The following is a 43,754-nucleotide window of genomic DNA, read 5'->3' on the forward strand; positions in this document are numbered from 1 at the left end:
ACGCCACCCGGCCGGGGTACGGTCGTGTCACGACGTGATCGAGACACCGTGTCACGTTCATTCGATCAGGAGTGCTGGGGATGAATTCCACAACGCAGACCGCGGCCGCGCAGTCCGACGCGCACTACACCGACACGCTGGCGACCCTGTCCTACGGGTCCGTACACAAACGTTTCGACCCGTACCTCGATATCGACTGGGACCACCCGGATTTCGCGGTCCGAACCGATGACCCACGCTGGGTGATGCCCCCGGAGGACGCGCTCGGCGCGCACCCCTGGTACCGCGCGCTGCCGCTGGATCGGCAGATCGAGATCGGCATGTGGCGGCAGGCCAACATCGCCAAGGTCGGCCTGCAGTTCGAGAACATCCTGATTCGCGGGCTCATGCAGTACGTGTTCTCGGTGCCCAACGGCTCACCCGAATTCCGCTACTGCACACACGAATCCATCGAAGAGTGCAACCACACCATGATGTTCCAGGAGGTGGTGAACCGGATCGGCATGGATACCCCGGGGATGCGGACCTGGGTGCGCTACGTCGGGCCGCTGGTCCCGTTCCTGGCCTCGATCTTCCCCGAGTGGTTCTTCGTCATGGTGCTGGCCGGCGAGGAGCCCATCGACCACGGGCAGAAGCTGCTGCTGCGCGCGGGCCGCGACACGCACCCGATGATCCAGCGGGTGATGGCGATCCACGTGGCCGAGGAGGCCCGGCACATCAGCTTCGCGCACAACTACCTGGAGAACGCGGTGCCGCGGATGGGCCGGATCCGCAAATTCGCGCTGTCCCTGCTGTTCGCGCCGACCATGCGCATCATCTGCGACCTCATCGCGGTGCCGACGCGCAAGTTCCGCGAGGACTGCGACGTGCCGAAACACGTGGTGGACGAGATCTTCTGGAGCAGCCCGGACTCCCGGAAGAACCTGCGCGACTTCTTCGCCGACGTTCGCATGCTCGCCCACGGCCTCGGCCTGATGAATCCGGTCGCGCGGGTGCTGTGGAAGCTCTGCAAGATCGACGGCCCGGTCTCGCGCTACCGCAGCGAGCCCGCCCGTACCGCGCACTGAGGCGCGCCCGCACCACCTTTCGGCAAGCTCCTATCTCGAAGAAGAGAGTTCCGCACGTGACAACCCCCTACCGCTCCCGTTGGATGGACGATGACCTGGACGCGCTGCGCGATCTGGCGCGCTCGTTCTGCGAGAAGGAGATCGCCCCGCACATCGAGCGGTTCATCGACCAGCACCACGTGGATCGCGAACTGTGGCAGGTCGCGGGGTCGCTCGGGCTGCTGTGCATGTCGATTCCCGAGGAATACGGCGGCGGCGGTGGCACTTTCGCGCACGAGGCCGTGCTCATCGAGGAGCAGGCCCGGATCGGCGACTCCTCGTGGGGCGCCGCGCTGCACAGCGGCATCGTCGCGCACTACCTGCTCGCCTACGGCACCGAGGAGCAGAAGCGGCACTGGCTGCCGCTGCTGGCCTCGGGCGAGGTGGTGGGTGCGATCGCCATGACCGAACCCGGTACCGGCTCCGACCTGCAGAACGTGAAGACGCGCGCGGTGCGCGACGGTGACGAGTACGTCGTGGACGGCGCGAAGACCTTCATCACCAACGGCGGCCAGGCCGATTTGATCATCGTCGTGGCCAAGACAGGCGGCGAAGGCGCACAGGGGATTTCGCTGATCCTGGTCGAGGGCGACCGGCCCGGCTTCCGGCGCGGCCGGGTGCTGGACAAGATCGGCCAGCGCGGGCAGGACACCTCCGAGCTGTTCTTCGACGCGGTGCGGGTGCCCGCGACCAACCTGCTGGGCACGGTCGAGGGCCAGGGCTTCATCCAGCTCATGCAGCAGCTGCCCCAGGAGCGCCTGATCATCGCGGTGGGCTCGACCGTCGCGGTGGAAACCGCACTGGCGCAAACCCTCACGTACACCAAGGCGCGAGAAGCGTTCGGCAAACCGGTGTTCGGCTTCCAGAACACCAAGTTCACCCTGGCCGAGGTGGCCACCGAGGCACGGATCATGCGCGTGTTCACCGACGACTGCGTGGAGCGCCACATCCGCGGCGAGCTCGATATCCCCACGGTGGCCATGGCCAAGTGGTGGACCAGCGAGCGGGCGATGGCCAACATCGACCAGTGCCTGCAACTGCACGGCGGATACGGCTACATGACCGAGTACCCGATCTCCCGGCTGTGGGTGGACAACCGGGTACAGAAGATCTACGCGGGCACCAACGAGATCATGAAGGAGATCATCGCCCGCACGCTGTGAGCCCCGCCGCCCGGCTAGCCGGAGGTGATGACGGGCGGCTTCCAGCTGTGGTCCACGGCCTGCGGCTGGGGCGCGTACAGCCGCATGGTCAGGGTGAACGCGCCGTTCTCCGGGATGGGCAGCCAGTTCGCGGTCGCGGCTTCCGGTGCCGGCCCGGCGTTCTGCACGACGACGTCCACCGGCGGCACTCGGGACGCTAGCCGGCGCGAGTCAGCCTGCGGCTCAGCTCTTCCCACGGCCAGGTGTTGATGACGCGGGCAGCGGGGACACCGTTGTCGGTCGCGCGCTGGGCGCCGTAGCCGAGGAAGTCGAGCTGGCCCGGGGCGTGGGCGTCGCTGTCGATCGAGAAGTCGCAGCCGATCTCCAGGGCCCGGCGTAGGAGGCGGGACGGGGGATCGCGGCGTTCGGGGCGGGAGTTGATCTCGACGGCCACGCCGTGGTCGCGGCAGGCGGTGAAGACCTGGTCGGGGTCGAAGGCCGATTCGGGGCGGGTGCCGCGGGCGCCCTCGACCAGGCGGCCGGTGCAGTGGCCCAGGACGTGGGCTCGGCCGCCCGACACCGCGCGCACCATGCGTCTGGTCATGGCGTCGCGTTCCATGCGGAGCTTGGAGTGCACGCTCGCGACCACCACGTCGAGGCGGGCCAGCAGGTCGGCGTCTTGATCGAGTGAGCCGTCGTCGAGGATGTCGACCTCGATGCCGGTGAGGATCCGCATCGGGGCGAAGCGTTCGCGCAGTTCGTCGATGACGTCGAGTTGCGCTCGCAGCCGGTCCGCGGACAGGCCGTTGGCCACCGTGAGGCGCGGCGAGTGATCGGTGAGGGCGCAGTACTCGTGGCCCAGAGCCTGTGCGGCGGCCATCATCTCGTCGATCGGCGCCGAGCCGTCCGACCAATTCGAGTGCAGGTGCAGGTCCCCTTTGAGGGCCGCCCGCAGCTCGCCGCCGCCCAGGTCCCCGGCCGCGGCCCGCAGCTCCACGAGCAGGTCCGGTTCGCCGCCCGCCCACGCCTGGGCGATCACCGCGGCCGTCTTGGGCCCGATGCCGGACAGGGACTGCCAGCCGCCGGATCGGCCCAGCGTCTCGCGCTGGGCGGGGTCGAGCCGTTCGACGATGTCGGCGGCCCGGCGATAGGCCATGACCCGCCGAGACTCCTCGCGGGCGCGATCCTTGAAATAGGCGATCTCACGCAGTGCGGCGACCGGATCCATCACTCCAGTGTGCGCGCGGACCGGGACGGGACGCGGGTGCGGCTACGGTTACCGGGTGACGAGTTCGACTACGCGCACCTACGGCGGGCTGTCCGTCGACGACCGCAGGGCCCAGCGGCGGCGGCAGTTCCTGGCCGCCGCGCTCGTGGTCTTCGGCGACGACGGGTACGCCAACAGCTCCATCGCGAGCATCTGCCGGACCGCCGGCCTGGCCCGCGCGCAGCTGTACGAGCACTTCGACAATCGCGAGGATCTGCTGCTCGCGGTGTACGACATGATCCAGGAGGACGCGCGGACCGCGCTGGTGACCGCGCTGTCCGAGACCGACGCGACCGGTATCGCGGCCCGGGCCCGGATCGCGGTCACCGCCTATGCCGAATCGCTCGGCCAGGATCCGCGCCGGGCGGCGATCTCGTTCGTGGAGATCATCGGGGTCAGTGCGCGCGTGGAACAGCACCGGGTGGATCAGCGCCGGATCTGGCTGCAGTTCGCCGAGGCCGAGTTGCGCTACACCTTCGGCGCGGACTACACGCCGCCGGGCGGATATGCTTCCGCCGCAATGGGATTCGTCGGCGCCCTGATGGCGCTGGTGCACAATTGGAGCGCCGCGCCGTCGCGGGCCGCACTCGACGACATCATCGAGACGCTGACCTGCTTCCTGACCGGACTGGCGCCCGCGCCGAGCTGACGGCCCGGGCCACGGCCGGTGCCGCGGCGACCCGCGCGGCCCTGAAGCCGACCGGCAACGACCGCGGGTACTCGGCCTACTGCGTCTCGGTACGCGCCCGAAGGTGAGACTGTTCAGTATCACAATTGAGACAACCCGGGAGCCTTCGCGCCACCGGCCAGCTACCATCGGCGATTTGTTAGACGTTTTCGTTCAACAATCTGTCCAGGTACGGATCCGGGATACGCTCGACCACGAGTCTGCCCCGCGTCGAACTACTTCGTGAAGGGAGCATTCCTCGCCGATGCCGCAGCACAGCAGGACGGCGCCGCACCTGTACGGACGCGACCGGGAATGCCGGGAACTGGACCGGCTGCTGGACCGGGCACGGGCCGGCGACGGCTCGGCGCTGCTACTCATCGGCGAGCCCGGCATCGGGAAGACCGCGCTGCTGCGCTACGCCGGGTCTCGCGCCACGGACTTCCGGGTACTGCACTGTCGTGGCGTTCCCAGCGAATCCGAATTGGCCTTCGCGGCACTGCACCAGTTGCTGTGGCCGGTGCTCGACCGGGTGGACGCACTGCCCACCGCCCAGGCCGCGGTGCTGCGCGGCGCGCTGGGGCTCGGCGGGCACGCCGGGGACCGCATGCTCATCGGCGTCGCCGTCCTGACCCTGCTCTCGGAGCTGGCCGAGGAGCGCCCGGTGCTGATCGTCATCGACGACCTCTATCTGCTGGACGAACCCAGCCGCAACTGCCTGCGCTTCGTGGCCCGGCGCGTCGCGGAGGAATCCGTGGTCGTCTTGGCGGCGACCCACCCCGGGACCGCCAACGCCGAGGCGACGCCCAGCCTGACCCTCGCGGGGCTGGATGCGCTCAGCGCCAAAGAGCTTGTCGCCGAGAATAATCCGGGACTGAGTCCGCCGCGCACCAAGCGGCTCGTCCAGCTCACCGGCGGAAATCCCCTCGCGCTACTGGAATTGGGCCGCGGCGCGAGCGTCGAACTCGGTCCGGCCGCGAACGCTCCCCTGCCGCTGGGGCCGCGCCTGCGGGCCTCGTTCGATGCCAGGTTGCGGACGCTGCCCACGACCGAACGCACAGTCGCGCTCGTCGCGGCCGCCGACGACGGCGCGGACGCGCGCACGGTGCGCACAGCCGCGGAACTGCTCGGCGTATCCGCCGAGAATTGGTCCGCCGCACTGAACTCCGACCTCCTGCACCTGGCCGATGGCCGAATAACGGTCGAGCACCCGCTGATTCGCGCGGCGGTGTACGAGAGTGCCGAACCACGGGCGCGCCGGGCCGCGCACGCGGCGCTGGCGCGGGCGTACGCGGACATCGATCCGGACCGGCACGACTGGCACCTCGCGGCCACGGCCACCGAACCCGACGAGAACATCGCCGCCACCCTGGACGCCGCCGCCGAACGCGCGCGCATCCGCGGCGGCGCGCTGTCGGCGGCTCGGCTGTATCGACGGGCCGCCGCACTGTCGCCGGACGCGGAGGCCGCCGCGTATCGGCTGGCACGGGCCGGGCGGGCGGCCTGGGACGGCGGCGACGTCGAATCCGCACGGGAGCTGCTGACCGGGGCCGAGGAGCGGATCGGGTCCGCGCGGGTCGGCGCGGCCGCAGGTGGCCTCGCCGGACTGCTGGAACTGGGGCTCGGCGATCCCGAGCGCGCGCGGCACATGCTGCTGCGGGACGCGGAATCCGCCGCACCGGGCTTCGGCGCGGAACTGCGGCATCTGGCGCTGCGCGCATCCTGGGCGTTGCGCGATCCGCTCGGTGCGCCGCAGCTGCGCGACATCGCCGCGATCGACATCGCGAGCGGCGCCGACCTGCTCCCGTACCGCCTGCCGATCGCCGAGGTCGCCATCGACCTCGGCGCGGAAACCCATGCGCTGCGGCTGTATTCGGAGTGCATCGAGCGCATGCGCGCCGAAGGACCCATCACCTGGCTCGGCTACTCACTGAGCCAGCGGGCCATGCTGCGCTGCGCACTGGGCGCCTGGGACGACGCCATCGCCGACGCCCGGGAGGCGATCGCGCTCGCCGAGGACTTCGGCGGTCTGCAGACCCCCGCCTATGGTTACAGCGCACTGGGTTTCATCGCCGCGGTGCGCGGCGACACCGCCGCCGCGGCCGAGCTGACCGAGCACACCCTGGGATTCGCGATTCCGCGCCGCTTCTATCCGCTGACCGCCGGGGTGCATTGGTCACGCGGTGTCGGCGCGCTCGGCGCGGGGCGACCGGACGAGGCGTTCGACGCCCTGGACCCGATCTCGGCCCCGGGGCATATCGCGCACCACCCGACCGTTGCCGTGCTGAGCGCGGCCGATACCGCGGAGGCCGCCATCCGGATCGGCCGATTCGACCACGCCCGTTCCTGCCTCGACCGTTTGATCGCGCACGCGGAACGCGGCGGCGCGGCCTGGGCGGTGGCGGACCGGCATCGGGTCGAGGCACTGCTGACCGGTGACGACGGGGCCGAAGCGCTGTTCGCGGCCGCGCTGGTGGCCGCGCCCGCCGGTCGCCCCTTCACCTACGCCCGCATCCAGCTGCTGTTCGGCGAATGGCTGCGGCGGGTGCGCCGACGTCACGAGGCCCTGGAACTACTTCGTGCGGCACACAACACCTTCCAGCGTTCGGGAGCGCGCCCGTGGGCCGAACGCGCCGGGCGCGAGATCATCATGGCCGGCGACCGCGCCACGACCGCGACGCCCGCGACCTCGCCCGCCGCCGACGTTCTCACCGCCCAGGAATTGCAGGTGGCCCGCCTGGCCGCGACCGGCCTGACCAACCGCGAGATCGCCGCCCGCCTGCTGATCAGTCCCCGCACGGTGGGAAACCACCTGTCCCACATCTTCGCCAAACTCGGCCTGGCCGGTCGCGGCGATCTGGGCAACATCGATTTCGAGAACGGCTTCCGGCTGACGACCTGATTGGACGGCAGCGAAGTTGCTGCGGCGCAGCGCCCCCGGCCCGAACACCGCACGATCGCACACGGCGGAAGCGCTCCGCCCTGAGGCTTTCGCGTGGGCCGCTCCTCAGCGAGACGACAGCCGACTCAACGAGTGCTTCGGCGTTGTACCCGACCAGCTTCCGCACGGCGTGGCACCCGGGGCCGGCTGATTCCGCTGCGGCGGGTGCTCGTGCGGCGGCCCCCTCAGTGCGTCGGAATCGGGCGCGAGTCAGCCCGAGCCGGGAGCTCGGGTTCGGACGTCGCTGAGCGCAGCCGCCACACCGCCGGCGCGACCGCGCCGCAGCCGATCGCGACGACGACCGTGGTCCAGCCCGGAACCCAGGGGTCGGCGGGCGGGCCGTGAAACCACACCTTGGCCTCGCCGACGTGCCCGAAGCGACGGCTGGTGATCACCGCGACCACCGAGGGCGCGACCAGCGTCATCAGGGCCAGCGCGGACGTGGACAGTTCGCGCGGCACGATCGTCCCGAAACAGTAGCCGCCGATCGCAGCCGTCACGGCAGCCCCCGCGACGGTGAGCGACTCGGCGCGCACCGCGTTGTTGAGCACGGCTTCGAAGACGGCGAGCGACACCGTGGCCGCCACGGCGAGCACCGGGCGCGGATATCGAGCCCCCGCGGCCAGGCCGACGGCCACCGCCACCACCAGCACCGGCGCGGCCCAGCCCGGACTCGGCCCGGTCCCGACCACGCCGCCCGCCACCGCGAACGTCACCGCCATGGCGACGAGCACGCCGTCGCGCGCGGGCAGCAGCAGGGCGGCCAGCAATGTCGCGAGCACCACGAGCGCGCTCCCGGCGATCACCCGGAAGAACCAGTTATCTTGTTCGGCAAGTACTTCGGTGCGGATCAGGGACGCCGACACCAGCACCAGCACCGCCGCGACCGGGCGCAGCGGGATCTCCTCGACCGGCACCGCCGAGTCATAGCGGTGCCGCCACAGACCCCAGCCGAGCAGCCCAAGCGCGATCACGAGGAGCACCAGGGAGGGCGGGTCGACCAGGGCCCACCGCACGAGGGGGTGCAGGTGCTCGCGATCGGCCGTCGGCGTGACGCGGTTGCCGATGATGATGCCGGACAGCGCGCCGAGCAGCAGTCCCGCCCGGGCGAGGCTACGCCGGCCCGCGAGCGCGGTCAGCGCGCCCAGTAGAGCGCCGCCGACGATGGCGTCGGCGTAGCCGAAGGTCGCCAGTTCGTGGGTCAGTCCGCGGGCCACCACGTGGCTGAGCGAGAGCAGCGCGCCGAATCCGACGGCGGTCAGCCACACCATACGCATCGTCGCCGCCGCACACAGCACCGCGACGACCACCGCCGCCAGCGCCGCGGTGGCGGTGGCCCGCGGGACGTTGAAAATGAGCATCTGCAATTCCACGACCGAACCCCTTGCTGCCCAGGGGAAGTCGACCGGCACGGTGACCGCGAGACCCGCGACCGCCGCCGCGATGCACAGGGTCGCGACTTCCAGCCGATACCGCGCACCGCCGCCCATCGCACACTTCCTTCCGAACCGCCCCGGCCACTCCGGCCGGGTTCGATCGCACGCTACGAGCCCGCACGACGCCCGGCCTCACGCGATCCGGGTGAACAGCGCACCGTGTGACGGGCCGCACACCCGGAGTACGCTTTCTTCCGGTTGTCCGGTTCACCAGGCGCTTTGTCCGGTTCACCACGTGCCGATCGGGTCGCTTCACCCGCAATGGGTGGGGTCCGGCGGTCGCGGCGCTCCTAGCGTGAAAACGAATCGATCGGAGCACCGCTCGGATACCCGTGTAGCCCCGCAGGACCGGTCCGGAAACGGAACAGGAGCATCCATGCGAATCGATGTACACGCGCACTACTGGACCGACGACTATCTCGATCTCCTGGTCGGCCTCGGCAAGACCGACACCGATACCCAGCGCGGAATGGGCGCGGGCCGGGGCGCGGAACTCGCGGCCAGACTCCGGCTCATGGATCGCGCCGGGGTCGACATGCAGGTGCTGTCCAGCGCACCGCAGAACCCCTACGGCGAGGATCGGGAAAAGGCCGTTGCCGCAGCGCGTTTCGTGAACGACCAGTACGCCGGCGTCGTCTCCGCCTATCCGGACCGGTTCCTGGCCTTCACATCCGCGCCACTACCGCACATCGATGCCGCCATCACCGAAATACGCCGGGCCCTCGATGATCTCGGCATGGTCGGGGTGGCGCTGAACACCACGGTGCTCGATCGCGCGCTGGTGGATCCCGAATTCGCCCCGATCTTCGCCGAACTCGATCGGCGCGGCGCGGTGCTGTACCTGCATCCGGCGGGGAACAGCGCCTGCTCGCCGCTGATCTCCGGCTATCACCTGACCTGGATGGCGGGCGCGCCGATCGAGGACACGATCAGCGTCATGCAGTTGATCACCAACGGTTTTCCGCTGCGCTATCCCAACATCAAGATCATCAACTCGCATCTGGGCGGTGCGCTTCCCATGCTGTTGCAGCGCGCCGACAACCAGTACCTGTGGGAGGCCCCGCAGACCCCCGAAGCGCCCAGCGTTCTCGCGCGCATGATGTGGTACGACACCGTCGGGCACGGGCACCTGCCCGCCCTGCGGGCCGCCATCGACTCCTTCGGCGCGGATCGGCTCGTCCTGGGCACCGACTTCCCCTACGAGGCCGACAAGATCTTCGTTCGCGCGATCGACTACATCTCCGATCCGAGCATCGCACCCGAGGATTCGAGCGCGATCCTGGAAACCAACGCCGAGCGATTGTTCGGACTCGTGCACGCCGCGAGTCGCACCGCGTGATCTCCACGGCCGGCCCGCGTGGCCGGCGCGCCCGGATGCTCCCGGTCGCATTCGTTTCGAAAAGGCACGACATCAGCAGGCACGACATCAATGGAGAGGTAGACCCGTAATGGCCAAGCCCGCAATCGTTCTCGTCCACGGATTCTGGGGCGGCGCCGCCCACTGGGCGAATGTCATCGTCGAACTGAGGCAGCGCGGATACACCGACCTGCACGCCGTGGAGAACCCGCTGACCTCGCTCGCCGACGACGCCGAGCGCACCCGCAAGATGGTTCGACAGATCGACGGGCCGGTGTTGCTGGTCGGTCACTCGTACGGCGGAGCGGTCATCACCGAGGCCGGTGACCTGCCGAACGTGGTGGGCCTGGTCTACATCGCGGCCTTCGCCCCGGACGCGGGCGAGAGCCCCGGGCAGATCACCCAGGAGCAGCCGCCCGCCGCCGCCGCGAACCTGGCCCCCGATTCCGACGGCTACCTCTGGGTCCGGCAGGACAAATTCCAGGAGAGCTTCTGCCAGGATCTGTCCGATGACGACGCCCTGGTCATGGCGGTGACCCAGAAGGCGCCGCTGGCCTCCACCTTCGGCGACACCGTCACCGCGCCGGCCTGGAAGGTCAAGCCCAGCTGGTACCAGGTGTCCACCGAGGATCGAATGATCCACCCGGACAACGAACGTCGCATGGCGGCGCGGATCGAGCCGCGCAAGACCATCGAACTGGCCGCGAGCCACGCGTCGCTGGCCTCGCAGCCCAAGGCCGTGGCCGATCTGATCGACGAGGCCGCCGCCGATCTCGGCTGAGTCCGGGCCCGGCACGCGGGCGCGGCGTCCCACGCATCATCGGCGATGCCGCGCCCGCGACCTGCTTCACTACCCGCGAACGCGTGTGAGGAAGACCATCGTCCGCTGGACCAGTTCCTATTTGCTGTAAAGTCGCCGGTGGCGGTTGTGATGTGTCTGCACTCGAACCGGAGGTTTCGGTGACCACCTCACAACGAACATCTGAATGTCCCCGGTCGGCCCTGGAGCGCGAAGCGCCCTACCGGCCGCCCACCCTGACCTGTGAACCGCTCCCCCGGCCCGCGCTCTACGAACGCCTGGCCGCCGCCGACCCCGCGCGGGGTGGCGCCGTGGTGGTGCTCAGCGCACCCGCCGGCGCGGGAAAGACCGTGCTGCTGCTGGATTGGATCGAGCGTCGGCTGCGCCCGAACGCACCCGAGACCGCCGTCGCCTGGCTGACCATCACCGAATCCTTCGACGCCGATCGCGGCCGCTGGCCCGTCGTCACCGACGCGCTCTGCGCGGCGCTCGGAATCGGCACGCCGCCACCGGGAATCACCTTCGCCGCGCACGTGATCAACACCCTCGCCGACCGCGCGACCCCGACCGTGCTGGTGGTCGACGACGCGCATCTGATCACCGACTCCTTCGTGCTGGCCGCGGTCGAATACCTCATCAGGCACGCGCCGCGCACCCTCACCGTCGTGCTGTCCGGGCGGTACGAACCGCCACTGCGCTGGCACACCCTCGGGGTGGAGGGCCGCGTGGTGCGGATCCGCAAATGGGATCTGGCGCTGTCCGAATCGCAAGTGGCGCAACTGTTCATCCGGAACGGCTGTCCGCTCGACCCCACCGAGCTCGCGACGGTGACGACCCTGACCCAGGGCTGGCCCGCGCTGGTGCGGATCGCCGCGCTGGTGGTGGCGGGCAGTGCCCGCGACCGCGCCGCGGCGTTCGCCGTGCTCGCGCGTCCGGCGCCCGCGGTGGTGGATTTCGTGGTCGCGGAGATCCTACGCCCGCTACCGGATCGGCTGCTGGAGTTCCTGATTCGCACCAGCGTCCCGGAGCGATTCACCGAGGCGCTCGCGGACCGGCTGCTCGGCGAGCGCACGCACGCGATGCTGGACGAGTTGCAGCGCAAGGGTTTCCCCTTCACCCGGGGCACCGGGGACGGGGAGCTGTGGTTCACCTACCACCCCATGATCCGGGCGTATCTGCTCACCGAGGCTCGCGGCCGCGGTGACGCGGCGCTGACCGAACTGCGCCTGACCACGGCGGGCTGGCTGAGCGAGACCGGACGGCCCGCCGCCGCATTCCCGCACCTGGTGGACCTGCTCGATCCCGAACCGCTGCGCGAGTTCGTGCGCGACAGGGGCCTCGGGCTCGTCTTCGACGGCTCAGGCCCGCACCTGCTCGCGGCACTCGATCGCGCGGGCTCGGCGCTGTCCGATGATCCGTTCGTCTGGCGCCTGCGCGCCATCGACGCCGTCATGCGCGGCGCGGACCGCGATGCCCTGGCCTACCTCGACCTGATTCGCAGCCAGCCCGCGCACCTGCCGTCCCTCGCCCCGCCGGAGTGGCTGGACGCCCTCGGTTACGCCCTGACGATCGACGCGGTACTGAGTTCCGGTGCGAGCCCGGACGATCCGGCCACCCACTCGGACTCGCTCGCGACCGGCAATCTCGACATCGACTGCTATCTCGCGATTCAGGTGGCCGGAGCCATGCTGCTGCGCGGGCGCCTCGAGCACGGTGAAGCCCTGCTGCGCACGGGTATCACGCTGGCCGAGCGCACCGGCCGGCATCGCCTCGTGACCCGGGCACTGGCCCGGCTGACCGTGGCCGCCATCTACGCGGGCGCGATCACCGGCGCGCGCGCCCGGGCCGAACACGCCCTCGAGTACGCGGCCCGGTACGAGGTCACCGATGTGGGTGACACCCAGCGCATGCAGCTGGTGGTCGCCCTGACCCGGTACGTGCAGGGTGAGAAGTTCGACGAACAGCAGATCCACGACATCGCGGCGGCCACGTACGAGGTCGATCACGCGGGCCTGCCCGCCGCCGGCCTCACCGCCCTGGTCTCCTGCCAATTCCTGCTGAGCCGGGTCGCCACCGACCGGTACACCGCCGTCCATCGGGTGCGCGCCGGCCTGCTCCGGCTGCTGGAATCCGATCCGCTGCCCACCGGCAACCAGGGCGTACAACTGCCCGGCATCGTGCGGTCGCTGCTGCAGCTGCGGGAGCCGCGACCGGCCCGGGAACTGGTGGACCGGGCGCGTGCGGTGCTCGGCGATACCCCGGAAGTGATTCTGGCGCAGGCCATGCTGGCCGATGCCGCCCACAAGCCCAGGTCGGCGCGCGCGCTGCTCGAACCGCTGCTGTCGGGCGGCCGGCGGCTGTACTCGGTCACCGAGGTCTCGGCGTGGCTGCGCTACGCGAGCGTCCTGCACACCCTCGGCATGCCGTCCAAGGCGGCGTCGGCATTGGAAGCGGCGCTGCGGCTCGCGGCCGCGGACACGCTGGTGTCGCCGTGGCTGGACGTGCCGGAGGCGATCGAACTGCTCGATATCTACGCGGGGCGCTTCGGGCGCCTCGACGACTACGCCGAGCGGCTCCGGCATCACCCGGCGGCGGTGCGCGGCGGCACGCTGCCGCCGCTGACCGAGTCGGAAACGATTGTGCTCAAACAGCTTCCCTCCGGGCGCACGACGGGACAGATCGCCGCGGACCTCGGGGTGTCCATCAATACGATCAAGACTCATCTGCGCGGGATCTACACCAAACTCGAAGCCAATACGCGGGTCAACGCCGTGGAGCGGGCCCGCCTGGTCGGTCTGCTTTAGCCGCTCGCGGAAGAGACGGGCCGCCTCCGGCGGCGGTTGTGCTGGAAGGGGTGGAGGGCGGCCCTTCTCGTCCGGGAGCGTCGGACGATCTGCGGGGGATCGACCGACTCCGCCATGGTCCCCCGCGCTCGGCGGGCGCCGCCAGGGCATTACCCATAGGGATACCCATACCCGCCACCCCGTGGACGCGAGGCGCTCCGGATGCCACGAAGCGCCTCGCGTCGACGGGTCATGAACCGGCCGGATGGCACCGAATCACCGTTGATTCCACCGTCCACCCGGCCGGGAAGCAGGTCGCGCGCCGATTCGGCGCGCCCGCGCGAAAGATGGGAGGTCGCCGGGAATCGGGCGAATTCGGGGGCGACCTCCCGGCTTCCAGCCTGCCGGATGGCATGCCGCCCGCCCAGGGCCGAAGACGCCACGTTCGTACGAACACGCCACGGTGGCCGGAAAAAGCTCAGTTTCGCAGGGCCCAGCGGCGCAGTGCCCGGCGTAGCGAGGCGGGATCGGCGTAGCCGAGCAGGGCGGCCTGCTCATCCCTGGTGAGCCCCGACCCGGCGCTCGCCAGCAGGCGCCGGTGCCGGGCGCGTTCGAGTTCGCGTCGCCACGTGGTGCCCTCGTCCGCCAACCGGCGCTGCAGTGTGCGCGGGCTGACCGCGAGCCGCCGCGCCACCGCCTCCAGGCCCGCGTCGCCCGCGGTCAGCGCGGCGTCCACTTCGTGCTCCAGCCGGTCGGTCCATCGGATGGACCGAACCGGCGGCCCAGACGGTGCGATATCGAGAGCGGTGCTCCCCTCCGACTGTCTCCCGGCCATGAAACGCGCCCTGGGAGCGCGGAAAACGACATTCATGTGTCCTTACCCCGCCGCGGCACAAGTATGACCGGTACACACCGGAATTCCGCGGTCGAGTATCGAATTACGTTTCCGCGCAATAACTCTCGAGTTCGTCCGAGTATCGCGAACGCGCGCGCGAATTACGCGCGCCCGGTGAGGCCGACCACATCGGGGTGATGTCGCCCCCGCGACATCGCTTATTGCGGTCCGGGTCACAGGGATGGCATAGTGGGCGCAATTCTGAGACCGAGAAGTCTCACAGTCCGTGAAGGAATGTACCCATGAAGACCAGGGACAGGTTCGGCCGGTTGGCGCGGTTGGCGGTGATCCCCCTCTCCGCGCTGGTCGCGGTGATGGCGATGACCGTGCCCGCCGCCGCCGAGCCGGACGCACCGGCAACGCCGCCGATCGAACCCGTGAAGGTGATCCCGCTCCCGCCCGAGCTCGACCCGGGGTTCTACCGCCCCGCGCCCGAGATCGTGGCCGCCACCGCGCCCGGTGGGATCATCGCCGCCCGCCAGGTGAATCTCGCGAATTTCGGGCTCATCCCGCTCAACGTGGACGCCTGGCAGGTGTCCTACCGGTCCAATGACAGCCGGGACGACGCCATCGCGGCGGTCGCCACCCTGATCAAGCCGCGGGGCACCTCGCCGACCCCGCGGAAATTGCTCTCGGTGCAGATCGCGGAGGATTCCACCCAGGGCTACTGCAGCCCGTCGTACGCGCTGCAGCACCTGTCGCCCTCGACCTTCCTGGGGCAGATCGTCGCGCCCGCCGAATTCCTCTTCGCACAGGCCGCGCTGCAGCAGGGCATGGCCGTGGTGATCCCCGACCACCAGGGCCCGAACTCCGCGTACGCCGCCGGCCCGCTCGGCGGCCGCATCACCCTCGACGGCGTGCGCGCCGCGACCTCGTTCGCGCCGCTGGAGGCCGGACCGGGCGCGCCGACCGCGCTCTACGGCTACTCCGGCGGGTCCATGCCGACCATGCACGCCGCCGAGATGCGCAAAACCTATGCGCCCGAACTGAATATCGTCGGCGCGGCCTCCGGCGGCACCGGCGCCGATCTGGGCGCGGCGCTGAACATGGCCAACAACCAGGCCACCGCGGGCCTGGTCTTCGGCGCGGTGCTCGGCCTCTCCCGCGAGTACCCGGAGTTCAAGGCGCTGCTCGACACCAAGCTCAACCCGGTCGGGCAGGTGCTCAGCGCGATCAAGGCGCCGCTGTGCGTGCAGTACCAGACCGCGCTGCTGCCCTTCCTGAACATCTACGGCCTGATCAACAGCCCGGATCCGTTCGCCGAGCCCGCGGTGCAGAAGGTGCTCGCCGATACCAAGCTGGGCACCACGCTGCCGGATATGCCGCTGTTCCTGTGGCATTCGCAGTTCGACGAGATCCTGCCGCTGCACTCGGCGAATGAGCTGGTGGACACCTACTGCCGCGATTCCTCCGCGCAGGTGACCTATACCCGAGACTGGGCGAGCGAGCACATCGTGGCCGAGGTCGTCGGCGGCCCGGCCGCGCTCCTGTGGCTGTTCGACCGGCTCGACGGCAAGCCCGCGCCGACCGGCTGCTCCACCACCGACATGCCGTCCATGCTCGGCACCCCGGGTGAGCTGGAGATGCTCGGCCACACCCTGGGCGAGACCCTGGCGTCCTTCTTCGGAAAGCCCATCGGCGCGGCCTGATTCGGCCCCCGGCGATGACAAGAACGCCGGCACGACACCTTCCGCGAGTGTCGTGCCGGCGTTCTGCTGTCCGGCGGGCGAGCGCTAGTGCGCGGTCGGTGCCTCGGCGCGGGCGAGCAGGTCCTCGACGAACCGCAGCGTCTCCCCCGCGCCGTCTTCCGCAGCTATACGGTCCGCGACCCGGGCGGCGTTGGCGCGCAACGCGGTATCGGTCACGGCCCTGGTGATCGCGTCGGTGAGCCGGGGCGCGGTCAGCTCGGACTCGGCGATCAGGTCGGCGGTCACGCCGAGCAGTGCGGTGCGGTGCGCCCAGAACCGCTGTTCGGGGATCTTCGGCACCGCGACGGTCGGGATGCCGGCGCGCAGCGCGGCGGCGCAGGTGCCCGCGCCGCAGTGGTGCACGGCCGCTGCCAGGTGGGGAAAGAGCCAGTCGTAGGGAATCTCACCGATGTTCAGCACGTCGTCGTCGGTGACGCCCAGCCCGGACCAGCCCGCCTGGACCAGGCCGCGCACCCCGGCCGCGCGCAGGGCGATGCGCACCATCGCGCCCAGCTCGGCGGTGCGCTCCGGGGAGTTCATGTTGCTGCCGAAGCTCACCAGCACCGGGGGCGGGCCCGCCGCGAGGAACTCCACCAGCGCCGCGGGCGGTTCGAAATCGGCGGGCCGGGCGGGCCACCAGAAGCCCATGACCTCGAGTCCGGGCCGCCAATCCGCCGGTCGCGGCACCAGGGTGGGTGAGAACCCGTGCAGGATAGGCCATCCCGCCGCGGTGCGGCGGCGGCGCAGCGTGCGCGCCGAGACCCGGGGCAGCCCGAGTTCGCGCCGGAACCCGGCGATGACCGGGCGGTAGTACCGATCCACCACCCACGCTCCGGCGTCGGCGAACAGCCGATTGCCGAGCCGCCCGCGCGACCAGGCGCCGGTGAAGGACGGCGGGAAGTCACCGGTGGCGGACATGTGCTGCAAACGCACACCGGCGGTGGGGATTCCGCGCGCCTCGGCGAACGGATGCCCCGCGAACTCGGCGTACGGCGAGAGCAGCAGCAGGTCGACGGGCTCGTTCCGCAGCGCCGCGATCAGCCCCTCGCCGATCACCCGGAAACCGAGTCGAGTGTTGAACTCCTTGGTGATCCGGTCCTGGATCTCCGCCTCGGTCCCCTCGAACCCGAAGTTCAGACCCAGCTCGATGAACCGCAGTCCGCACCCGGAAATCATTGCCGCATAGGGCTCGTGGGCGGCGATGGCCACCTCGTGCCCCGCCTCCCGCAGCCGCAGGCCGAGCCCGGTCAACGGCGCGACATCCCCCCGCGTACCGATCGCGACGATCACAATCCGGCTCATCGATCTCCCGCTTCCGTGGACGCCGATGTCGCGGTGGTCTGCACCGAAGTCGCCGGAATCGTCGCGGTCGGCGCCGCATCCACCCGAGGCGCGGCGAACTCCGTTGTAGCCGGACCAGTCTCGGCGGACCGCATTGTCGCCACTGGCGTCTCGCCGGTCGGCACCGCGGCAGACGGTGCGTCGAGCGGCTGTGTCGAGGCTGCTGCCCCCGGCGCCGCCTCGGTCCCGGCCGGTGAATTCGCCAGGTGCGCTTCGATGATGCGCACGGCGGCGCCGATCCCGTCCTCGTCCGCGAGGGCGGCGGCCGTGCGGGCCGCGTTCATCCGAACCCCACTGCCGGTGACCGCCAGGCGGATCGCGGCGGCCAGGCGGTCGGCGGTCAGTTTCGGGTACGGGATCGTCGCGGCGCTCACCCCGAGCCGCTGCAGTCGGTCGGCCCAGAAGGGTTGATCCGAATAGACCGGGACGCCGACCACGGGCACGCCCGCGCGCAGCCCCGCCGCGGTGGTCCCGGCGCCGCAGTGGTGCACGACCGCCGCCGTGCGCGGGAAGAGCCAGTCGTGCGGCACCTCCCCGATGGTCAGGATGTCCTCCCCGGTGACGTCGAGCTGGAGCCAGCCCGCCTGCACGACGCCGCGCACACCGGCCTGCGCCAACGCCTCGCCCACGAGCTTCGAGGCCCGCGCGCTGTGTTCGGCGCTGTCGACCATGCTGCCGAAGCTCAGGAAGACCGGGGGCGGTCCGGCTTCCAGGAATTCCACCAGCTCGGCGGGCGGTTCCCAGTTCAGCGGCCGCGGCGGCCACCAGTACCCGGTCACCTCCAGTCCCGGACGCCAGTCCGCCGGACGGGGCACGACATGCTCGGAATACCCGTGCAGCACCGGCCATTCCGCCGCGGTGCGGCGACGGCGCAGTTCGCGGGCGGGCACGACGGGCAGACCCAGTTCCGCGCGCAGATCCGCGATCGCCCCGCCGTAGGCGCGATCCACGATCCACGCGCCCGCCTCGGCGGCCATCCGGTTGCCGAACCCGCCCAGCGAGAACGCGCCCATGGACGAGGGCGGATTGTCGGCGGTCGCGGACATCGGCTGGAATCGCAGCCCGATCGCGGGAATCCCCTTGGCCTCCGCGAGCGCGAGAGCGGCGAATTCCGCGGGCTGTGAGCACAGCAGCAGATCGGCGGGCTCGTCGCGCAGAGCCTCGATGATGCCCCGGCCGGTGGCGCGCACCCCGGCGGGCGAGGCGAAAGCCCAACCGGCCTTGCGCTTGTCGACATCCGGGGAGGTCATGTCGATGTCGAGATTGGTAGCCATGAGCCGGAATTCGAGTCCGCAACCGGTGACCAGTTCCTCGAAGACCGAATGCGCCGCGACCGTCACCCGGTGCCCGGCCTCGCGCAGGCGCACCCCCAGACCGGTCAGCGGCGCGATGTCGCCGCGACTGCCGATGGTGACGATGACTATGCGGCTCACGCTCCCGCCTCCACCGTCGCCAGGATCGAAAGCCACTGCGCCACGATCTCGTTCACCCGCTCGATGCCGATGCCGCCGGTGGGCGAGTGCACCGAGTAGTGCACGCTGCGCACGCCGTCGAGTTCGCTGGTGCCCAGGAACATGCTCATGTCGAAGACCGTCAGGCGCGCCTGTTCGGCCGAATGCGCGCCCGGAATCCACACGCCGACATCGCCGAGGAAGTTGAAGTAGTACTTCGGGAAATTGAAGCGTGCCACGTGCGGCCAATTGCCCGGGTCGTGCCAGAAGAGCAGGGTGAAGTCCTCGGGGTGGGCGGGATAGCGCGCGATGGCATCGCGCAGGCGGGCACCGTGGTCGCCGGGCGCCGGGCGGACCAGCCAGGGATAGTCGTCCGAGAGCCAGGCCACGGTGCGGCTCAGGTCGGTGCCGGGGCGCAGGCGACTGTAGCGGCCGTGCTTCTGGACCTGGATCGAGCGCGGCACCCCGAGCACGTCTTCGATGGCCAATCCCAGAGCCACCAGCAGGATTCGCGTGTAGGAGGCGTCGAACGCGCCGGGCAGCGTGTCGAGCAGGCGGGCGGCGACCGCGCCCTCGATGACGCCGTCCCGGTGCGCGGAGGCCGGTTCGGCGGCGCGCTCGAGCTGATTGGGTTCCGAATCCGAGGCCGCGAGCCAGGATTCCAATTCCCCGGCGCGGGTGGGCGCGAGTTCGTCCAGGAATTTCGCCCATTCCGAACCGGTGATGGGTTCGGGCGTCAGCGAAATGGCCTCGCCCGCTTCCCATTGCCGGACATAGGTGGCGACGTCGTCCCACATGACCCACATGGCCACGCCGTCGATGGCGATGTGGTGAATGGTGAGCAGCAGGATATTGACGTCGAACGAGCGGGTGAGCAGCGCGGCGGTCACGATCTTGCCGCTCGGCGGATCGATGCGCAGATTGCTCTTCGCGGTCTCCTCCGCGATCACCCCCGCGATCTCCTCGGGTCCCACGTCGTCGATGTCGACGAGCCGCAGATCGATTCTGTCGCTGTCGGTTTCGGCGCCGATCTCGGTGTCGATCAGGCAGGCGGCCTCATCGCCGTAGGTGTACCGACTGCGCAGCGATTCGTGATTGTCGATGAGTGCGCCGAGTAGTCTGCGGCCGTCGTCCGCGCCCATCGAGACCGGCACGGGGCAGGGAATGGTTATCCCGAATACGCCCGGATTCGCGTCCCAGGTCAGGAATTTCTTGGCGGCTGCGGTGAGCCGCCCGGGGCGCAGGGCCGACTGGTCCGTCCGGGTGGAATTCATCAGGCAAATATTGAATGCGCAGTGCCGGTTGGCAACCGGCCGGATACCCCAGTCATGACCTCGATCGGCGGCCGGTACCACCGGGCGGAATACCGGCGGCGCCGGGTACCACCGGCAGGGGTACTCGCGCCCGCGCCCGCCGGCACGGTCACGGGCCGGCCGAATCCGGCGATTCGCCGGGGCGAAATACCGTTCCGGCCACCGGATCGCAAGTCCGCCGGGTACATTCGATCGGCCCGTCACGATCTCGACCATCGCTGCCGTGAGGTTCCCGCGCGTCCACCGGAGGAGTCATGACACCGCTGCATGTTCTCGCGCTCGTCGGCAGTCTGCGCGAGGCCCCGGTGAGCAGACGGTTGGCCGAAGCCGCCGAGCGGACGGCGCCGCCGGGTATCGAGGTGGCGATCTTCGAGGGGCTGGACCGCATACCCGACGCCGTCCCGGAGTCCGACGAGCCCGCCGAGGTGCCCGACGCGGTCGCGAACCTGCGCGAGTCGATCCTGGTCGCGGACGCGGTCCTGGTGCTCGCCCCCGCGATCGACGACCTCCTGCCCGAGCAGTTGCGCACCGCGATCGACTGGGCCTCGCGCCCCTACGGCGAGGGCGCGCTGGAGGGGAAGAAGACCGCGCTGTTCGCGCCCGCCGGCGGGGTGAGCGCGCAGGCGCGGGCCCTGGTCGATCTGCGCCGGATCATCACCGTGGCCGGTGGCGTCCTGGTGGAGAACGCGTGCGCGACCATCGGCCGGGGCGCGGACCGGCCCGAGCACGAGCATCCCGCCGACGACGCCGACACCGTCGCGCAACTCGTCGCACAACTGCGCCTGCTCGGCGCGGCGGTGCGGCCCGGAGCGGTCCGGGCCTGATCACGGCACCCGGCACCGGGTGGTAAGCCGAAGTTCCGCGGGGCACCGTTCGGTGTTCATGGAGCGGCCCGGGTACGGGAAGTACCGTGAGATATGGCCATGTCGCGTCGGCAGTTGTTGAGATTCGGCGCCGCCGGATCCGCCGCGGTGCTCGCGGGCACGGGCGTCGCCGCCGGTAGCCGCTTCGCCCGGACCCGCCCGCTGGGCGGTTATCCCTTTCGGCTCGGGGTCGCCTCGGGCGATCCGCTGCCGGACGGAGTGGTGCTGTGGACCCGGCTCGCGCCCGATCCACTCGCCCCGGACGGGCACGCGGGCATGGCCAACGCGCCGGTCACCGTGGAGTACGAGGTGGCGCACGACGAGGCGTTCACCCGGGTCGTGGCGCGCGGGAGCGCGGTGGCCGCCCGCGAGCTCGGGCACAGCGTGCATCCGGAGGTCAACGGCCTCGAGCCGGACCGGTGGTACTTCTACCGCTTCCGTGCGGGCTCGGACATCTCCCCGGTCGGGCGGACGCGCACCGCACCCGCGATCGGACAGGCCATGGCGCGCATGCGTTTCGCCTTCGCCTCGTGCCAGTCCTGGAGCTCGGGGTTCTTCACCGCCTACGACCACATGGCCCGCGAGGACCTGAATCTCGTGGTGCACCTGGGTGATTACATCTACGAGCGCGGCTGGACCAACGGCCGGGGCAAGCCGGACGAGGAGGCGCCCACCGGCGAAGCCGTGGATCTGCGCGGTTACCGGCTGCGCTACGCCCAGGCCAAATCCGATGATTCGCTCATGTCCGCGCACGCGGCGTTCCCGTGGCTGGTGACCATGGACGACCACGAGGTGGACAACAACTGGGCCGGGAACTCCGGCGGCATCGGCGTGGACGTGTATCGCCTGTCGCCCATCTTCCGGCGTCGCCGGGCCGCGGCCTTCCAGGCCCTGTACGAGCATCAGCCGCTGCGGATCGCGCAGCTGCCCTCGGGCCCGAACATGCTGCTGCACCGCCGCTACGGTTTCGGCGACCTGGCGGACTTCACCCTGCTCGACACCCGCCAGTACCGCACGAAGCAGGCGTGCGGCGACGGCAGCCTGGTGGCGGGCTGTTCCGACAGATTCGCCGGCGATCGCACGATTCTGGGCGCCCGGCAACGGGATTGGCTGCTGGACGGGCTCACCTCCTCCCCCGCGCGCTGGCAGATCCTGGGCAACCAGGTGGCCATGGCGCGCTCGGACTACGACACCGGTCCGGGGGTGAAGCTCGGCACCGACGCCTGGGACGGCTATGTCGCGGATCGCAATACGCTGCTCGGGACCGCCGCCGATCGCGACGTGCGCAACCTGGTGGTGATCACCGGCGACCGGCATCACAACTACGCGGCGGATCTGCGGCGCGACTTCGACGATCTCGACTCCGCCGTCGTGGCGGCCGAATTCACCGGCACCTCGATCAGCAGCGGCGGCGACGGCGCGGACATGAACGACACCGGCCGCACCCTGCTGGCCGCCAATCCGGACGTGAAGTTCTTCAACAGCCAGCGCGGGTACGTCCGGGTCACCCTCGATCACGATCGGCTGCACAGCGATTTCCGGGTGGTCCCGTACATCCGCCGGCGGGGCGCGCCCATCGCCACCCGCGCCGGCTACGTGGTGAACGACGGCGTGCCCGGTGTGGTGGAGGCGTGGACGCCCGCCGCACCCGACTCCTCCGCGCCCGGCGCCGCCAATCAGGCGGGCGGGGCGGGCGGCAGCGGCAACTGATCAGTCCAGCGGGCCGGTGATCGACTCGGCGGCCGCGACCAGGGCTCCGGTGGCGGCCAGGCGCACCGCCGCGTCGATCTCGGGCGCGAGGTAGCGGTCGGCCCCGGGACCGGGGACCGATGCGCGCAGCGCGGCGACGACCGCGGCGGTCGCGGGCGCGGGGGTCAGCGGCGCGCGCAGGTCGATTCCGCGTGCGGCGGTGAGGATCTCGATGGCGAGTACCCGGGTGAGGCCGTCGACCGAACGGCGCAGCTTGCGCGCCGCGGCCCAGCCCATGGACACGTGGTCCTCCTGCATCGCCGAGGACGGAATCGAGTCGGTGCTGGCCGGATTCGCCAGCCGCTTGAGTTCGGACACGATGGCGGCCTGGGTGTACTGGGCGATCATGTGCCCGCTGTCGACGCCCGGGTCGTCGGCGAGGAAGGCGGGCAGCCCGTGGTTTCGGGCCACGTCCAGGAAGCGGTCGGTGCGCCGCTCGCTCATGCTCGCCACGTCCGCGGCGACGATGGCCAAAAAGTCCAGCACGTACGCGACGGGCGCACCGTGGAAGTTGCCGTTGGACTCCACGCGCCCGTCGAGGGTGACCACCGGATTGTCCACCGCGGCCGCGAGTTCGCGCTCGGCCACGGTCCGCGCGTGCGCGAGGGTGTCGCGGGCCGCCCCCGCGACCTGCGGGGCGCAGCGCAGGGAGTACGCATCCTGAACGCGGGCGCAGTCCGCGCCGCGATGGCTGGCCACGATCGCCGAATCCGCCAGCACCCGGCGCATGTTCGAGGCGGCGACGGCCTGTCCCGGATGCGGCCGTAGCGCCTGCAGGTCCGCGGCGAACACCCGGTCGGTGCCGAGCTGGCCCTCCACGCTCATGGCCGCGGCCACGTCGGCCAGCGTCAGCAACCGCTCGAGGTCGGCCAGCGCGAGCACCAGCATGCCGAGCATGCCGTCGGTGCCGTTGATCAGGGCCAGGCCCTCCTTCTCCCCGAGCACCACGGGAGTCAGGCCGTGCCGGTCCAGAGCGGCTGCGGCGTCCAGGGTTTCACCGTCGGCGGTGCGCACCCGGCCCTCGCCCATGACGGCCAGGGCCACGTGCGCCAGCGGCGCGAGGTCGCCGGAACAGCCGAGGCTGCCGTACTCGTACACGATCGGGGTGATCCCGGCGCCGAGCAGATCGGCGTAGGCGCGGGCGAGTTCGGGGCGCACGCCGGTCCGGCCGGTGGCCAGGGTCGACAGCCGCAGCAGCATGAGCGCGCGCACCACCTCCGGCTCGACCTCGGCTCCCGAGCCCGCGGCGTGCGAGCGAATGAGACTGCGCTGCAACTGGGTTCGCAGCTCCGGCGGAATGTGCCGGGTGGCCAGGGCGCCGAAACCGGTGGACACCCCGTACACGGGTTCGGGGTGTCCGGCGAGCTCGCGGATCCGGGCGTGGCTCGCGGTCATGGCGGCCACCGACTCCGCGGACAGTTCCACCGCCGCGCCGTGCCGCGCCACGCGGAGCACGTCATCGCGACCGACGGGCCCGACCCCCACCGTCACGGGATCGCTTCCCGCAGGTCGAGCGGCGGTGTGATCGATCGAGGCGCGCAACGGCCTCTCCCTTCTCCTCGGCGAGCCTGACCCCCCGGGCACAATCGTGCCTAGTATCGGAGTATGCGGGCGGGACGAGGAATTTCCGGGCTTCTGGCATTCGCGCTACTGCTGGTGTTGGCGGTGGTGACGGCGTGGGATCAGCAACCACGTGGTTTCCGCGCCGAATCGGCGCCCGCGGAGGTCTTCAGTGCCGAACGGGCGCAGCGCGTCATCGAGGAGATAGCCAAGGCCCCGCACGCGGTCGGCTCGGCCGAACACGCCCGGGTGCGTGATCATCTGGTCGCCGAACTGCGGAAGCTGGGACTGGCGGCCGAGATTCGGCGCGGCGTCGGCACCTACCCGGCCGGCCTGCGCACCCCCGAGGCCGCCTTCGCGGATGTCGCCAACATCGTCGCCACGCTGCCCGGCACCGATTCGACCGGCACGGTCTACCTGACCGCGCACTACGATTCGGTGACCTCGGGACCCGGCGCGAACGACGACAGCGTCGGCGTCGCGGCGATCATGGAGACTGTCCGCGCGCTGCGCGAGGGCGAGGACACGCTGCGCAACGACGTGGTGATCCTGCTGACCGACGCCGAGGAGCCCGGTCTGCTCGGCGCGGAGGCCTTCGTGGCGGCGGGCGGCTACGACAAGCGCGGCGCGGTGGTCAATCACGACGCCCGCGGCGCGAGCGGCCCGCCGCTGCTGTGGCGCATCACCCATCCCGACGGTCCGCTGATCCGCGCGGTGGCCCGGGCGCCGCACCCCAACACCGATTCCACGACCACCGCGGCCGCCGGCGCGGGCATCCCCAGCAGCACCGACTTCGTCTCCTTCGAATCGGGCGAGTTGCGGGTGCTGGATTGGGCTTTCGCGGGCAGCAGCGCCTACTACCACAATCGCGAGGACACCCCCGAGCACGTGAGCCTGCCCACGGTGCAGCAGCTGGGCGACAACACCCTCGCGCTGACAAGGGATTTCGGGCAGCGCGATTTCGGGGCCGACACCGACAGCTCCGACGCCGCCTACTTCCCACTGCCTTTCGGCGGCCTGGTCGTGGTCCCCGCGTGGGTGATCCTGGTGCTCGCGGCGCTGGCGACACTGGGCGCCTGCCTGCTGGTGTGGCACGTCCGGCGCAGCCGCGACGCGAGCCTGAAGGCGGTGCTCGGCGGTGCGGTGACGCTGCTGATCGCGATGCCGCTCGCGGTCGCGGCGACCTACGGGCTGTGGTGGGTGGTGCAGTGGATCCGCCCGGAGTACCGGGCCTCGCCGGTGGACCCGTACCGCCCGGAGTTCTTCCACACGGCGGTCCTGGTGCTGTCCGCGGCGGTCCTCGTCGGCTGGTATGCCCTCGCGCGCAAGCTGTTCGGGCCGAGCGGCACCGCGATCGGCCTGCTGCTGGGGGTGACGCTGCTGGGCGCGGGGCTGGCGCTGGTGTCGCCGCCCGCGGCACAGGTGCTGGTGGTGCCCGCGGCCGCCGCCGTGCTGGGGGTGGGCGCGAGCTTCGTCATCGGTGATCCCTGGCGACTGCCGGTGCTGACCCTGCTGCTGGCTCCGGCGGCCCTGTTCCTGGGTTCCACGGCCTGGGCCGGAGTGCAGACCGGTATGGTCACCGCCCCGTTCCTGACCGCGCCCGCGGTGGTGCTGCTGGGCGCGCTGCTGATGCTGACCCTGAGCCGCAGCCGGCCCGGCCGCCGCGGCTGGCTGATTCCCGGTGCGGCCGTGACGCTCACGGTCGCGCTGGTGGCCGCGGGACTGGCCGTGGACACCTTCGACGAGCGGCATCCCCGACTGTCGCAGATCATCTACGCCCTGGACGCCGACCGGGCGCAGGCGCGCTGGGTGTCGATGCTCGCCCCGGACTCGTGGTCGCGGGACTTCGTGCGCGACGGCGCGCCGGACGGCCCCTTCGGCGAGGTGGTCAAGAAGGCGGTCTCCTCGGGTGACGCTCCGGCACAGGCGCTTTCGGCGCCCGTCGCCCAGGTGGTCGCCGACCGGACCGAGGCGGGCAAGCGCACGGTGACCCTGCGGTTGCGGTCGACGCGCGGCGCCTATCGCCTGGATCTGCGCTGGCCGGACGGGGCGCTGGAGACGCTGAAGGTCCAGGGCCGCACGCCGGACACGATGCCCGAGTACGGATTCCGATTCTGGGCGCCGCCCGCCGACGGCGTCGAGGTGGAGTTGACCGCGCCCGCCGGGCCGCTGTCCCTGCGGCTGGTGGACTACACCTGGCTGCCGGACTCGGGCATCGAAGCCTTCGGCACGCCACCGCTGGACACCTACTTCCGGCAGGACAGCACGGCGGCGGTCTTCGTCACGGTGCCGGGTCTGTAGGTCCCCCGAACAGGTGCCGGCGCAGGTAGCGGCCGGTCGGGCTGCCGGGCGTTTCGGCGATCTGCCGGGGCGTTCCGGTGGCCACGATCCGGCCGCCCTCGGGCCCGCCGCCGGGTCCCATGTCGATGACGTGGTCGGCGTCGCCGATGAGATCCAGGTCGTGGTCGATGGCGACGATGGTGGCCCCGGCCCGCAGCAGCCGCTCGAACACCCCGACCAGGGTGCGCACGTCGCCGGGGTGCAGTCCGGTCGTCGGCTCGTCGAAGACGTAGAGCACACCGGTCTGGTCCGAGCGCAAACCGCCGGCCAGGCGCATCCGCTGGGCCTCGCCGCCGGACAGCGCGGGCGTGGGCTCGCCGAGCGCGAGGTAGCCGAGCCCGACCTCGCGCAGCGCCTGCAGCGGCGGGCCGACCCGCGCGACGCTCGCGTAGCGGTCCGCGGCGTCGGCGACGGTGAGGGCCAGGACGTCGGCGATGGTCAGGCCGTCCACCCGCGCCTCGAGCGTCTCGGCGTTGTACCGGGCGCCGTGGCAGGTCGGGCAGGTGATCGTCATGTCGGGCAGGTACTGCACGTCCAGCGACACCTCGCCGAGTCCGGCGCACACCGGGCACTGCCCGCCCTTGACGTTGTAGGAGAAACGGCCCGCGCCCCAGTGCCGTTCGCGCGCGAGCGGGGTGGCCGCGAACAGCGCGCGCAGCCCGTCGAACGCGCCGGAGTAGGTGGCCGGGGTGGAGCGGCTGTTGTTGCCGATCGGCGTCGAGTCGACCGTGACCACCCGGGTGAGACCCGCGCTGTCCAGTGCCGCAACGTGTTCGGGGAGTTCCCGCCCGCGTAGCACGCGGTCCAGAGCCGGTACCAGGCTCTCCAGGATGAGACTGGTCTTGCCGGATCCGGAGACGCCGGTGACCAGGGTGAGGCGCTCCAGCGGGATCCGCGCGGTCACCCCGTGCAGGGTGTAGAAGTCGCCGACGGTGATCTCCAGCCGGGGATCGGTGTCCCGCACCGGCCGGGCCCTGCGGGCGTGCGTCTCGGCCGCGCCCGACAGATAGGGCCCGGTGATCGAATTCGGGTCGGCGGCGAGTTCGGCGGCGGTGCCCCGGGCGATGACGCGGCCGCCCGCGCGGCCCGCCCCCGGTCCCATCTCGATGAGGTGGTCCGCCGCGCGCAGCAGATCGATCTCGTGATCCACCATGACCACCGAGTTGCCGTTGCCGACCAGGGCGCGGATGACCTCGCGCAGGCCCTCGACATTGGCCGGGTGCAGGCCGATCGAGGGTTCGTCGAGCACGTAGAGCATTCCGGTGGAACGGGTTTGCAGGGTCGAGGTCAGCTGGATGCGCTGGCGCTCCCCCGTCGACAGCGATTCGCCCGCGCGGTCCAGGCTCAGGTAGCCCAGCCCCAGGGTGCACAGCGGCTCGATCGCGCGCACGAACTCGGTGGTCAGCCGGGTGGCCAGACCGTGCATGTCGGCGGGCAGCGTATCGGCCAATGCGCGTGCCCAGGGCACCAATTCGGCCAGCGTCAGCGCGCTGGTCGCGGCGATGTCGTGGTCCCCGATCAGGGTGGTGAGCGCCTCGGGGCGCAACCGCGTGCCGTGGCAGGCCGGGCAGGTGTGCAGGGTGAAGAATTTGCTCAGCCGCTCGCGGGTGGTCTGGCTCGAGCTGTTGGCGAGCGAATGCCGCACCGCCGCACGGGCGTTCTCGTAGGTGCCGTTGAGTTCGGCGGCCCGCCCGGATTTGGTGGTGACCACCACGTGCCGCTTCTCGGCGGGCCCGTTCAGGACGATCTCGCGCTCGTGCGCGGTCAGCTCGCGATAGGGCACGTCGATGCGGACGCCGAGCTGTTCGGCGATCTGCGGCTGGAAGTCGCGCAGCGGGAGCTTCCACGGCGCGACCGCGCCGTCGGCGATCGACAGGTCCGGATTCGGGATCAGGGCGGCGTCGTCGATCTCCTCGACGGTGCCGAGGCCGCCGCAGCGCGGGCAGGCGCCGAAGCTGTCGAAGGCGAAGGACTCCGCGCCCGGCAGCTCGAACTCGCCGCCGCATTCGGGCAGGTCCACCCGGCCGCGCAGCGCGGCGTCCAGCGCCGGTGGCAGCCGGAAACCGGTGGGGCACAGGTGCGAACCGAGCCGCGAGTACATCAGGCGCAGCACGTTGTAGACCTCGGTCATGGTGCCGACGGTGCTGCGCCGTCCCGGGATCGGCGGGCGCTGGCGCAGGGCCAGGGTCGCGGGCAGGTAGTCGATCCGGTCCACGTCGGGGCGTTCGGCCTGGCTGATCCGGCGCCGCGTGTAGGTGGACAGCCCGCCGAGCAGGCGCTGATAGCCCTCGCCGTAGAGCACGTCCAGGGCGAGCGAGGACTTGCCCGAACCCGACAGCCCGGTGATCGCCACCCAGGACCAGAGCGGGATGTCGACGGTCAGGTCGTCGAGGTTGTGCACGCGCGCGCCGACCACGTGGATGGCCGCGGGCAGGTGCGCGGTGCTCATGCGCCGTGCCAGTGCCGGGTCAGGCCCCGGGCGATCTCGGTCAGCGGAATCGGCTGTGCCATACCGATATGCGTGGCCGCGACGGGGATGTCGGCGATGTCGCCGGTGACGTGGTCGCGCCAGCTCGCGGCGGGCCGCCGGTCACCCGCGGCGACGGTCGCGGTGAAGTGCACCAGGTTCCCGCGATAGCGGCCGCCGGGCCGGCCGGTCACGGGCCGGGTGAGAGCGGCGGTGGCGCGCTCGACCATCTCGGGCGGGAAGCTCTCGGCCGCGCGCGTCAGCTCCGCCATGCCGTGCAGTTCGGCCCACGCCGCCGCGGTGTCCCGCGGATCGAGCACCGTGCCGCCGTCGTCCGCGGCACTGTCCATCATGGCCAGCAGCGCGACCTCCGCACCCTGATCCTGGAGCCGGACGGCGATCTCGTGCGCGATGCGCCCGCCGAGCGACCAGCCCAGCAGCCGATACGGTCCGGCCGGGCGCACGCGCAGGATCTCGTCCACGTAGCGGGCCGCGTAGTCGTGCAGGCTGTCGTACGGCTCCCCGGCGCCGAGCACCCAGGGATCCTGCAGGCCATACAGCGCGACCGCGGGGTCGAGCCGGTCGAGCAGTCCGGCGTAGGGCCAGGCCAGGCCGCCGCCGGGATGCACGCAGAACAGGATGTCGCCGTCGGTGCGGCGCAGCGGCAGCAGGACCTCGTAGGACTCGTTGGCGCGGGGGTGAATCGAGCCCGCGGAATCGTCGAGTCGCTCGGCCAGCTCGCGCACCCGGGGGGCTTCGAAGAGATCGCGCAGGGCGACTCCGCCGTCGAGCCGCGCGATGACCCGGGCGGCGCCCAGGGAATTGCCGCCGAGCGCGAAGAACTCGTCGTTCAGTCCCACACGGTCGAGGCCGAGGACCTCGGCGTAGGCGGCGGCGACCCGGCGTTCGGCCGGGCGCACCGGTGCCAGGTAGTCCGAGCGGACCGGCGCCGGGGCGGGCAGGGCGGCTCGATCGATCTTGCCGTTGGCGCGCAGGGGCAGGCGGTCGAGCACGATCACGGTGGGGCGCAGGTAATCCGGCAGCTGCCGCGCCGCGAGGGCGGTCAGCTCGCCGGGGTCGAGGGCGCGGCCGGGCTCGGGCACCGCGTAGGCCGTCAGGGCCGCACCCGCGGGGCCGTCGGTGCGGACGGCGAGGATCTGCGCCACGCCGGGTGCGCGGGACAGGACCGCCTCGATCTCACCGGGTTCGACCCGCATGCCGCGAATCTTGACCTGGAAGTCGCCGCGGCCCCGGTAGCGCAGCTCGCCGGTGTCGGTCCAGGACACGAGATCGCCGGTGCGGTACAGCCTTTCGCCGGGCGGGCCGAAGGGGTCCGGGACGAAGCGGGTTGCCGTGCCCGCGGGCCTGCCGAAGTAGCCGCGCGCCACTCCGGGGCCGCCGATGTACAGCTCGCCGACGGCGCCGACGGGCAGCGGGCGCAGGGCGCGGTCCAGGACGTAGCAGCGGGTGCCCACGGCGGGGCCGCCGATGGTGATCGGGGCGCTGCCGTCGAGCGCCCCGCTGACGGTGCTGACGACGGTGGTCTCGGTGGGGCCGTAGGCGTTGACGAGGCGGCGCCCGGCACCCCAGGTCGCCGCGACGGCCGGCGGGCAGGCTTCGCCGCCGGTGACGACCACCGCTAGGTCGGGCAGGTCCGCGGCGGGGGTGCAGGCCAGCACCCCGGGCGTCACGACGGCGTGTGTCACCCGTTCGCGCCGCAGCAGTTCGGCGAGCTCGGGGCCGGCGTAGACCCCGGGCGGGGCGATGATCAGGGTGGCGGCCGCGTCCGCGGCCAGCACCAGTTCCCACACCGAGACGTCGAAACTCGGTGCGGCGACGCACAGTACCCGCGCGGTGCGCTCGGCGCCGATGCAGCGCGCCTGGGTGGCGGCCATGTTCGCGAGCCCGGCGTGCGACACGACCACGGCCTTGGGGACGCCGGTCGAGCCCGAGGTGTGGATGACGTAGGCGGCGTTGCCGGGGCGCGCGTCCCGGGCCGGGGACGGCGGCTGTTCGGGTTCCGGACCGGATGCCGCGCCGTCCGGATCCAGGATCAGCACCTCGAGGTTCGGCAGCGTGTCGAAGACCGCGCGCTCGGCGGCGGTGGTGAGCACGACGCGGGCGCCGGTCGCGGCGAGCATCGCCGACAGGCGCGCGGGCGGCGCGGCGGGATCCAGCGGCATGAAGGCGGCGCCGGATTCGGTGATGCCCCAGAGGGCCGCCGCCCAGGCCACCGAGCGCGATATCCCCAGGGCCACCACGTCTTCGGGGCCGATGCCGCGGGCCCGCAACCGCCGGGCCAGCCGTTGTGCCCGCGCGTCCAGCTCGCGGTAGGTCAGGGCGATCTCGCCGCACCGCAGCGCCTCGGACTCGGCCGCACGGCGTACGGCCGCGTCCAGCAGGTCCGGCAGCAGCAGATCGACCTCGCCGGTCTCGGTGCGATTCCATTCGCGCACGACCAGCCGGTGTTCGTGCGGGCCCAGGATGCCCAGGCGAGCGGTCGGGCGATGCGGCGCGGCGGCGGCGGACTCCAGCAGGCGCCGGTAGCGGCCGAGCAGGGCGGTGACGGTGCCGTGGTCGAAGAGCTCGGTCGCGTACTGCAGGTCGATCCGGAGGCCGGAATCCACCGGGGTGCAGACGAATTCGAGATCGAAGCGCGCGGTGGTGATCGGCGCGGGCACGGGCTCCGCGCGCAGGCCGGGTAGTCGCAGCCCGATCGGGTCCAGGTTCTGCAGCGCCAGCACGACCTGGAAGAGCGGGTGGCGCGCGCGGGAACGCGGTGGATCCAGGGCCTCGACCACCCGGTCGAAGGGCAGTTCGGCGTGGGCGAAGGCCGCCAGATCCGCCTCCCGCACGCGCGTCAGCAGCGACGAGAACGACTCGGCCGCATCGACTTCCACGCGCAGGGCCAGGGTGTTGACGAACATGCCGACCAGATCGTCGAGCGCGGCCGCGCCCCGGCCTGCCACCGCGGTGCCGATGGTGATGTCGTCGCCGCCGGACCATGCCGACAGCAGCAGGGCCAGCCCGGCGTGCAGGGTCATGAAGAAGGAGGCGTCGTGCTGTTCGGCCAGGTCCCGCAGCGCGGTGACGGTGGATTCGGGAACGACGCAGGTGACGGTGCGGCCGTGCGTCGCGGCCACCGCCGGGCGGGGGCGATCGACGGGCAGGCCGAGGTCGGCCGGCGCCTGGGCGAGAGTGGTTGTCCAGTAGTCGAGTTGGCGACTGTGCTCGGACAGCGGATCGTCGGCGGCGCCGAGCACCTCGCGCTGCCATCGGGCATAGTCGGCGTACTGCACCCCGAGCGGTGCGCGGTCGGGCCGTTCGCCGCGTGTCGCCGCCGCGTAGCCCTCCCCCAGATCGCGGGCCAGCGGGGCGAGCGAGTAGCCGTCCGCGTTGGCGTGGTGCACGACGAAGACCAGCAGCCACTCGCGCGGTTCGCCCGCACCCTCGCCCACCGCGAACAGGGCGCAGCGCACGGGTACTTCGGCGGTGAGATCGAAAGGCGCCGCGCAGATTTCGGTGATCCACGCGTCGGCGTCGAAGGTGTCGCAGCGGTGGACGGCCACGTCGCCGAGCACCGAACCGGCCGGGACCACCCGCTGCTCGCCGACGCCGTCGCGTTCGGGGTAGTACGTCCGCAGCGCCTCGTGCCGGTCCACCACGTAGTGCAGCGCCGCTCGCAGCGCGGCGTGGTCCAGTGTTCCGGTCAGGCGCAGCACGAGCTGGATGTTGTAGGCCGGGGAGTCCGGATCGAGGCGGTTCAGCAGCCACAGGCGCTGCTGCGCGAAGGACAGCGGCGTCCGCTCGCCCCGCTCCCCCGCCCGCGGTTCCGGCCGGGCCGGGTGCGGTGAATCCGACAGGCGCGCGGCCAATCCCGCGACCGTCGGCGCGTCGAAGACCTCCCGGACCGGCACCCCGGCGCGCAGCGCGGCGCCGATCCGGGCCGCGACGCGGGTGGCGCTGAGCGAGTTGCCGCCCAGCCGGAAGAAGTCGTCATCCAGGCCGACCCGCTCCACCCCCAGCACCTCGGCGAAGGCTCGCGCCACCGCGCGTTCGGCCGCGGTGACCGGCTCCCGGAAGGGCTCGGTCTCCGCCGCGGGCGCGGGCAGCGCGGCCCGGTCGAGCTTGCCGTTCACGGTCAGCGGCAGGTGCTCGCAACACGCGATGGCCGATGGCATCAGGTACCCCGGAAGCTGACGGGACAGCATGGTGCGCAACCGGATCGGGTCGAGCTTCACCCCGCGCGCGGGCGTGGCGTACGCGACGATCCGGGGTTCGCCGGGATCGTCCGCCCGCACCAGTGCGGCCGCCTGGGCGACACCGGGCAGGCTCGCCAGCGCGGCCTCGATCTCGCCGAGCTCGATGCGCTGCCCGCGTACCTTGACCTGGGAATCGGTGCGGCCGAAGAAGATCAGGGCGCCGTCGGCGCGCCTGCGCACCGCGTCGCCGGTGCGATACATGCGGCCCGGGGCGAACGGATCGGGCAGGAAGCGCCCGGCGGTCAGGCCGGGCCGCGCGCAGTATCCGCGCGCCACACCGGGACCCGCCACGTAGAGTTCGCCGATCACGCCGTCGGGCACGAGCGCCAGCCGGTTGTCGAGCACGTAGCAGCGCATACCGGCGGCGGGCCCGCCGATGGTCACGGGCCGATCCGGGCCCAGCGGCGCGCTGATGGTGGCGACGATGGTGACCTCGGTGGGCCCGTAGGCGACGAGCAGCTCACGCCCGGCGGCCCAGCGCGCGGCCACCCCCGGCGCCACCACCTCGCCCCCGGTCACCACGGTGCGCAGAATCGGTGCGCCCCCGGCTGTTTCGAGCGTGTCCGGGTCCATGGTGGCCAGCACCGCCGGCGTGATGAACGCGTGCGTGACCCGCGCCGCGGACAGCAGCGCCGCGAGCTCCGCACCCCCGTACACGTCCGGCGGCGCGATAACGAGCGTCGCCCCCGCCCCCGTCGCGAGCAGGACCTCCCACAGCGAGGCGTCGAACCCCGGCGAAGCGAGTTGCAGGACACGGGAATCCGCCCCGACCCCGCAGTGCTCGTCCTGCGCCGCGAGCATGTGCGCCAGGCCCGCGTGGGTGACGACCACGCCCTTGGGCGCCCCGGTGGATCCGGACGTGAACAGCACGTACGCGGCATCCGCCGGATGGATCGGCCGACGCCGGTCCGCGTCGGTGACGGGCTCGGTGGACGCCGGCGTCCGAGCGGCCCCGGCGACGCCGGGCACGGCGCCACCGGTAGATACGTCGGGCATGTCGGGCGCGTCGCCCGCGTGGGCCCGACCGGCCGAGCCGGGCGAATCCGCCGGAACGACCCGGACAGCCGACAGGGACAGGCCGGCCGAAACAGCCGGAACGGCAGAGTTCGTACGACCACGCGGGGCAACCGAGTCGGCCGGAGCAGCCGAGCGGGCGAGCTCAGCCAGGGCCGCCGGGTCTGCCATGTCGGACAGATAGGCCGAGTCCGCCGGGTCTGCCGCGTCGGCCATGGCGGCCGAATCCGCCAGCGCAGCCGAGCAGGTCGGTTCTGTTGTGGCAGCAGAGTCACCCAAGGCAGCCGAATCCGCCTGATCAGCCGGGGCCGCGGGGACTGCCGGGACGGGATCGTGGACCACCAGCCAAGGGAGGTCGGGGAGTTCGTGGCGGGTGGCGGCGGTGGTCAAGCCGAGGGCCGCGGACGAATCCGCGAGCATGCCGGTGATGCGGTGGGACGGGTGGGCCGGATCGACCGGGAGGTAGGCCGCGCCGGTCTTGGCCACCGCCCACAGGGCGACCAGCCAGGCGGGCGACCGGCGCATCGCGACGGCGACCACGTCGCCGGGGCCGATGCCGCCGCCGATCAGTAGGCGGGCCAGACGATTCGCGTGTTCGTCCAGTTCGCGGTAGGTCAGGGTGGTCGCGCCGTACACCAGGGCACGGGACTCCGGTGCGTGGGCCACCGTCCGGGCGAGTATCTCGGGCAGGGTGATCGGGGCGGGGTTCGCGGTGTTCACGGCGACCCGGGGCAGGCGGCGGCGTTCCCGGGGCGAGAGCACGTCCACGGTGTGGATCGGGCGGTCGGGGCGGGCGGCCACGGCGGTGAGCGTTCGCTCGAATCGTTCGAGCAGTCCCCGGGTGGTCTCGGAGTCGAACAGCGCGGTGTCGTAGCGCAGCGTCACCGTGAGGCCCGAATCATGCTCCGCCAGTTCGAATTCCAGATCGAAGCGGATGGCGTGGGCGGGGGTGGTGAGCGTCTCCACCCGCACGCCGGGCAGGCGCAGTTCGGGCACCTCGAAGTTCCGGAAGGACAGCGCCACCTGGAACAGCGGATGCCGGGCCGCCGAGCGCGGCAGCCGCAGCGCCTCCACGATGTGCTCGAACGGGGTGTGCGCGTGCGCGAGCGCGTCCAGGTCCACCGCGCGCACCCGGTCCAGGTGCGCGGCGAAGGACGCGTCGGGATCGACGGCCACCCGCAGCGGCACGGAGTTGACGAACATGCCGACCAGATCGTCCAGGCCGGGCGCGGACCGGCCCGCGGTGGGCGTGCCGATCACGATGTCACCGGTGCCGGACAGCTTCGCCAGCAGCACCGCGAGCGCGGCATGGGTCACCATGAACATCGACGCGCGATGGGCGGTGGCCAGCGCGCGCAGCCGTGCCGTCATCGGCTGCGGCAGTGTCGTTTCGACGCTCGCGCCCACATGCGCGGCGATGTCCGGGCGGGGGCGGTCCAGCGGCAGCGGCAGTTCCAGCGGCGCGTCCGCGAGCACCGCGCGCCAGTACGTGAGCTGCCGTGCCAGTTCCGAATCGGGGTCGTCGGGCCGGCCGAGCGCGCGGTGCTGCGCGCGGGTGTGGTCGGCGTACCGCGTGCCGAGAACGGGCCAGTACGGCGTCGTGCCGGTGGTCCGCGCGGCGTACGCCGCGGCGAGATCGCGGGCGAGCGGGGCCAGGGAGAAGCCGTCCGCGTTCACGTGGTGCACCACCAGGGCCAGCACCCATTCCGAACGGTGCGCGGCGTCCCCCGAGGCGTCGACCGCGAAGAGCCTGGCCCGCACCGGCGGGGCGGCGGCGAGGTCGAAGGGCTGTGCCTCGAAGGTGGCCAGCGCGCGTTCGAGGCGGGCGGGCGGGATGCGGCGGATGTCCATCGCGCCGACGTCCTCCTGCGCCACCGCCTGATACGGCACGCCCTCGTGCTCGGGGAAGTAGGTGCGCAGCGGCTCGTGCCGCTGCACCACATCGGCCACCGCCGCCGCCAGCGCGGCCACGTCCAGCGCGCCGCCCAGCCGCACGGCCAGCAGAATGTGGTACGCCGCGCCCGCTCCGCTCCGGTCCAGCAGCCAGATCCCCTGCTGTGCGAACGACAGCGGAACCCGTTCCGGCCCTGTACCGTCCGGTTCCGGATCGGGCGATCCGGGCTCACCGGCGGGCCGCGCGGCCCGCCGGTCGTCGAGCAGCCGGGCCAGTCCCGCAACCGTGGGCTCGTCGAAGAGGTCGCGCGGTTCCACCGTCGCCGCGCCCGCGAGTTCGGTGCGCAGCAGGCTCACCGCGCCGGCCGCGCTGAGGGAGTTGCCGCCGAGCGCGAAGAAGTCGTCGGCCCGGCCGGCCCGGTCGGCGGCGAGGGCCCGGGCGAACACGCGCGCGACGAGTTCCTCGGTGGGCGTTGCGGGTTCGTCGAACACCGCCCGCGCGGCCTCGGGCGCGGGCAGGGCGGCGCGATCGAGTTTGCCCGCCGGGGTGAGCGGCAGGTGGTCGAGTATGCGCACCTGGGCCGGCACGTGCTGCGCCGGTAGGCGTCGCGCGAGGACGGCGCACAGCCCCTCGGTGTCGACGGTCGCGCCGGGCACGGGCACCACGTAGCCGAGGAGTTCGGGCCCCGCGGCGCCGGGGCGCACCACCACCGCGGCCGCGGCCACTTCGGGCGCCGCCGACAGCGCGGCCTCGACCTCGCCGGGCTCCAGCCGCACCCCGTGCACCTTGACCTGGAAGTCGTTGCGCCCGTGGTAGTCCAGCTCGCCGTCGGCGCGCCGGGCACCGAGATCGCCGGTGCGGTACATGCGCGTACCGGGCGCGCCGAAGGGATCGGGCACGAAGCGCGCGCCGGTCTGCCCGGGCCGATGGGCGTACCCGCGCGCCACCCCGGCGCCCGCCACGTAGATCTCGCCGACGACACCGGGCGGGACCGGGCGCAAACGCGCGTCCAGCACGCGGATCCGGGCGCCGACGACGGGATCGCCGATCGGGACCGGTCCCGCCCCGGAGCGCAGCGGGCGGGTGACGGTGGCCCAGATGGTGGCCTCGGTGGGCCCGTAGGCGTTCACGAAGCACCGGTCCGCGGACCACCGGGCGGTCAGCTCCGGCGGGCAGGTTTCCCCGCCGGTGGCCAGCAGCCGCAGGTCCGGCAGATCCCCCTCCGGCAGGGTCGCCAGTACGCGCGGCGTCAGCAGGGCATGCGTAACGCGCTCTCCGGCAAGGAAATCGAACAGCTCGAAGCCCGCGTACGCGGCGGGCGGCGCGATCACCAGCGCGCCACCCGCCCCCAGCGCCTGCAGCAGTTCCCAGATCGAGGCGTCGAACGCCGGTGAGGCGACCGCGAGCACCCGGGCGCGCGGGTCGGCGTCGCAGCGCTGCGCCTGGGTGACCACCACGTTCGCCAGTCCGGCGTGCGTCACGCACACGGCCTTGGGAATTCCGGTGGAGCCCGAGGTGTAGATCAAATAGGCCGGATGGGTCAGTCGCAACGGGCGGATCCGGTCGGCGTCGGTGACGGGCTCGTCGCAGCCGTCGAGCTCGTCGAAGTCGACGGCGAGCCAGGAACCGCCGGGCAGGTCCGGCAGCTCGGCGCCGGGGCCGGTGAGCCCGAGGCGAACCTCGGAATCGGTGAGCATGAGGCGCACGCGCTCGGCGGGTGCGCCCGGGTCGAGCGGCAGCGCCGCCGCGCCCGCCTGCGCGACCGCGCACATCGCCACGACCCATTCGAGGGAGCGGGGCAGCGCCACCGCCACGACGTCCTCCGGCCCGGCCCCCAGCGCTATCAGCCTGCGCGCCAAATGGTTCACGCGCGGAAGCAGCTCGCCGTAGGTGAGCGTGCGGTCCCCGCACACCACCGCGGTGGCCCCCGGCGCGTACGCCGCGGCCCGGGTCAGCAGGTGCGGCAGCGGCGCGGGCACCGCCTCGCCCTCGTCGTCGCGCTCCCGCAGCGCCGCCCGCTCGGCGGCCGAGAGCAGGTCGATGTCGCCCACCGGCACGCTCGAATCCCGGGCCAGCTGGTCGAACACCCGGACCGCGCGTTCGGCGAGGGCCGCCATGTCCGCGGCCTCGAACAGCTCGGTGGCGTAGTCCAGGGTCAGCGTCAGCCCCGCCGCCGATTCGACGACGGTGAACTCCAGATCGAACTTGGCCACCGGCACCGCGAGGCCGATCGTATCTGCCTGCAGCCCGGGCAGTTCGAACGCGACCGTCTCGCCGGACCGCACCGACAGCATCACCTGGAACAGCGGGTGCTGGGCGGGGGTGTGCGGCACGCCTGCCGCCCGCACGACCCGCTCGAACGGCACCTCGCCGTGCGCGAAGGCCGCGAGGTCGATGTCGCGCACCCGGGACAGCAACGCGTCGCCGGACTCCGAGCCGTCCACCGGAACGCGCAGGACCAGGGTGTTGACGAACATGCCGATGAGATCGTCCAGCCGCGCGTCCCCGCGCCCAGCCACCGGGGTGCCCAGGGCGATGTCGGCGCCGCCGGAGACCCGGGCCAGCAGGGCGGCCAGACCCGCGTGCGCGACCATGAACAGGGTCGCGCCGTGCCGCCGCGCGAGGTCGCGCAGCCCGTGCACGATGTGCTCGGGCAGCTCGGCGGTGACCCGCGCCGCCCGCCGCGTACCCCGGCCGCGACGCGAACGATGCGGCGGCAGTGCCGATTCCGGCGGCAGACCGCCGAGCACGCCGCGCCAGTAGCCGAGTTGCCGGGACAGTTCCGAATCCGGATCGGACTCGTCCCCGAGCAGTTCGCGCTGCCACAGCGTGTAGTCGGCGTACTGCACCGGCAGCGGGTTCCACTCCGGCGCGGAGCTGCGCAGCCGGGCCCGGTAGGCGGTCGCCAGATCGCGCGCGAACGGGGCCAGCGACATGCCGTCGGCGACGATGTGATGCGCCAGCACGAGCAGGACATGCTGTTCGGATTGCGGGCCGAGCACCCGGAGCAGGCGCAGGCGCAGCGGCGCCTCGTGCGCCAGATCGAAACCGGCGCGGACGAATTCGCGCAGTTCGTGCTCGACAAGCGCGGCGTCGATCGGCTCCGGGGACAGCGGGTTCACCACGGCGCCGGCCGGCGCCAGTCGCTGGCGGACGCCGCCGTCGGACTCGGCGAACACGGTGCGCAGCGCTTCGTGCCTGCCGACGACGTCGGTCAGGGCGGCGGTCAGCGCGCTGACGTCGAGGGCTCCGGTCAGGCGCAGGCCGAGCGGCATGTTGTAGGCCGGCGACGCCGGGTCCAGGCGGTTGATCAGCCAGAGCCGCCGTTGCGCGTACGACAGCGGCACCCGGTCGGGGCGGGGGCGCCGGGCCGGGCGCGTGCGCTCGGCCAAGAGTTCACGGGCGCCGACACGTTCGGCGAAACCGGCGACCGTGGGGGCTTCGAACAGATCGCGCACCCCGGCCTCCACGCCCAGGGCCGCACCCACCCGCGCGGCGACCACGGCCGCGCTGAGCGAATCCCCGCCGAGCGCGAAGAAGTCCTCGTCCAGGCCGATGCGGGCGACGCCGTCCGCGGGCACGGCGGGCAGGTCCGCGAACGCCGCCGCGACCGCCTTCTCCGCCGCAGTGACGGGGGCGCGGTAGACGACGGCGGGCGCGACGGGAGCGGGCAGCGCCCGCCGGTCCACCTTGCCGCTCGGGGACAGCGGGAAGCGGTCGAGCAGGATGATGGTGGGCACCATGTACGCCGGAAGCCGTTGCGCGGCAGCCACTTCCAGTTCGCGCGTGGTGAGCAGGAAGCCGGGCTCCGGCATGGCGTAGGCGACGATGCGCGGGGCGGACGCCGCGCCGTGCAGCACCACCACCGCCTGGGCGACGCCGGGGCAGTCGGCGAGCACGGCTTCGATCTCGCCGAGTTCGATGCGCAGGCCGCGCACCTTCACCTGCGCGTCGGCGCGGCCGTGGAAGACCAGGTCGCCCGCGGCGTCCCCGGTCACCAGGTCGCCGGTGCGGTAGAGCCGCGCGCCGGAATCGCCGAACGGGTCCGCCACGAAACGGGCGGCGGTGAGCGGGAATCGGGCGAGGTAACCGCGCGCGAGCCCCGGACCGCCCAGGTAGAGCTCGCCCACCACGCCCGGCGGCACCGGTCGCAGCCAGGGGTCCAGGACGTGGGCGCGCACGCCGGGAACGGGCGCGCCGAGGGTGATCGGGCGGTCCGGCGCCATCGGGCCCAGGTGCGTGACGATGCTGGCCTCGGTGGGCCCGTACGCGTTGACCAGGGTGCGCCCGCGCGCCCACGCGGCCACCACGGACTGCGGGCAGGCCTCGCCGCCGGTGGCGAGCAGGCGCAGCTCGCCCAGCCCGGCGGGATCGGTGGCCGCCAGGACGGCCGGGGTGAGGAACGCGTGCGTAATGCGCTCGCGCCGCAGGAATTCGGCGAGCCGGGGACCCGCGTAGACGTCGTCGGGCGCGATGACCAGGGTGGCGCCGGTGGTGGCGAAGAGCAGCTCCCACAGCGAGGCGTCGAAGGTCGGCGCGGCACCGCACAGCACCCGGTCGCCGGGCCTGGCGGGCAGCAGGGCGGACCGCGCGGCGCAGAGATTCGCCAGACCGGCGTGGGTCACCGCGACGCCCTTGGGGGTTCCGGTGGAGCCCGAGGTGTAGATGACGTAGGCCGGGTGCGCGGGGTGCGCGGGCCGGGGGCGGTCGGCGTCGGTGACGGGCCGGGTTCCGGACCCGGTGTGGTTCCGCACCAGCTCGGCCAGGTCGAGCCAGTCCCGGCCCGAGCGCACCGCGTCGGTCAGTTCCGCTGCGCCGGTGTCGATTCCGACTCGTACGTCGGATTCGTCGAGCTGCGCCCGCACCCGCTCGGCGGGATGGGCCGGATCGATCGGCAGGTAGGCGGCGCCGGCGGCGAGCACGCCCCGGATCGCGATCAGCCAGTGCACGCTCCGGCGCGCCGGGACGGCCACCACGTCGCCCGGCCCGATGCCCCGCTCGCACAGCCTGTGCGCCAGGGTATTCGAGAGCTCGTCCCAGCGCGCGCCGTCCAGCGCGGTGTCACCGTGGACCACCGCCGGGTCCGCGTCGTGGCGCGCGGCCGCGGCGAACAGGTCCGGGAGCAGGACGGGTTCCACCGCGTCACCGCGCGTCTCCGCGCGCAGCCCGCGCGCCTCCGCCTCGGACAGCAGCCCGATCCGCGCGACCGGGGTGTCCGGACCGGCCGCGACGAAGTTGCCCAGGAACAGCAGGAAGCGATCGAGCAGCTCGCCGAGCTCGGTCCGGTCGTATCGGTCGGGATTGCCGAGCAGGTCGACCGACAGCCCGTCCGCGGCGCCCGCGCGGTACAGATTGAAGTGGAGGTCGGCGACCGATCCGGAAGCGAGAATGCGGTATTCGCCGATCGCCTCCCCGAAGCGGCCGGTGCGATCGAAGAACATCAGGTTCACGGTCGGGCCCGCCACCTGGTCCGCGCCGATGCCGAGCTCGCGGCGCAGCTCCTCGAAGCGATAGCGCTGATGGCGCAGTCCCCCGGTGATGTCGCGCGCGGCCGCGGCGACGAGGTCGCGCACCGTCACCGCGCCCGCGCAGCACAACCGGATGGGCAGCACGTTGGCGAGCATGCCGCCCGACTTCTTCAACACCGCGGTGGTGCGCGCCGAGGCCGCCAGCCGCACCAGGGGTTCGACGTCACCCGTGGTGCCCGCGCGGAACGCGCAGATCGCCGCGACCAGCACCTGCGCGGGACTCGCGTCGCACTGCGCGGCACGCTTTTCCAGCTCCCGCCAGTGCGCCGGGGACAGCGCGCCGGCGGCCCGCAGCGCCGCGGGCACCGGCGCTCGACCGCGGCGCACGCGCGCCGGGCCGGGCGCGGGCAGCGGTGCGTTCCAGTCCGCGAAGCGCTCCCGCCAGTACTCGCGGTCGGCGAGAAAGCGTGCCGAGGCACGATATTCGACGTCGGCGGCCTGGATGCGGGCCGGGGACAGCCCGCCGAAGGGCTCGGGCTCGGACTCCGCCAGTAGCGCGTCGTACCACTGCCCGATCCGCGCGATCAGGCTCAGGCCGCCGTAACCGTCGATGGCCACGTGGTGCATCTGCCCGTACCAGATGTGATGGCCGGGCCCGATCCGCAGCAGCGCGGCCGCCCAGAGCGGTGCGTCGAGCAGGTCGATCGCGCACCGGTGCCGCCGATTCATCCAGTCCAGCGCGGCCGCACGCGGATCCGGTTCCCCCGAGCAGTCCACGTGTTCGAGACGGCCGCCGATATCGGCCGCCATCCACTGGTACGGCCGCCCGTCCACCTGTCCGATGCGTAGCCGGCCGACGCCGAATTCCTCGAAGGCCCGGTGCGAGGCAACGTCGAAGAGATCGGCGTCCAGCGCACCGCGCAGTTCCAGGTAGTGCGCCTGCCCGGGCAGCGCGCGCGGGCGGTGGCCGGTGGCGTCGTCGGCGCGCCCGATATCGTCGGCGAGCCACAATTCCATTTGCGCCCTGGACAATTCGAACGGCACGGCGTGGAGAACATCCGGAGAATCGGCGAGCACTGTCCCTCCCGGAGTCGAGACCTGCGGAAAAACGCCGGGCGAGTTCGATGTACGCGCCCGTGATTGCGGACAGTACCGCAAGTTTGCTGAAAGTCTGCTGCCATTCGGTCCGCGCCGCAGGTGGACGAATGATCAGGCAGCGGGCGGCGCCGATCACCCTGCAGCCCAACGACAGCCGTAAAGCCGGAGTCGGCCGCGCCGCACGGAACTCGAAATAGCCGGTGGGACGCCACACTTCACCCCGGACAGCGAAACGGCGGCCGCCCCGAAGGACGACCGCCGTTCGACGGCAGCGGGCGGATCAGCCGGTGATCGACTCCCGATCGTCGGCGGTGTGCGGCCGGGTGCCCCAGCCCACGTGGGCCTCGGCGCGCATGCGCTCCACCATGTGCGGGTAGTGCAGCTCGAATGCCGGTCGCTCCGAACGGATCTGGGGCAGCTCGTAGAAGTTGTGGCGCGGCGGCGGGCAGGTGGTCGCCCACTCGAGGGAGTTGCCGTAGCCCCACGGATCGTCCACGGTCACGACCTCGCCGTAGCGGTAGGACTTGAAGACGTTCCACACGAACGGCAGCATCGAGGCGCCGAGGATGAAGGCGCCGATGGTCGAGATCGTGTTGAGCAGCGTGAACCCGTCGGTGGGCAGGTAGTCCGCGTAGCGGCGCGGCATGCCCTCGTTGCCCAGCCAGTGCTGCACCAGGAACGTGGTGTGGAAACCGACGAAGGTCGTCCAGAAGTGCCACTTGCCCAGGCGCTCGTCCATCATGCGACCGGTCATCTTCGGGAACCAGAAGTAGATGCCGGCGAACGTCGCGAACACGATCGTGCCGAACAGCACGTAGTGGAAGTGCGCGACCACGAAATAGGTGTCGGACAC

The 43,754-nt window shown here is 72.0% G+C and carries 21 protein-coding genes and 1 pseudogene; 11 read left to right on the top strand and 11 right to left on the bottom strand.

Annotation, left to right across the window (positions count from 1 at the left end):
* The first annotated feature begins 80 nt into the window (after window positions 1-80).
* Window positions 81-1,067 (top strand): AurF N-oxygenase family protein, encoded by a 987-nt coding sequence (locus ACWDOP_RS05300; protein ID WP_456344028.1) that lies wholly within the window; start codon window positions 81-83, stop codon window positions 1,065-1,067.
* Window positions 1,068-1,150: 83 nt separating this feature from the next.
* Window positions 1,151-2,269, top strand: a complete 1,119-nt coding sequence (locus ACWDOP_RS05305) for an acyl-CoA dehydrogenase family protein (RefSeq protein ID WP_456344056.1) — start codon at window positions 1,151-1,153, stop codon at window positions 2,267-2,269.
* Window positions 2,270-2,283: 14 nt separating this feature from the next.
* Here the strand turns inward: ACWDOP_RS05305 and ACWDOP_RS05310 are convergent, their stop codons facing one another.
* On the bottom strand, window positions 2,284-2,457 hold the full coding sequence (locus ACWDOP_RS05310) for a DUF1214 domain-containing protein (protein ID WP_456344029.1): 174 nt from the start codon (window positions 2,455-2,457) through the stop codon (window positions 2,284-2,286).
* Between the two features lie 8 nt (window positions 2,458-2,465).
* Entirely contained in the window at window positions 2,466-3,476 is a 1,011-nt protein-coding gene (locus tag ACWDOP_RS05315; protein WP_456344030.1) for a PHP domain-containing protein, read from the bottom strand.
* A 55-nt stretch (window positions 3,477-3,531) separates the two neighbouring features.
* Between ACWDOP_RS05315 and ACWDOP_RS05320 the strand changes: the two genes are divergently transcribed.
* Both ACWDOP_RS05320 and ACWDOP_RS05325 read left to right on the top strand, forming a co-directional pair.
* Complete coding sequence (locus ACWDOP_RS05320) at window positions 3,532-4,164, top strand: TetR/AcrR family transcriptional regulator (protein WP_456344031.1); 633 nt, start codon at window positions 3,532-3,534, stop codon at window positions 4,162-4,164.
* Window positions 4,165-4,447: 283 nt separating this feature from the next.
* A complete protein-coding gene (locus tag ACWDOP_RS05325; protein WP_456344032.1) occupies window positions 4,448-7,084 on the top strand; it encodes an AAA family ATPase in 2,637 nt (878 codons plus the stop codon).
* 224 nt (window positions 7,085-7,308) lie between these two features.
* On the opposite strand, the gene ACWDOP_RS05330 is transcribed toward ACWDOP_RS05325, so the two are convergent.
* Entirely contained in the window at window positions 7,309-8,613 is a 1,305-nt protein-coding gene (locus ACWDOP_RS05330) for a hypothetical protein (RefSeq protein WP_456344033.1), read from the bottom strand.
* Window positions 8,614-8,935: 322 nt separating this feature from the next.
* On the opposite strand from ACWDOP_RS05330, the gene ACWDOP_RS05335 reads away from it, so the two are divergent.
* The 3 genes from ACWDOP_RS05335 (at window position 8,936) to ACWDOP_RS05345 (ending at window position 13,519) form a co-directional block, all read left to right on the top strand.
* Complete coding sequence (locus tag ACWDOP_RS05335; RefSeq protein ID WP_456344034.1) at window positions 8,936-9,898, top strand: amidohydrolase family protein; 963 nt, start codon at window positions 8,936-8,938, stop codon at window positions 9,896-9,898.
* 109 nt (window positions 9,899-10,007) lie between these two features.
* Window positions 10,008-10,697: an alpha/beta hydrolase gene (locus tag ACWDOP_RS05340; RefSeq protein ID WP_456344035.1), complete on the top strand. Its 690-nt coding sequence runs from the start codon at window positions 10,008-10,010 to the stop codon at window positions 10,695-10,697.
* Window positions 10,698-10,876: 179 nt separating this feature from the next.
* Entirely contained in the window at window positions 10,877-13,519 is a 2,643-nt protein-coding gene (locus tag ACWDOP_RS05345; RefSeq protein ID WP_456344036.1) for a LuxR C-terminal-related transcriptional regulator, read from the top strand.
* A gap of 457 nt (window positions 13,520-13,976) precedes the next feature.
* On the opposite strand, the gene ACWDOP_RS05350 is transcribed toward ACWDOP_RS05345, so the two are convergent.
* Window positions 13,977-14,234 (bottom strand): helix-turn-helix domain-containing protein, encoded by a 258-nt coding sequence (locus tag ACWDOP_RS05350; protein ID WP_456344037.1) that lies wholly within the window; start codon window positions 14,232-14,234, stop codon window positions 13,977-13,979.
* A 401-nt stretch (window positions 14,235-14,635) separates the two neighbouring features.
* On the opposite strand from ACWDOP_RS05350, the gene ACWDOP_RS05355 reads away from it, so the two are divergent.
* Window positions 14,636-16,042 carry a lipase family protein gene (locus ACWDOP_RS05355; RefSeq protein WP_456344038.1) on the top strand — a complete coding sequence of 469 codons (1,407 nt, stop codon included), beginning with the start codon at window positions 14,636-14,638 and terminating at the stop codon, window positions 16,040-16,042.
* 84 nt (window positions 16,043-16,126) lie between these two features.
* Here ACWDOP_RS05355 and ACWDOP_RS05360 read toward each other — a convergent pair whose 3' ends face one another.
* The 3 genes and pseudogenes from ACWDOP_RS05360 to ACWDOP_RS05370 all read right to left on the bottom strand — a co-directional run bounded on the left by ACWDOP_RS05360 (window position 16,127) and on the right by ACWDOP_RS05370 (window position 20,147).
* Entirely contained in the window at window positions 16,127-17,383 is a 1,257-nt protein-coding gene (locus ACWDOP_RS05360; RefSeq protein WP_456344039.1) for a glycosyltransferase, read from the bottom strand.
* Window positions 17,384-17,646: 263 nt separating this feature from the next.
* Window positions 17,647-18,855: pseudogene (locus ACWDOP_RS05365) on the bottom strand (glycosyltransferase); the annotation flags it as partial.
* A complete protein-coding gene (locus ACWDOP_RS05370) occupies window positions 18,852-20,147 on the bottom strand; it encodes a condensation domain-containing protein (protein ID WP_456344040.1) in 1,296 nt (431 codons plus the stop codon). The gene ACWDOP_RS05370 and the pseudogene ACWDOP_RS05365, both read right to left, overlap by 4 nt.
* A gap of 293 nt (window positions 20,148-20,440) precedes the next feature.
* On the opposite strand from ACWDOP_RS05370, the gene ACWDOP_RS05375 reads away from it, so the two are divergent.
* Entirely contained in the window at window positions 20,441-21,010 is a 570-nt protein-coding gene (locus tag ACWDOP_RS05375) for an NAD(P)H-dependent oxidoreductase (RefSeq protein WP_456344041.1), read from the top strand.
* A 93-nt stretch (window positions 21,011-21,103) separates the two neighbouring features.
* On the top strand, window positions 21,104-22,759 hold the full coding sequence (locus ACWDOP_RS05380; protein ID WP_456344042.1) for an alkaline phosphatase D family protein: 1,656 nt from the start codon (window positions 21,104-21,106) through the stop codon (window positions 22,757-22,759).
* Here ACWDOP_RS05380 and hutH read toward each other — a convergent pair whose 3' ends face one another.
* Complete coding sequence (gene hutH, locus ACWDOP_RS05385) at window positions 22,760-24,289, bottom strand: histidine ammonia-lyase (RefSeq protein WP_456344043.1); 1,530 nt, start codon at window positions 24,287-24,289, stop codon at window positions 22,760-22,762. It abuts the gene before it with no gap.
* A 114-nt stretch (window positions 24,290-24,403) separates the two neighbouring features.
* Between hutH and ACWDOP_RS05390 the strand changes: the two genes are divergently transcribed.
* Entirely contained in the window at window positions 24,404-26,659 is a 2,256-nt protein-coding gene (locus tag ACWDOP_RS05390; RefSeq protein WP_456344044.1) for a M20/M25/M40 family metallo-hydrolase, read from the top strand.
* Here ACWDOP_RS05390 and ACWDOP_RS05395 read toward each other — a convergent pair.
* From ACWDOP_RS05395 to ACWDOP_RS05405, 3 genes are all read right to left on the bottom strand, one after another.
* Complete coding sequence (locus ACWDOP_RS05395; RefSeq protein WP_456344045.1) at window positions 26,640-29,147, bottom strand: excinuclease ABC subunit UvrA; 2,508 nt, start codon at window positions 29,145-29,147, stop codon at window positions 26,640-26,642. The genes ACWDOP_RS05390 and ACWDOP_RS05395 overlap by 20 nt on opposite strands.
* Window positions 29,144-42,820 (bottom strand): amino acid adenylation domain-containing protein, encoded by a 13,677-nt coding sequence (locus ACWDOP_RS05400; RefSeq protein WP_456344046.1) that lies wholly within the window; start codon window positions 42,818-42,820, stop codon window positions 29,144-29,146. Before ACWDOP_RS05400 ends, ACWDOP_RS05395 begins: the two co-directional genes overlap by 4 nt.
* A 361-nt stretch (window positions 42,821-43,181) precedes the next feature.
* Window positions 43,182-43,754: cytochrome c oxidase subunit I (locus tag ACWDOP_RS05405; RefSeq protein WP_456344047.1), on the bottom strand; the 573-nt coding region annotated here is incomplete at its 5' end.

Source organism: Nocardia sp. NPDC003693 (assembly GCF_053981095.1).

What these genes read in the sequence shown, in the direction of transcription:
- ACWDOP_RS05300 (WP_456344028.1), top strand. Translation starts at nt 81, where the DNA reads ATGAATTCCACAACGCAGACCGCGGCCGCGCAGTCCGACGCGCACTAC.
- ACWDOP_RS05305 (WP_456344056.1), top strand. Translation starts at nt 1,151, where the DNA reads ATGGACGATGACCTGGACGCGCTGCGCGATCTGGCGCGCTCGTTCTGC.
- ACWDOP_RS05315 (WP_456344030.1), bottom strand. Translation starts at nt 3,476, where the DNA reads ATGGATCCGGTCGCCGCACTGCGTGAGATCGCCTATTTCAAGGATCGC.
- ACWDOP_RS05325 (WP_456344032.1), top strand. Translation starts at nt 4,448, where the DNA reads ATGCCGCAGCACAGCAGGACGGCGCCGCACCTGTACGGACGCGACCGG.
- ACWDOP_RS05330 (WP_456344033.1), bottom strand. Translation starts at nt 8,613, where the DNA reads ATGGGCGGCGGTGCGCGGTATCGGCTGGAAGTCGCGACCCTGTGCATC.
- ACWDOP_RS05335 (WP_456344034.1), top strand. Translation starts at nt 8,936, where the DNA reads ATGCGAATCGATGTACACGCGCACTACTGGACCGACGACTATCTCGAT.
- ACWDOP_RS05340 (WP_456344035.1), top strand. Translation starts at nt 10,008, where the DNA reads ATGGCCAAGCCCGCAATCGTTCTCGTCCACGGATTCTGGGGCGGCGCC.
- ACWDOP_RS05355 (WP_456344038.1), top strand. Translation starts at nt 14,636, where the DNA reads ATGAAGACCAGGGACAGGTTCGGCCGGTTGGCGCGGTTGGCGGTGATC.
- ACWDOP_RS05360 (WP_456344039.1), bottom strand. Translation starts at nt 17,383, where the DNA reads ATGAGCCGGATTGTGATCGTCGCGATCGGTACGCGGGGGGATGTCGCG.
- ACWDOP_RS05370 (WP_456344040.1), bottom strand. Translation starts at nt 20,147, where the DNA reads ATGAATTCCACCCGGACGGACCAGTCGGCCCTGCGCCCCGGGCGGCTC.
- ACWDOP_RS05375 (WP_456344041.1), top strand. Translation starts at nt 20,441, where the DNA reads ATGACACCGCTGCATGTTCTCGCGCTCGTCGGCAGTCTGCGCGAGGCC.
- ACWDOP_RS05380 (WP_456344042.1), top strand. Translation starts at nt 21,104, where the DNA reads ATGGCCATGTCGCGTCGGCAGTTGTTGAGATTCGGCGCCGCCGGATCC.
- ACWDOP_RS05390 (WP_456344044.1), top strand. Translation starts at nt 24,404, where the DNA reads ATGCGGGCGGGACGAGGAATTTCCGGGCTTCTGGCATTCGCGCTACTG.
- ACWDOP_RS05395 (WP_456344045.1), bottom strand. Translation starts at nt 29,147, where the DNA reads ATGAGCACCGCGCACCTGCCCGCGGCCATCCACGTGGTCGGCGCGCGC.
- ACWDOP_RS05400 (WP_456344046.1), bottom strand. Translation starts at nt 42,820, where the DNA reads ATGGAATTGTGGCTCGCCGACGATATCGGGCGCGCCGACGACGCCACC.